We start from the raw sequence: 56494 nt of genomic DNA, 5'->3' as shown, positions 1-56494 counted from the left end.
CAGCGCAAGCACCAAAAAGATCGACGAGTGTCCCGGCACGGCCAGCATCAGCATCCCGCCCAGCGTGGAGCTGAGGATAGCCCCGGTACGGCCGATACCATGCATCCAGCTGACTCCGGTAGCGCGGATCTCGGTTTGATAATAGGCGGGCGAATAGGCCTGCAGACCGTTCTGCGCGCCGTTAATGCACATCCCGCTGATAAAAATCAGCACCGACAGCGCCGCCGAACCGAAATCCATCACCCCCTGGGACAACAGGCACAGGCAGCCGAGGAAATAGGTTGCCGCAATCACGGCTTTCGCCGAAGCGCGATCCATCAGCATACCGACAAGGATCCCGCCCAGCGGGCCGCCGAGCTGGAACAAGCCGGTCATCATCGCCGCCTGCTGCAGCGACAGCCCGCCGGAGCGGAGAATGGTTGGCAGCCAGCCGTTCAGCAGGTAAATCACAAACAGCCCCATAAAATAGGTTAACCACAGCGCTATCGTGCCGCGGGCATAGCCATGCCGGAACAGCTGCGCCACTTTGCTGCTCCGCGTGATGGGCGGCGCATTCAGCTGGAAAACGGTTTCAGCCGTAAACTGGCCCCCAAGCCGGTTAAGCGCCCTGGCAATCTGCTCGCCCGGTAGTCGGCGCGCCACCATGTTCATCGCCGACTCCGGCAACATCACGATCATAAAGGGGAGCACCACGAGCGGCAGCACGCCGCCAAAAACCAGCGCCGAGTGCCAGCTGTAATGCGATAACAAACCGGCGGCGATAAAGCCGCCGAGGCCGGAACCCACGTTGAATCCGCTGTACATCAGGGTGATCATCACCCCTTTACGCCGCTCCGGCATATATTCCGCCACCAGCGTGACGCAGTTGGGCATCACGGCGCCAAGTCCAAGGCCGGTGAGAAAACGCATCAGCGCCAGCTGTGATGGGCTTTGCGCCACGGCGCCGGCCAGGCTGAACAGCGCAAACAGCGCCACCGACCAGAGTAAAATGCGTTTTCGGCCGTAGCGGTCAGAAAGCGGGCCCGCTACCAGGGCGCCGATGGCGACGCCGAACATGGCCGCCCCGAGTATCGGCCCCATTTCAGCCCGGCTGATGCCCCAGTCCTCAATGAGCGCCGGGGCGACAAAGCCCATCACCGCAGCGTCATAACCATCCAGCATAATGATGATGAAACAGAGTAGCAGCACGTTCCATTGAAAGCGCGAGACCGGGCGGGCATCTATCCACGCTTTCACATCGACAACGTTCGTGTGATTCATAGGGTGACTTCCTCAAGCAGGCGGTACGAATGTTCTGGTTAGTGTTTTTTGAGTGGAACTTTCGTACTCAACTTAAGGCAGGTCACGCAGGCTGTCCGGTTCGAAAATCCGGCGTCAGATATGAGTTTTATTTATAATGTGAGGGATACGACAAAAACCAGCCAGCAAAAAACCCGCAGCCAACGGCGGCGGGTCAGGGCAAGAGCAGCGTTTAGTGCTTCGGAATAATTAAATCGCCGCGCAGCGGGCTGCCGCCCGGGTTGTCCGTTTTCTCGGTCAGCCAGTTGACGATCCGCGATGCCATCGCGTCCATGGAATATTCAATCGCCGGGATAGTCGGGATACCGGGCAGCTGTAACGATCCGGCGAGGCTAAACACCATGACATTTTGCGGAACGGCGCGGTTAAACGCCTGCAGCTGCGGCACCACGCGCTGCGCCTGCTGTTCATCGCTCACCAGCAGCGCGTTAAAGTTCAGCGTCGTGGCGTTATTGACCAGCTCCTGCACCGCCACCGACGGCGAGGTATTATCCAGAAACACCAGGTTGCGATTAAACGGCAAAAAGTTTTTTTCCAGCGCGTGCTTGTAGCCCAGCAGCACCTGGTCGGCAAAGCCGCTGCTCTGCGGATGAATCAGCGCAATCTGCCGTCTCCCCTGGCTAATCAGATAGTGACAGGCGGTTTCGGCGGCGAAAGCATGATCGAACTGAATACTGTTGTCGCCTTCGCTATCGAGGCAGTCCACCAGCACCACGTCCGGGCGGTTAATATTCAGAGGAAAACGCGCACCGATGATTAGCACGTTATCGCACAGCCCGCAGGTCAACTCCTCCAGAGAGTTCATCACGCCGTGGCTGGTGTTGGCGAAGCGCAGCAGCAGGTGTTTCTGGTGCTGGCTGAGCTGTTTTTCCAGGGCGTAGAGATAACTGGTGGTTTGGTTGATGTTGTCCTGGGCGCAGATGACGCCGATGCAGCCGGTGGACTGGCTGAGCAACGACTGGGCTATCATGTTTGGCCGGTAATTGAGCGCTTCCGCCGCCTGCAGCACCGCCTGACGACTGGCTTCCTTCACGCCACGTGAGCCGCTCAACACTCGCGACACCGTGGCTTTGGAAACCCCGGCAAGTCGTGAAACATCATTGATTGTCGACATCATTTTCCCCTGCGCGGGCGCCGCGTCCCGCCAAAATCCTGTAAACCTGAATCGCTTCAATTATGACCAGCGCAGTATATCCATTTCGCCATTTGTTTGGAAACCGATTTTCCATTTCAGCGCAAAACATCGCCAAATCGACAGAATAATGTGAGCGAAATCCAATAAATCCGCCCTATAAGCAGGAGATCTTGACCACTATCACAGTTCTGCTTTTTATAAATGGAAACCGGTTTCCGTCTGATATCAAATCACCCACGCAATAACTTTTTACATTTTGAGGATGGTCGTCGATGTACAAGATTATGCTGTGCTGCTCTGCCGGGATGTCCACCAGTCTGCTGGTCAGAAAGATGGTTGAGGCGGCGAATGAACGTGACCTGCCGGTGCAGATTGACGCCTATGGCGTTTCCGAATTTGACATGCAGTTTCCGCAGTATCAGGTGGTGTTGCTTGGCCCCCAGGTGAAATACATGTTGAAAACCCTGTCTGACAAAGCGGCTTCCCTGAACATTCCCGTTCAGCCCATCGATACGATGGACTACGGTATGCAGCGGGGAGACAACGTCCTGAATTATGCTCTGTCGCTGATCCCAGCGGCGCACTGAGAGGTGTTGAAATGAGTTCTCTGTATCAGTCCATGATTGCCGTGATCGAGCAATCTATTACTCCGCTGGCAGGACGCCTTGGGCAGCAGAAATACGTTATCGCTATCCGCGATGGCTTCACTGCCGCCTTGCCGTTTATGATCATCGGCTCTTTCATGCTGGTATTTATCTTTCCGCCGTTTTCACCCGATACCACCAACGGCTTTGCCCGCGGCTGGCTTGATTTCTCCCAGCACTACCGCGAACAGCTGATGCTGCCGTTTAACCTCAGCATGGGCGTGATGACCTTCTTTATCTCGGTCGGCATTGGCGCCAGCCTCGGTCGTCAGTTTCAGCTCGATCCGGTGATGTCCGGTCTGCTGGCGTTTATGGCTTTCCTGCTGGTCGCCGCGCCCTATGCCGATGGCAAAATTTCCACTCAGTATCTGTCCGGTCAGGGCATTTTCACCGCGCTGATCACCGCCATCTACTCCACCCGCGTTTACGCGTGGCTGAAGCAAAACAACATTACGATTCGTCTGCCGAAAGAGGTCCCCACCGGCGTCGCCCGTTCGTTTGAAATCCTGATCCCGGTGCTGGTGGTTATTGCGACTCTGCATCCGCTGAATCTGTTTATCGAAGCGCAGACCGGGATGATCCTGCCGCAGGCGATCATGCATCTGCTGGAGCCGCTGGTTTCCGCCTCCGACTCGCTGCCGGCGATTTTGCTCTCTGTTCTGATGTGCCAGATTTTCTGGTTCGCCGGTATCCACGGCTCGCTGATTGTTACCGGCATTATGAACCCGTTCTGGATGGCCAACCTGTCGGCAAACCAGGCGGCGCTGGCGGCTGGCACGGTACTGCCGCACGTCTACCTGCAGGGCTTCTGGGATCACTATCTGCTGATTGGCGGCGTCGGTTCTACCCTGCCGCTGGCCTTCCTGCTGCTGCGTAGCCGGGCCACCCATCTGCGCACCATCGGCAAGATGGGCATCGTGCCGAGCTTCTTTAATATCAACGAGCCGATTCTGTTCGGAGCGCCGATCATCATGAACCCGATGATGTTTATCCCCTTCGTCTGCGTACCGATGGTCAACGCGGTGCTGGCTTACGGCGCGACGCGTCTTGGCTGGCTGAGCCAGGTGGTGTCGCTGACGCCGTGGACTACGCCGGCCCCAATTGGCGCGTCGTGGGCGGCTAACTGGACCCTGAGCCCGGTGGTGATGTGTCTCATCTGCATGGTGATGTCGGCGGTCATTTACCTGCCGTTCCTGCGCGCTTATGAACGTTCCTTAATGAAAACCGAAGTTGAGAAAGCCAAAAATAGCGTTCCGGTAGCAGAAACCGTTAGCTAATCCCTCTCCTTCCGGAGAGATAATAAGATGACAGCGTAATAATGCAGAAAATGGACTTTCACTGCATTATTAAATAATAAATACCTCAGGAATACACATGATGGAATTAGAAGATGCGGTAATGGAAATTATCGTTAATGCGGGACAGTCACGCTCATTATGTTTTGAAGCGCTGCATGCGGCCCGAACCGGAAATATCGACGAAGCGCGCTTACTCTTAAACGAGGCCGACGGTTACGCCCGCCGGGCGCATCAGATGCAGACCCAGCTCATCGGGCAGGATGCCGGTGAAGCGCGTCAGCCCATGACGCTGATTATGGTACATGCCCAGGATCATTTGATGAATTCGCTGCTGGCCCGCGAGTTCTCAGAAGAATTAATCCATCTGTACCAGCGTTAATTAATATGGAATAACGTTAGCGAGAATATTATTCTCCGGCGTCGCTGTACCCTAAAAAACAAATCAGCTTATTTTGGCTATTTATTCTAGCCAGAATGGGATGGTTATTATCTGAAATATATTAATTATTAAAGCGAGATAACCATGAATACTGTAAAAAAACTGCCTTTAGCCATGGCGGTGGTCGCCGCGCTGTGCCCAATTTCTGTCATGGCGCAAGAATTTACGCAGGAACAGATCGACGCCATCGTCGCCAAAGCCGTTGATAAAGCGCTGGCCGACCGCCAGGCAAAAATCGACGCCGCGGCCAACAAAAAGGTCGACGTGATTACTAACCCGGAAACCACCGCCGCCTCGCCGGATATGGCCATTCCTTTCGGCCTCAAGTTCAGCGGCTATGCCCGCTATGGCGCCCACTTCCAGACCGGCGACCAGAAATATGTCGGCGTCGACGGCTCCTATAACGGCGCCTCGGCGATCGGCCGTCTGGGCAACGAAAGCAACGGCGGCGAATTCCAGATCAGCAAGGCCTTCAAAAGCGCGCAGGGGGCTATCTGGGATCTTAACGTGATGTTCGACCACTGGAGCGACGAAGTTAACCTGAAGAAGGCCTACGTCGGGGTCACCAACGTGCTGGAATCCAACCCCAACGCCTATATCTGGGCCGGCCGCGACTTCCACCAGCGTCCGCAACAGGGGATCAACGACTACTTCTGGATGAACCACGACGGCCAGGGCGCCGGGGTGAAGAACTTTGATATCGGCGGCGTGCAGTTCGACGTGGCGGCGGTCTCGCAGGTGAAATCCTGCAGCCCGGAAGTGATGGCCGACGAGACCAACCCGTCGCGCATCACCTGTACCGGCAGCTCCGACACCGGCGACAACGGCCACTACGCGCTGACCACCAAAACCCACAACATCAAGGCCGGGCCGATCGACGTCGAGGTGTACGCCAACTACGGCTTTGACTCAAAGGCGGTGGACAGCGACGCGCGTCTCGAAGCCTGGCAGGGCGGGCTGGTGCTGAGCCACACCAACGACAGCGGGGTAAACAAGGTGATCCTGCGCTACTCCGACAACTCGGATAACAGCGTCTACAACAAAACCGACGACCTGACCACGGTCTACGCCAGCTTCGAGGGCAGCCATAAGTTCACCCAGCAGGCGCAGATCGAATACCTGCTGGCTTTCCACGACTACGACAACGGCAAAGATAATACCGACAACCGCAAAAACTACGGCGCCATCGTCCGGCCGATGTACTTCTGGAACGACGTGCACTCCACCTGGCTGGAAGCGGGCTACCAGCGCGTGGATTACGACCAGGGCGGGGATAACCACGGCTGGAAGCTGACGCTGTCGCAGAACATCGCCATCGGCATGGGGCCGGAGTTCCGTCCGATGCTGCGCTTCTACGTGACCGGCGGCCAGGTGGACAACGAGCATACCGCGAAGGTCAACAACACCAAAGACCAGCAGCTGGATTCGCTGAACGTCGGCGGGATGTTTGAGGCGTGGTTCTGATGCGATAGCGTTGTCGAAGGAGCGTTCCCGGCTGGCGCTACGCTTAGCCGGGCTACGACTGAGGAGGCCTGCGGGATTCCACCCCCAGGCCCGCGCAAGCGCAGCGCCGCCGGGCGGTCAGGCACCGTACCCGCGGTTGTGCCGGATGGCGGCATACATGCCTTATCCGGCCTACGTTCCTGAGGAAGCCTGCGGGACCCCACCCCGTAGGCCCAGCAAGCGCAGCGCCGCCGGGCGGTCAGGCGCTGTACCCGCGGCTGTGCCGGATGGCGGCATACATGCCTTATCCGGCCTACAGAAAATCGCCTTCCCCCCAAACAGCTCCGCCGGGCAGTCAGCCCCGTGCCCTGGTGGCGTCATCAATTCTTTATCTCTGGCTTAATCGGCGGGCGATACGCTCAAGCTTCATCATCAACAGCAGCGTGACGCCCACCAGCACAATGGTCAGCGCCGAGCCATCGGCGATATTGCCGCGATCGGTGAGGCTGAAAATGGTCACCGGCAGCGTCGTCCAGCCCGGCGGATAGATCATCACCGTCGCCCCTAGCTCTCCCATCGACAACGACAGGCTCAGCGCCAGCGCCGAGATCATCCACGGCGTCATCAGCGGCAGTGTCACATGGCGCAGGCGATACCACGGCGAAGCGCCCAGGCTGGAGGCGACGTTTTCAATATCAGCGGAAATACGCGCCAGCCCGGTCGTTACGTTGCTGAAGGTAAAGGCGGAGATCAGCACGAAGTGCGCCGCCAGAACGATAAAGAAGGTGCCGTTCATCTGCAGCGGCCCCTGGCTGAACGCCACCAGAATGCCCAGCCCGACGGAAACCGAGGGGATGGCGCTGGGCAGATAAAACGCCAGGCCAAGATATTTCTGTAGCGTCGCGCCATACTGGCGCAGCGCCAGCGCCGCCCACATCCCGCACAGCAGCGCCAACAGGCTGGCGCAGAAGCCCACCATCAGGCTCGAAAACAGCGAATCCCACGCCGCGCCGCGAAAGGCGTTAACAAAGTGGGCAAAGGTAAAGCCGGTGGGCAGCAGGCCGTTCCATTGTTTACTCAGGCTGGAGAGTAAAATCACCGCCAGCGGCAGCAGGAAAACGCCGGCAAAAAGCGTCACCGCCAGCGCGCCCGCCGCCGCGCGGCCTTTACGCGACCAAATCAACATCGTTAACTCCTTACGCCAGTGCGCGCCGCCGCCAGCCGATAGAGCATAAACAGCCCCAGCGACAGCAGAATATTGATCAGCGCAATCATGCAGGCCACGCTGTAATCCGACTCCAGAATCGCCTTGCTGTAGACCATCATCGGTAGGGTATTGACCCCTTTGGCGCCAATAAACAGCACGATCCCGAACTCGTTAGTGGTCAATAGCAGGCACAGGCTGCCGCCCGCCATCAGCGCCGGGAGCGCTGCCGGGAAGATAACCTGGGTAATCACCCATAACGGATGAGCGCCGAGAATACTCGCCGCTTCCAGCTGGCTCTTATCTATCTGCCGCAGTCCCGCCATCAACGGACGCATCACTAGCGGCGTAAAGACGGTAATCTCCGCCAGAATCACGCCGTTAATCGAATAGAGGAAGTCTACCGGCGGCAGTTCAAAAGCAAACAGCGCCATCAGGGTGCCGTTGAGCAGCCCCGCCGAGCCGTAAATAAAGGTGAATGCGAGAGTGATAAGAAAGGTCGGCAGCGCAATAAAAGTATCAATGACCCGGCCCACCAGTTGGCTGCCGGGGAACGGAATAAACACCAGAATCAGCGCCAGCACGCTGCCGAGCACCAGACAGCCAAGGGTGGCGAACACCGCAATCTGTAAGGTATTGAGCAGCGCGCCAATAAAGCGTTTTGAGTCAATCACCTGCCAGAAGGTCTCGAGGCTCAGGTTGCCGCTGGCGTCGCGCAGCGCCTGTTCGGCGATCAGCAGTAGCGGATAGAAAAACAGCGTCGCCAGCACCAGCAGCGGCAATGCCAGCCACAGGTAAGGCCGTAAGTTTCGCGCCGGACGCGCAAGCGTGAGGGTTTGCGCCATCATTGCACCTCGATCAGAACCGCATCGCCAGGTTCGAAGTAGAGCGCCAGCTTGTCCCCCGCGCGCGGCAGCGGGTTCACGTGGGTCATGACGATCCGCACCGCTTCGCCGGCAACATCGCACAGCAGATGCGTCAGATCGCCCTGCCAGTGTACCGAGGTCAGGGTAGCATTGAGACGATTACTGGTTGCCGATCGCGGCGCCAGGCTCATGTGCTGCGGGCGAATGCATAACAGCTTGTTGTTGCCATGCAGGCCGCCCCGGCTGAAGGCGTTAATCAGGCCGCCGCCGCAGCTCACGCTAACCAGCCCCGGCTCGGGGCTGTCTTTCAGCGCCGTCGCCTGCAGGATATTGGCGCGGCCGAGGAATTCGGCGCTAAAGCGGTTCGGCGGATAGTGGTACAGCTCGTGCGTTTCACCGTGGGCGATCAGCGACCCGTCTTTCATGATGCCGATTTTGTCCGCCAGGGTCAGCGCTTCGGTCTGATCGTGGGTGACGTAGAGAATGGTCAGTTCCGGCAGTTCGCGATGCAGACGGGCAATCTCTTCCACCATGTTATGACGAATTTGCGCATCCAGCGCCGACAGCGGTTCATCAAGCAACAGCACCCGAGGACGCACGGCAATCGCGCGGGCTATCGCCACGCGCTGCTGCTGGCCGCCGGAAAGCTGATGCGGGTAGCGGGTGGCGTAATCCGCCATGCCGACGATTTTTAAGGCTTCAGTCACCCGCTCGGCGATAAGCCCCCTGGGCTGCTTTTGCGCCCGCAGGCCGAAAGCAACGTTATCTTCCACCTTCATATGCGGGAACAGCGCGTAGTTCTGCACCACCATCGCCAGCCCGCGTTTGTACGGCGGCAACTGGGTGACGTCAGTATCGCCGATCAGGATCCGCCCGCCAGCCGGTTGCACAAAACCGGCAATCGCCCGCAGCACCGTGGTTTTCCCGGAACCGGAAGGGCCAATCAGCGCCAGCACCTCACCGGGCTCAATGGTCAATGACAGCGGTTTTAAGACCACGTTGCCGTGGTATGAAACGCGCAGCGAGTCCAGGGTGATCCCGGACGTCCCCGCCAGCGACGGGGAAGAAGTGACGGTGGTTTTCATCAACATCAGGCTTACTCGCTATCGGTCACTTTATGCCAGCGGGCAATGTCAGCCGACAGCGATACCGCGACATCGTCCCAGTTCGGCTCCCAGCTCTTCACGCCGTCGAGCGCCGCTTTCGCCGCCTTAAAGTTAGCATCATCCGGCGCCACATCGCTGCGTACCGGCAGGCCCCAGGAGCGCGCGCTGACGCTGGATTGCGCCGGTTTATCCAGCAGGAAATTGATCAGCTTCTTGCCGTTTTCGCTGTTCGGTCCGTTCTGTACCAACCCGATGGTGTAGGGCAGCGCCAGCGCGCTGCGCTCGCCTTTGTCATCCGCCGGCCAGAAAATTTTAACGTTCGGGTTACGCGCCATCTGCGACAGGTTCATCTGCAGATCGCCGTTGGCGACGTACAGCTCGCCTTTGTTGACCAGCGCCGTCAGCTTACCGGTCGAGGCCGATGGGCCAACGTTATTGGCCTGCAGCTTACCCAGATACGCAAAACCGGCGTCTTTACCGCCGAGGCTATGGAACGCCTGCAGCATCACCGCGGTACCGTCGCCCGCCTGACCCGGCGTGGAGTACTGCAACTTGTTCTTGTAGCGGCTATCCAGCAGATCCTGCCAGCTGGCCGGCGCGGTTTTCAGCAACTGGCTGTTATAGATGAAGGTCAGATAGTTGTTCACCAGCGGCGCGTAACGGTCGTTAGCGCCGGGGATCTGCGCGCTTCCCTGCGGGGTAAAGGTTGCCAGCAATTGCTCTTTCGCGGCGCGCTGGATAAACGGCGGCACCGTGACCAGCACATCAGCCTGCGGATTGGTGCGCTCCTTGGCCAGACGCTCGACGATCGCGCCGGAGCCGCCTTCCACATACTGCACTTTAATGCCCGTCGCTTTGGTGAAGGCAGCAAACTGGCTCTGATACCAGCTGTTATCGCCGTCATGCAGGCCGTCGGCGGAGTAAACCGTGACGACGCCGTCCGCCCAAACCGGAGAGCTGGTCAGCGCGAACAGGGACAGCAGAGCAAGTCGGGAGAGTTTCATCGTGTAAGCCTCATCGCAGTTAGTTATTCTGGTGTAGACCAGATTTGCCTTCACGCTACCGATGGTTTATGACAAAACGATGAAAGAAGTGTGTCGAAGGAGTTAAAACGAGCGGGATGCGTAGCCCCGGTAAGCGCTAGCGCCACCGGGGAGATCAAAAAATTTAACTAATAAAATCAATGGGTATCGACTTCGATCCGCAGGCTGTCATGCCGCCAGTATTCAATATCATAATCGAGAATACGCCCATGCTGATCGTAATTCAGCCGGCGTAACAGCAGCGCCGGGCGCCCCTCCATCACCCCCAGCGCCTCGGCGGCCTGCGGCGGCATTGAGGTGGGATAAAACGACAGATGCATACTGGTATAGATCAGGTCGTAGTGAGTTTGATAAATCTCGGTCAGACTGCCGTTGAGATCGTGGCGCAGCAGCTCAGGCACCCGCGCGGGCAGACAGTGGTTTTCGCAGTAGCACACCGGCCGGCCGTCGGCATAGCGCAGCCGGGTCAGCAGGTAGACCTGATCGAAGGGCTGCAGCGCCAGCGGCGCCATTACGTCCAGCGGCACGGCAGCCAGGCGGCCATCAAGCAGCACCGTTTTCGGTTCGCGCCCCTGCTCGAGACACAGCTTGTGGAAGTTGGTATTTTGCGTCGGATCCAGCCATAGACGCTCCGGCGTCACGAACCAGCCGCGACGGTCGGCGCGGTAAATCACGCCGCTGGCCTCCAGCTGCGCCAGGCTCTCACGCACCGTAATCCGGGTCGTGTTGAACAGCGCGCACAGCTCGCGCTCGGAAGGCAGCTTGTCGCCGCTTTTGAGGGCGCCGTTTTGAATACGCGCCTGCAGCTGCGCCTTAATCATCAGATATTGCGGCATCTCGCCAGAGGGTGATTTCATGTTTACTCACTGCCACTTTTCGTGCGCTCATTATACATAGCCAGATGAATTTTTTGTTGCAGCGCCACATTTCCTTTGACCCTTTCCCGGCTTTGTCTCCATGATAACTATAAATCTGGTATAGACCAAATGGTGAGACAAATGACTTCACGAAATTACCTGCTGCTGACCCCCGGCCCGTTAACCACCTCCCGTACGGTGAAAGAGGCGATGTTGTTCGATAGCTGCACCTGGGATGATGATTACAATCTCGGCGTGGTACAGACCATTCGCCAGCAGCTGGTGCAGTTGGCTACCCCGGCCGACGGTTATACCGCAGTGCTGCTGCAGGGTAGCGGCAGCTACGCGGTCGAAGCGGTGCTCGGCAGCGTCATCGGCGAACAAGGCAAAGTGCTAATCGTCAGCAATGGCGCCTATGGCGCGCGTATGATTGAGATGGCGCAACTGATGGGCATCGCCTGCCACCCTTACGACTGCGGCGAAGTCTCCCGTCCGGACGCGGCGGCGATCGAACAGATCCTGCAGAACGACCCGGCGATCACCCATATCGCGATGGTACACAGCGAAACCACCACCGGTATGCTGAATCCGATCGAAGAGGTGGCCGAACTGGCGAAACGGTACGATAAACGCTATATCGTCGATGCGATGAGCAGCTTCGGCGGCATTCCACTGGATATCGCCGCGCTGAATATTGATTACCTGATAAGCTCCGCCAATAAATGCATTCAGGGCGTGCCGGGCTTTGCCTTCGTGATTGCCCGTGAAGCGGAGCTGGCCGCCTGCAAAGGCCGTTCACGCTCGCTGTCGCTGGATCTGTACGCCCAGTGGCGCTGCATGGAGGACAACCACGGCAAGTGGCGCTTCACCTCGCCGACCCATACCGTGCTGGCCTTCGCCCAGGCGCTGAAAGAGCTGGCGCAGGAGGGCGGCGTCAGCGCTCGCCATCAGCGCTACCGCAACAATCAGCGCCGGCTGGTCGCCGGGATGCGCGCGCTCGGCTTCCGGCCACTGCTCGACGATAGCCTGCACTCGCCGATCATTACCGCCTTTTATTCACCGGATGCGCCGCAGTATCGCTTTCACACCTTCTACCAGAAGCTGAAAGATCAGGGCTTCGTTATCTATCCGGGCAAAGTATCGCAAAGCGACTGCTTCCGCATCGGCAACATTGGCGAAGTCTACGACGCCGATATCACCGCCCTGCTGGCGGCTATCGACAACGCCATGTACTGGAAACAATAAGGAACCGCCATGAACCGTATTAGCGCACTGATCCTTGACTGGGCAGGCACCACCGTAGACTTCGGCTCTTTCGCCCCGACGCAAATCTTCGTCGAGGCCTTCCGCCAGGCCTTCGATATTGAGATCACCCTTGAAGAGGCCCGCGTGCCGATGGGGCTTGGCAAGTGGCAGCACATTGAGGCGCTGGGCAAACTCCCCGCTGTCGATAGCCGCTGGCAGGCCAAATTCGGCCGCGCGATGACGGCCGCGGATATCGATGCGATCTACGCCGCGTTTATGCCGCTGCAAATCGCTAAGGTTGTCGATTTTTCCGCACCGATTGCCGGCGTGGTCGACACCATCGCCACGTTTCGCGCCGAGGGCCTGAAGATCGGCTCCTGCTCGGGCTATCCGCGCCCGGTGATGGAAAAGCTGGTACCGGCCGCCGCCGCCCAGGGCTACGCCCCGGACCACTGGGTCGCCACCGATGACCTTGCCGCCGGCGGTCGTCCGGGCCCGTGGATGGCGCTGCAGAACGTGATTACCCTGGGCATAGACGATGTGGCCCACTGCGTGAAGGTCGACGACGCCGCGCCGGGCATCAGCGAAGGGTTACATGCCGGGATGTGGAGCGTCGGGCTGGCGGTGTCCGGTAACGAATTCGGCGCTACCTGGGAGGAGTACCAGGCGATGTCGAAAGCGGAAATCGCCACCCGCCGCGAGCGGGCGGCAGGCAAACTGTATGCCGCCGGGGCGCATTATGTGGTTGATACCCTGGCGGACCTGCCGGAAGTGATTGCCGACATCAATGCCCGGCTGGCAAAAGGCGAGCGGCCTTAAGCGGGTGAATTCACCTTCACTTTGGCCGCCACCAGCAGGCCGGTAAACAGCATCAATATCCCTGACAACACCAGCGGCGACAGCAGCCCTAAGTGGTCAAGCGCAATGCCGCCGACCGCGGCGCCGCAGGTGTTGGCCAGCTGGATCACCGCCACCTGAATCGACCCGGCTTTTTCCGCCTGATCGGAGAGGGAACGGGTGATCCACGTTGACCACCCCACCGGGATCAGCGCAAACGCGAAGCCCCAGATAATCGCCACCGTCGAGGCGATGATTTTGCTCTCTCCCCACAGCACCAGCGCCACCGCGCAGGCGGTCAGCACCAGCGGCGCGATCGCCAGCGCCGCTTTTACCGAACGCTTGAGCAGCACCGAGGAGAGCGAGGTGCCGATAAAGCTGGCGATACCAAAGCTCAGCAGCACCAGCGTCAGGCCGTCGACGTCAAAACCGGCGAGGGTCATGTAAACCGGGCGAATATAGGTAAAGAAGGCGAACTGTCCGGCAAAGGCCATGAAAATGGCGCACATTCCGGCCATCACCCCCGGACGCTTCAGCAGACCAAACATATTTTGCTGCTGAGAAGCCGATTCACCGGGCAGCGACGGCAGCGCTTTCAGCACCCAGAGCGTACACAGCACGCCCATCACCGCCGCGCCGTTAAAGACGTTGCGCCAGCCGATAAGCCCGCCAAGGAAACTGCCCAATGGGGCAGCAATTACCAGCGCGATCGATACCGCGCCGAAAATAATCGATAGCGCTTTCGGCACCACGCGCATCGGCACCAGCCGCATGGTCAGCGATGCGGACATCGCCCAGAAACCGCCGAGCGCCAGGCCCAGACAGGCGCGCCCCAGTAGTAGCAGGGTGAAGCTATCAGCGAAAGATACCAGCAGGCAGGAAAGGGTCAGCAGCAGCGAAAACAGGATAACCACGTAGCGGCGATCGGTTTTACCTATCACCGTGGTGATAAACAGGCTGGAAAACATCGCGACGAATGCCGTCGTCGTCACCGACTGCCCGGCCATCCCTTCGGAGATGCCTAAATCCAGCGCCATCGGCGTCAGCAGACTGACCGGTAGAAATTCGACGGTAATCAGGCAGGCAACGCAGAAAGCAACCGCGAAGACCGCCGACCAGTTTGGTCGCGCCAGCTCGCGTGCATGGGGTTTGGTTTCATTTGAATGACTCATGAGTGACCTGCGAAGAAAGTGGCGGAAAGCTGCGCAGTGTAACATTTTGTTTGTGACGCATTTAACGTTTTCGCAACTCTCATCGCTTTTCATAAGAGGATGCGTAGCTGCTCGTATGTTTAAAAAAACGTTGCTTGCTATCGCTTTAACAAATCTCAGGAGAATTTAATATAGCACTATGTGCTATACTTTTAACGACAGGATGTCAGCAATGCGTATCTTCAAAACCAAATGGTTCGCCAGAGAGGCTAGCTCTCATGGCATTTCCGACGACGAGCTCTATCAGGCAATTCAATCTGCGCTTCAGGGCAAGGTGGTTGATTTAGGAGGAGGGGTTTATAAAAAGCGACTCAACAAGAATCGCGATCGCGCAATCATCCTTACCAAAAAAGCGCAGAGTATTGGTTTTATACCTTTCTATATGCCAAACAGGATATGGCCAATATCAACCATCGCGAATTAATGGGGATTCGTGAGTTAGCAAAACACTATGCCAATCTCTCTGAAGAGAAAACGACGGCCTTAGTTAAAAGTAAAGAATTAGTGGAGATTTGCGATGACAGCAAAAAATAAATACAAAAGCCCGGCTTTCGAAGCGATCCATAGCGCTGCGTCGGGGCTATTCAGCGTTGGCGCAATCCCACAGGAAACAATGCGCCATTTTGATGAATCATGTCTCGGTAGCGTAGCCGCACTTCAACCCATTGAAATTAAAGCGCTACGTGAACAACTCAATGTTAGCCAACCCGTGTTCGCTCGTTATCTGAATACCAGCGTGTCTACCGTGCAAAAATGGGAGACTGGCGCTAAGCGACCAAGCGGAATGTCATTAAAATTGCTTAGCGTCGTACAAAAACACGGCCTGAAAATCCTACTGTAGTTATCCTGCCGGATGGCGCTTACGCTTATCCGGCCTGCAAGTGACGAGTGCGGAAACCGTAGGCCGGATAAGGCGCAGCCGCCATCCGGCACAAAAAGCGATGAACCCCAGGCCGAATAACTATGAGATCAGTGCAGCCAGTGCACGCCGTCTTCCGGGAGAAACAGGTCGTTATAGCGCTGCTGAAGGTTATGCAAATCGCTCATATCCGGATCCAGCTCGCGCAGAAACCCTTGCGCCAGGCGGATCTGCGCCTCGGTGATCGGCGCCGCTAAACGCGCTTTTTGCATCAGGCGATACCAGTAATGCAGGTTTTTTTCGCTGGCGTCGACAATCGCGACCTGCCAGATGAGCAGCACCTGGGCGGCGTTCTGCAGATGTGCTTCATTCGGCCGCTCCAGGTAACGCAAATACTCATTACCGGCGGTTTTTCCCAGCTGATCGATCATCGATTCCAGCGGGACAGGCGTGATGCCGAGGCGTTCGCTCAGGCGGCGGATCGCGCGGCGTGAATCAGAGGTAAGCACCCGAAATCCCACAACAAACACCACTACCAGGGTGGCCAGTCCTATCCAGATCATGCATCCTCTCATCCAATCGCAGCCTGACTATCATAATGGGAATTTGCCTGCTGTCGACTGTCGGACCTGGCATAATGCGCAAGAAATAAAAAAGCCCGGCGCGAAGGCCGGGCAAGGTTACCAAATACCTGGTGAATCAGGCGGTCTGCAAAATACGGTTCTTTTTCTCGCGGCGAATTTTACGCTCTTCAAAGATAGCCACGATGGCCATCAGGCAGATACAGCCGACGGCGGCGGCGTCCAGCGCCGCAAAGGTGCCGGCCCAGCCGGTCAGGCCGAAGACCGGGGTGCCGTCGGCGATCATCCCAAGACCCAGTTTGGCGAAGCTATCGCCGATCAGATAGGCGAAGGTGCCCTTGATCCCATCGGCGGCGCCGATCGCTTTTTTCGGTACGAAACCGACGGCGGCGACGCCGATCAACAGCTGCGGACCAAACACCAGGAAGCCCAGCGCAAACAACGAGGCCAGATAGACGTACTGGTTGCTGGCATGTTGGTAAACCCCGAGGGTGGCGATAATCAGCGCCAGCGCGATGCAGGCCACCAGCGCGCGGCGACCGTTGGCCAGATCCGACAGCCAGCCCCACAGCAGCGTGCCGACCAGCGCGCCGACCTCAAACAGGGTAAAGCCCTGAATCGCCACCTCTTTCGACAGCTTCAGCTCCTGGAAGGCGTACACGGTGGACCACTGATCGATACCGATACGCACCACGTAGAGGAAGATGTTGGAGAAGCACAGCAGCCAGATCACTTTGTTTTTCAGCACGTACTCAACAAAGATCTGCCACTTGGTCATCGCATTTTCTTCGGTCTCTTTGTCCTCTTCGCTGATCGCTTCGCCAAACAGCTCTTCCGCCGTGCCGAGGCCGTAGGATTCCGGAGAGTCGCTACCGTAGCGCAGGCCGATAAAGCCAACGATCAGCGCAATAATCGACGGGAAGATAAACATGCCGATCACATGGCCGTCGAACAGATAGTTGGCGCCAAACAGCGCCACGCCCGCCGCGCCCGCGCCGCCGAGGTTGTGGGAGATATTCCAGAAGCCGAGGAAAGTGCCGCGTTTGCGTCTGGGCGTCCACTTGGTGATGGTGGAATAGCTGCACGAGCCGCCGGTGCTCTGGAAGAAACCGCTCAGCGCATAGAAGGCGATCATCAGGAACAGGCTGGTAGAACCCGCCCCCATGCTGGCGCTAAAGCCCAGCATACAGATGGCGGAGAGGATCAGCATAAACGGCAGGAACTGCTTGGTGTTTTTACCGTCGGCATAATAAGAGACCAGCGTCTTGCCCACGCCGTAGGTGATGGAGAAGCCCAGGCCAATCATCCCCAGCTGCGTCATGCTCAACCCGTAGGTGGAGATCATGTCGTTCTGCGCGATGTTAAAGTTCTTGCGGATCAGGTACATGGTCAGGTAGCCGATGAAAACCACCAGATAGGACTGCATGAAAGGTTTGAACCACATTTTGCGCCGCACATCGAGCGGCAGATCCAGGGTCGGCTTGCGCACCTGATTCAGAAAGGCCAGCATGGGTATCTCCTGAGCTGATTTTTTATGCCTGCGTAATAACCAGGCATTGTAAAAACCAGCGCGCCGTCTGGCCTGAGACGGCGTCCAGGTAAAACCGGGAAAATTTCTTAGTTTTGCCCCGTTCGCGGCGAAAGGGTGAGCTACATCACGCTTCGCTGGCGGTACGCGGCGCCTGCGCGTTTAAAAACGGCAGCAGCAGCAGCGCGGAAATGCCGGCGGCAATCGCAATCACCACGAAGAATCCGGTCCAGTGCCAGATATCCATCACCTGCGCCAGCGGCCAGCCGGAAAGCGAGGCGCCAAGATAAGCGAACAGGCCGACAAACCCGGTTGCCGCCCCGGCGGCTTCTTTATGCGAACATTCCGCCGCCGCCATGCCGATCAGCATCTGCGGGCCGAAAACGAAGAAACCGGTAGTGAAGAAGCAGGCCGCCTGCATGACATAGCTGGCGAACGGCATCAGCCACAGGCCGCCAACCGACAGCAAAATTCCGGCGGCGAAAATCAGGTTCATCGGCCCACGGTTGCCGTTAAACAGCTTATCCGAGCCCCACCCCGCCACCAGCGCGCCGATAAAACCGCCCAGCTCAAACATGGTCACCGCCGAGTTAGCGGTCACCAGATCGACGCCTAGCGTCTCCGACATATACAGATTGCCCCAGTCGTTAATCGCCGCCCGCACCACGTACACCAGCACATAGCACAACGACAGCAGCCAGATGTAGGGATTGGCCAGCACGTAGCGGGTCAGGATCGCTTTACGAGACATCCCAGCGCCTTCCTGCTGCTGGGCGATTTCCAGCGCATCGTGACGCCAGTCGCCCACGGCGGGTAACCCCACCGCCTGCGGGCGATCGCGCAGCCGCCAGCACAGATACAGTCCGGCGAGGATCGCCAGACAGCCGGCGATGGTCATCCCGGCACGCCAGCCGTAGTGCAGCGCCGCCGCGCCCACCACCATCGGGATCAGCGCGCCGCCGACGTTATGCGCCGTATTCCATAGCGCCCACCAGCCGCCGCGCTCGGTCCGCGAATACCAGGCCGTCAGCAGTCGGGCGCACACCGGCGAGCCCCAGCCCTGGAAGAAGGCATTCAGCGCCCACAGCAGCGCGAAAGCCCATAGTGAGGAAGAAAAACCGAACAGAATATTCACCACCCCGGTGGCGATAAGCCCCAGCCCCATAAAATAGCGGGCGTCGGAGCGGTCGCTGACGATACCGGAGAAAAATTTCGACAGTCCGTAGGTGATATAGAACAGCGTGGCCAGCAGGCCAATATCGCTGCGGGTCAGGACGTTGCTGGCGAGAATTTCCGGGACCGCGGCGTTAAAGCTTTTGCGGGTGAAATAGAACAGCGCGTAGCCCAGCCAGATGGTCAACAGGATATGGCGACGCCAGTAGCGATAACGCGCATCAAGCTCGCGTTTATCGCTAATCGGCGCAGCGTCCGGCGGGGCTTTTAAAAAGGCGAACATCGGCGATCCTCTCAGGCGTAACGCAGCGGTAGATTGACGCACACCCGGGTACCATGGGTGCAGGAGATCGTCAGTGTGCCGCCCAGGGCGGTCACGCGCTCGCGCATGCCGGTCAGGCCGAACCCCTGCAGATTCGACCCCGGCGGCAGGCCGCAACCGTCATCTTCCAGCACCAGCATTAGTCGCTCATCCTGCTGCCAGCCCTGCAGAGTGACAGCGCTGGCGCTGGCGTGCTTGACGATATTATTCAGCCCCTCCTGGCAAACGCGAAACAGCGTCACGCGCTGGTTCTCGCTCAGTCCCGCCTCGTTAATCCGCCAGTCGAGATGGCTGACAATGCCGCGGTCCTCCAGCTCCATCTCGCGCATCAACGAACGTACCGCCTGCTCCAGCGGCAGGTCGTCGAGCTGACGCGGACGCAGACGGCCTAGCAGTCTACGCACCGAGTCGTAAACTCCCAGCGACAGCTGTTCTATCAGCTGACCGCTCTGGCGCACGCTGGCGTTGTCCGGCGCCAGCCGCTGTACGATCCCGGCCTGGGTGCGGATCGCGGTGATGGTCTGGCCGATATCATCATGGAGCTCGCGGGCGACGTCTCGCCGCACGCTCTCTTCGGTCTCCAGCAGGCGTTCCGCCAGCCGACGATTACGCGCCAGCTCGCTTTGTAATGACTGATTCAGCTCGCGTAGCCGCTGGATCCCCGCCCCCAACAGCAGCCCGGTGAGGCTCTGTGCCAGCAGGGAAAGCAATAAATCGACCGGGTGATCGTGCCAGGTCTGGCTGGCAATCAAGGCGATAGCGTTCATCAGGGTGGCGATCAGCGCTCCCTGCCAGCCGTAGTGCCAGGCGAGGGCGATAATCGGCAGCGCCAGACAAAACGGGGTAAAGCGGGAGAGCTCGGCGGGCAGGCCAAGCTGCAGCCACAGGCTAATGGTGAATAACAGCAGATACCAGATCAGATGCCGCCCGCGCCAGTTAACCGGCTGCGCCACCAGCGCCGGCCCCAGCGGCCGCCAGACGGTGCTGGTAAGATAGTGCCAGAAAACCAGGCAGGTCGGCGCCAGCGTCAGGCCGCCGGTCAGCGTCAACAGCAGGGCGTTAAGCCCCTCGTCCCCCTCCGCCAGCCACGGCAGCGATTGCAGCAGCGCGGCGGCCATTAACGCCCCGCCCTGACGCAACAGCGTCAGCCAGTCGCGCTGCTGCCGGTAGCGCGAGATCAACGCCACCGGCAGCAGAGTCAGCAGGCTTCCGGTCATCAAAATTATCGGGTGCGCCAGCGCCACCTCCTGCGCCAGCCAGAAGATAAGCAGCCACTCGGTTCCCAGCAGCACTGGCCAGTAGCCGCGGGGGCATTGCAGCATTAACCCCAGCCGCAGGCCAAAGGGAAACAGCAGCACCGCTAAATCCGCGCGTTCCACCAGATGCAGACTGATGCTCCACAGGCAGAACCAGGCGGCCGCGAAGATAAAGGCGCAGCCGATGACCGACAGCAATCGTGAGACGACGGCCTTCATTGCCAGCTATCGAACATGCGGCGCGCCAGCTCAACGTCGTTGCTGACGCCCAGCTTTTCCAGCAGGTTGGCGCGGTGTACGTGGACGGTTTTCGGCGACAGACCGAGCTCGGCGGCAATCTCTTTCACCGCCATGCCCTGCGCCAGCTTTTCCGCCACCTGACGCTCGCGTTTGGTGAGCGGATCCTGGCGCCCGGCGGCCAGCTTCATGGCGATATCCGGCGTGAGATAGCAACCGCCCGCCGCCACCGTGCGTACCGCGGCGATAAGTTCATCGGGGCTGCAGCGTTTCGACAGGAAGCCGCGCGCGCCGGCGTTCAACGCCTGCTCGATCAGCGCCGGGCTATCGTGTACCGACAGCATGATGGTCGCCATCCCCTTCGGTAGCTGGCTGAGCAGCTCCAGCCCGGAAATATCCGGCATTGAGATATCGCAGATACAGACCTGCACGCCGCGCCCCGGTAGCCCCGTCAGCGCCTCGCGGCCGCTACCAAATTCGGCGACAACCTGAAAATCAGCTTCCAGCCCCAGCAGCTGAGCAAAGCCGGAGCGGACAATCAAATGATCGTCAATAAGGGCGATGGTGGTCATGGTGTGTCCTGGTGCCTGAAAACGCCGGATGGCGGCGTAAACGCCTTATCCGGCCTACGGATTCACTGCCTGTAGGCCGGATAAGCGCAGCGTCATCCGGCAAAGGCGCTTACCTTAGCGATAAGCGCGTGGCTGTTCAAGCCTTGAGCGCTATTCGAAGAACACCGCAATTTTGTTAAACATGGTGGGATCGGACTGGTTACGCGCCACTTTGGTGACATCTTCCAGCTTTTCAATCTGGCTAATCATCTGCCCCAGTCGCTGGTCATCATTTACCAGGAGCCAGATGCGGCTGTGTTCGCTGCCCTGAATTGGCAGACAGAGAATGCCTTCGACGTTAAACGCGCGACGGGCAAAAAGCCCGCACACGTGGGTCATGACGCCGGGATGGTTGCGGACGGTGAGTTCCAGAATGACGTTATCACATTGTTTTTGCATGGCTTATTCCCCCACCATTTCAGTATTGGCCGCACCCGGCGGTACCATCGGATACACTTTCTGCTGTGCGTCGATGCGCACGTGGATCAGCGCCGGCCCCGGACGGTCGATGATCGCCTGCAGCGCCGCCTGCGGATCGACTTCATTATTTAAATCACAGGTTTGCAGGCCAAAACCGGCGGCAATCTGCATAAAGTTAATCATCCCCGGATAGGTGGCGGCAAAAACGCCCTGCTGATAGAACAGGCTCTGCTGCTGGTGCACCAGCCCCAGCGCTTCGTTGTTCAGCAGGATAATTTTTACATCCAGCTGATTTTCGGCGGCGGTGGCCATCTCCTGAATATTCATCATCAGGCTGCCGTCGCCGGAGAAGCAGATAACCTTGCGCTGCGGATTCGCCAGCGCCGCGCCGATCGCCGCCGGCAGGCCGAAGCCCATGGTGCCGAGGCCGCCGGAGGTCAGCCACTGGCGCGGACGATTGAGCGGGTAGGCCTGCGCCGTCCACATCTGGTGCTGGCCAACGTCGGTAGTAATGATCGCTTCATCATCCACGCAGGCGGCCACGGCGTTAATCAGGCCGTAATGGGAGAGCGGGTCGCTTTCCTGCGGGATGGCGCAGGGGAATTCGCGCTGCAAGTCGGCCACCAGCTGGCGCCATTCCTCGCGCGGCTGCGCCTCAATCTGCGGGTTCAGCTGGGCTAAGACTTCCGCCACATCGCCCTGAATCGCCACGTGCGGTTGCTTAATTTTGCCCAGTTCGGCGCGGTCGATATCGACGTGGATAATCTTCGCGTTCGGGCAGAACTGCTCGGTCTTGCCAATCGCCCGGTCATCAAAACGGGCGCCTAAAACAATCAGTAAATCCGCCTCCTGCAGAATGAAGTTGGTGCTGCGCGCGCCGTGCATCCCCAGCATCCCCAGCGACAGCGGGTGCGCCTTCGGCAGCATGCCCAGCGCCATTAAGGTCATGGTGGTCGGCAGGTTGGCTTTTTCCGCCAGCTCACGGATCGCCTGCGGCGCGTTAATCACCCCGCCGCCCAGATACAGTACCGGGCGTTTCGCCGCGTTGATCATTGCCGCCGCTTCACGCACGCTTTCAGGCGCGAATGCCGGTGCCGGGGCGCGCTCGCCAGGCTCAGGCAGCGCTTCCAGCTCAATGGTCGCCGACTGCACGTCCTTAGGAATGTCTATCCACACCGGCCCGGGACGCCCGGACTGGGCAATACGGAAGGCGTCGCTGATCACCTGCGGCAGCTCGGCAATGTCGCGCACCAGATAGTTATGTTTGGTGATGGGGATAGAGATGCCGTAGGTGTCCACTTCCTGGAAGGCGTCGGTACCGATCATCGAGGCCGGTACCTGGCCGGTGATGCAGACCAGCGGAATCGAATCCAGGCGGGCATCGGCGATCGCCGTCACCAGGTTCGTCGCCCCCGGGCCGCTGCAGGCCATACAGACCGCCGGCTTGCCTTCGGTACGCGCCATCCCCTGGGCGATAAAGCCCGCGCCCTGCTCGTGGCGCGCCAGGATGTGGCGGATTTGCGTGCTCTGGCTTAAGGCATCGTAGATAGGCAGGATGGAGCCGCCCGGAATGCCGCTGACCATAGTGATACCCTGGCGCTCCAGTAAATGAACAACCAGCTGCGCGCCGGTAAAGCGCATTGTGTTTGATGTGGTGCCCGAACTTGCCATGCTCCAGTCCTTTTCTTCTGGGCCGACTTTACCGGGGGGCTCGCCAACAAAAAACCCCGCTCGGTTTGCGCCGGCGGGGTTTGGAATTCGTGTTGTTCCGGACCCTACGGCGCATTGCCGACGACGACCACCACAGACACGACGACCACCGCGGCTGGCGCGGTTTTTAGTAGGGTCGAAGCGATCAGGGTTGCGTTCATTAGGGACCTGTTGTGTCGAAAAATAAGCTGAATTTATACAAACACAGGTTTTACGTTTTCACAATGGATTTATTTTCATCCACGAAAATTTGCGCGAAAGATCACAGTTCGGCGCAAAAGGACAGAAAACAAAAAACCCCGCCGGAGCGAGGTTTTTATCAGCATGGTTACAGGTGGTAGCCGCAAGCACACTGTATTACGTCAACGCCAAAAGTATACGCGATCGCTGCAGTTCGCGCAATTTAAGGTCGGTTTTTCTCTGTCATAGAGTATGGATGAGAGGGGCGGATTTGTCCAAAAAATACTGTTCATCCATACAGTATTTATCTATACTGGGTGTGTTCACTTTGTGCCATTCGGGGGCCGCAAGTTTGACCGGCGCAACGAAGTCCTGGCTGAAACGGGTGGTGCCGTCAGTGCCTTAACCCCGAGAGAGCACACTGTGTTACGTCAACAACGTGCAGTCACTGGCCCGCGCGGCAACGCGTGGTTCAGCGCTGCGCACCCCTGTCGTTGCAGGCGGCGGGCCGGGAAGCCGTTCATGGAAAGGACGAACTATCGGCCAGGGCAGACGCCGCCGGCGACAGGCAGGGATAAGCTGGCAACGGGCAGCGGAAAGGTACGTCAGCTTATTGTGCTCCTTAACCACAGGAGACGCGCGTATGGGCGGAATGGATATTATTATTTTGATCCTGAAACTCATGGTTGCTGTGTTGCAACTACTTGATGCAGTCCTGAAACAGTTCCGCTGATTCAGGTTCAAGTCGCACCTGAGGGGGGCGGGAAACCGCCCCCCTGCAGGCGCCCGCCGGGCGTCCCGGGATGACTTGATGGAGGAAGCTATGCCACCCCTGTTAATTGCCGCCACGACGCCGGATGCCCCGGGGTTCGCGGCGCTACGAATTGAAAGCCTTGAACAGCATTTCAATATGCTGCGCCGCCTGGCGGAAAACTGGCAGAGCGGCAAAAACCGCTTTAACGCGCCGGGCGAAACGCTGCTGGGCGCCTTCGTCAACCACCAGCTGGTAGGGGTATGCGGCATCAATAGCGATCCCTTCAGTCCGCAGCCGCGGGCCGGGCGCATTCGCCACCTCTACATCAGCGAACGCTATCGTCGCCGGGGCATCGGCCAGCAGCTGCTGGTCTCGGTTATCACCCACTCCAGCGCCTGGTTCGACTTTCTCAACACCCATGCCCCGGCGCAGGCCTGGCCCTTTTATGAAAGGCTTGGTTTTCGCCCGGTGTACGATGAACCGCGGGTGACGCATCGCCTGTTTTGTTCGCTTTAACCCCCGCTGGCAGGCAGCGCGGGCGCGTGTTACATTCCGGTGACCTTCACTGTTGAACCTGTCTGCGATGACCCTCACCGTATTCTGCATTTTGCTGTTCGCCGCCCTGCTGCACGCCAGCTGGAACGCTATCGTCAAAGCCAGCGGCGATAAAATGTACGCGGCGATCGGCGTCAGCGGCTCGGCCGCGCTGATCGCCCTGGTGATGCTCCCCTTTGCCCCGCAGCCCGCGCTGGTCAGCGCCCCCTATCTGCTGGCGTCGTGCGCGTTACAGGTGGTGTATACGGTGCTGGTGGCGAAGACCTACCAGGTATCGGATATGAGCCAGACCTATCCGCTGATGCGCGGCACTGCGCCGCTGCTGGTGGCGGCGATAAGCGTGCTGTTCCTCGGCGATCGTCTGTCGCCGCTGGCCTGGCTGGGCATAGGCGTCATCTGCCTGGCGATTCTGGCGATGGCCTTTAACGGCCGCGCCAGCTCGCGCAAAGGCATCGTGCTGGCGCTGATCAACGCCTGCTTTATCGCCGGTTATACGCTGGTGGACGGCACCGGCGTCCGGCTGGCGGGCTCGGCGCTGGGCTACACCCTGTGGACCTTTTTTATGAACGGCTTCTGCCTGCTGTGCTGGGCGATGGTGGCGCGACGGCGTGAGGCCAGTCGTTATTTACGTCAGCACTGGAAAAAAGGCATCCTCGGCGGGATCGGCACCATGGGCTCCTACGGCCTGGCGCTATGGGCGATGACCCAGGCCCCGCTGGCGGTGGTCGCCGCGCTGCGTGAAACCTCCATTCTCTTCGGCGCGCTGATCGCCTTTATCGTCCTGAAAGAGCAACTGATGCCGCTGCGCATCGTGGCCGCCTGCGGGATTGCCGCCGGGGCGATCCTCCTGCGCCTGGCGTAGCCTGAGATGGCAACATTAGTTGCCGTTCCTGTTTACATAATCTGCCTGGAATTCCCTCAACAATCGGCACTTTGCAGTTGTTCTGTCATTTTAATATGGTAGATTCCTCCATCGTTTACGGGATGTGCCAGTCACATATTCTTCATTTCTCTTTACTCACAAAGTATTCATCGACATGAAACGGCATAAGAACTTCAATTTGTTGTTGATGCTGGTACTGCTGGTGGCCGTCGGCCAGATGGCGCAGACCATTTATATTCCGGCCATCGCCGACATGGCGGTCGCGCTGAACGTCCGCGAAGGGGCGGTACAAAGCGTGATGGCGGCCTATCTGCTGACCTACGGTATTTCACAGCTGTTCTACGGCCCGCTCTCTGACCGCGTCGGTCGCCGACCGGTGATCCTCGTCGGGATGTCGATTTTTATGCTGGCGACGCTGGTAGCTATTACCACCCATAGCCTGCCAGTGCTGATCGCCGCCAGCGCCATGCAGGGGATGGGCACCGGGGTCGGCGGCGTGATGGCGCGTACCCTGCCCCGCGACCTGTACGAAGGCGCTCAGCTGCGTCATGCCAATAGCCTGTTAAATATGGGTATTCTGGTCAGCCCGCTGATTGCCCCGCTGCTCGGCGGCATCCTCGACACCCTGTGGAGCTGGCGCGCCTGCTACGCTTTCCTGCTGGTCCTGTGCGCCGGGGTGACCTTCAGCATGGCGAAGTGGATGCCGGAAACGCGCCCGGAAGGGGCGCCGCGCACCAAACTTCTGGCCAGCTACAAAACGCTGTTCGGCACCGGCGCCTTTAACTGCTATCTGCTGATGCTGATCGGCGGCCTGGCGGGGATTGCGGTATTCGAAGCCTGCTCCGGGGTGCTGATGGGCGCGGTGCTCGGCCTGAGCAGCATGGCGGTGAGTATTCTGTTTATTCTGCCGATCCCGGCGGCGTTCTTCGGGGCGTGGTTTGCCGGCCGCCCCAACAAGCGTTTCCCGACCCTGATGTGGCAGTCGGTGATCTGCTGCCTGCTGGCGGGTCTGATGATGTGGATCCCTGGACTGCTGGGCATCATGACCGTCTGGACCCTGCTGGTGCCTGCGGCGCTGTTCTTCTTCGGCGCCGGGATGTTGTTCCCGCTGGCCACCAGCGGCGCGATGGAGCCGTTCCCGTTCCTCGCCGGAACCGCCGGGGCGCTGGTGGGCGGCTTGCAGAATATCGGCTCCGGCGTGCTGGCCTGGCTGTCGGCGATGATGCCGCAAACCGGTCAGGGCAGCCTCGGCCTGCTGATGATGCTGATGGGCCTGTTGATTCTGCTGTGCTGGCTGCCGCTGGCCTCGCGCTTTACCCACCATCAGCAGCCGGTATAAGCGCGGCGGCCGTTCCCCGGATGGCGGCTGACGCCTTATCCGGGCTACCGGACTGGTCGTCTGCCGGCCCGCGCATGCGCAGTGCCGTCATTTTGCCGGGTGGCGGCTCACGCCTTACCCGGCCTGCCCAACAACTCCGAGGGATAGCCCGGCTCTTTTTCAGGTCAGGCTATGCAGCCACTCGATAAAGGCGTCGATTTTCGGCCACTGACGGCCCGGCAGGGTGGTCACATAGTAGTGCTGATGGCATTTCAGCGTCATATCGCCGAACGGGGCGATCAACTCCCCACTCTCCAGCCGCTTCTGCACCAGCCGTTTACGCCCCATCGCTACCCCGACATGATTCATCGCCGCAATCACCGCTAAATCAGAACGATCGAAGCCAATGCCCGACGATTGCGGCAGTTCAATCCCAAATTGTTGTGCCCAACTGAACCATTCATCGGTGCCGGAATCATTGCTCCATGCCTGGCGATCGTGAAGCAGCGTACAGTGGCGCAGACTGGCAGGATTTGACGTTAACTGCAGCTGGCGGGCGTAATACGGCGTACATACCGGCACGATCGCCTCATCCATCAGAAAATGGTGGCTTAGCTGCGACGACGGCGCGTCATCAAAATAGATTGCCAGATCGATACCCGCCCGCTGCAGGTTGACGTTATCGTTGCCGGTCAGCACGGTCAGCGAGATGGCCGGGTAGCGGCGACTGAAATCCCCCAGCGCCGGCACCAGCCAGCACTGGGCGATAGAGGGCCGCGAGTAGACCGTCAGACTGCCGGAGAGCTCCTGGTTTTTGATGTCCAGAATCTCCTGATTGAGACCATCCAGCGACGCCTTCAGCGCCCAGTAAACGCGCTTCCCTTCACGCGTCAGCTCCACTTTGCGGTGCGAGCGGACAAAGAGCTGGATCCCCAGCTCCTCTTCCAGCTGATTAATCCGGTGACTGACGGCGCTTGGGGTGAGCGCCAGCTCGTCGGCGGCAAGGGCGAACGACTCGTGCCGCGCCGCCACCTCAAATGTCGACAGCCTGGAGAGTTGCCAGCCGTTCAGCAACCGGGTACCTAAGGTTTTTAGCACATCCACTATGCGCTCCTGGCGATAAAAGGGAGTCTGGATGATAAAAAAATAACGCCGGAACTTCCGCTAAAGGATGAGTTAATTTGACCCATAGCATATTTAGAGGTCACTTTTAGAGCTAAATCACCTTTTTGATTCAATCTGGCTCATCTGAAAGGTCATTTATATCGTTTGTCAGCCCATGCCGAGTTTCTGTTCAATAACCACACGTTACTTACGGCGAGGTGGGGTATGGAATCGCAAATTTGGGTTGTGAGCACATTGCTGATTAGCATCGTGTTAATTGTATTAACCATCGTCAAACTGAAGTTTCATCCGTTTCTGGCGCTGCTGCTGGCAAGCTTTTTCGTTGGGGCGATGATGGGAATGGGCCCGCTGGAGATGGTCAACGCCATTGAGAGCGGGATCGGCGGTACGCTGGGCTTCCTGGCGGCGGTGATCGGTCTCGGCACCATTCTCGGCAAGATGATGGAGGTCTCCGGCGCGGCGGAGCGCATCGGCCTGACGCTCCAGCGCTGCCGCTGGCTGTCGGCGGATGTGATTATGGTGCTGGTCGGCCTGATCTGCGGCATTACCCTGTTTGTCGAAGTCGGGGTGGTGCTGCTGATCCCGCTGGCATTCTCCATCGCCAAAAAAACCAATACTTCGCTGCTGAAACTGGCTATTCCGCTGTGTACCGCGCTGATGGCGGTGCACTGCGTGGTACCGCCGCATCCGGCCGCGCTGTTCGTGGCGAATAAACTGGGGGCTGACATCGGGACGGTTATCGTCTATGGCCTGCTGGTCGGTCTGATCGCCTCGCTGGTCGGCGGCCCGCTGTTCCTCAGGCTGCTCGGCAACCGCCTGCCGTTTAAACCAGTGCCAGCCGAGTTTTCCAACCTCGACGTTCGCGAAGAATCGACGCTGCCGTCGCTCGGCGCTACGCTGTTTACCGTGCTGTTACCGATTGGCCTGATGCTGGTGAAAACCGTCGCTGAACTGAATATGGCGAAAGGCGGCACGCTGTATACAGTGCTGGAATTTATCGGCAACCCCATCACCGCGATGTTTATCGCCGTCTTTGTCGCCTATTACATGCTCGGCATCCGTCGGCAAATGGGGATGGGCGTTCTGCTGACTCATACCGAAAACGGCTTTGGTTCCATCGCCAACATCCTGCTGATTATCGGCGCCGGCGGCGCATTCAACGCGATTTTGAAATCCAGCGGCCTGGCCGATAGCCTCGCGGTGATCCTGTCGAACCTTGATATGCACCCGATTTTGCTGGCCTGGCTGGTGGCGCTTATCCTGCACGCCGCCGTTGGCTCCGCCACCGTGGCGATGATGGGCGCTACCGCCATCGTTACCCCGATGCTGCCGCTTTATCCCGGCGTAAGCCCGGAGATCATCGCCATTGCCATCGGTTCCGGCGCCATTGGCTGCACGATCGTCACCGATTCCCTGTTCTGGCTGGTAAAACAGTACTGCGGCGCCAGCCTCAGTGAAACGTTCAAGTACTACACGACAGCGACATTTATCGCGTCGCTACTTGCACTGGCCGCCACCTTCCTGCTTTCTTTCATTATCTGAGCGCAAAGAGACGTATGATGAAACACGCTGACCTGACCACCTTAACCGCGACCTTCCCGCTTGTGCAGGATCTGATCGCCCTGAAAGAAACCACCTGGTTTAACCCGGCAACCACCACCCTGGCGGAGGGGTTGCCTTACGTCGGTCTGACCGCCGACGATGTGCAAGACGCCCATGCCCGCCTTCAGCGCTTCGCGCCCTATCTGGCGGCAGCCTTCCCGGAAACCGCCGCGAGCGGCGGGATTATCGAATCAGAAGTGGTTGCCATTCCGGCAATGAAACGCAGCCTTGAGCAAAAATTCGGCCAGCCAATTAGCGGCGAACTGCTGCTGAAAAAAGACAGCCATCTGCCGATCTCCGGATCAATCAAAGCGCGCGGTGGGATTTATGAAGTGCTGACCCATGCGGAAAAGCTGGCGCTGGAAGCCGGGCTGCTGACGACCGCAGACGATTATCGCAAATTGCTGACGCCGGAGTTTAAACAGTTCTTTAGCCAGTTCAGCATCGCCGTCGGCTCCACCGGCAACCTTGGGATGTCGATCGGCATCATGAGCGCGCGCATTGGTTTTCAAGTCACGGTGCATATGTCCGCCGATGCCAGGGCGTGGAAAAAAGCCAAACTGCGCAGCCACGGCGTAACGGTGGTTGAGTATGAAGAGGACTATGGCGTGGCGGTCGAACAGGGGCGCAAGGCAGCGGAATCCGACCCGAACTGCTTTTTTATCGATGATGAAAACTCGCGCACGCTGTTCCTCGGCTATGCTGTAGCCGGCGAGCGCCTGAAAGCGCAGTTCGCGCAAGCAGGACGCGTGGTCGATGCCGATCATCCGCTGTTCGTCTATCTGCCGTGCGGCGTCGGCGGCGGCCCCGGCGGCGTGGCATTTGGCCTGAAGCTGGCCTTCGGCGAACACGTTCACTGCCTGTTCGCCGAACCGACCCATTCGCCATGTATGCTGCTCGGCGTCTATACCGGGCTCCACGACCAGATAGCGGTGCAGGATTTAGGCATTGATAACCTGACCGCGGCCGACGGTCTGGCGGTCGGCAGGGCGTCCGGGTTCGTTGGCCGGGCAATGGAGCGCCTGCTCGACGGGTTCTATACCCTTGACGACCAGACGATGTATGACATGCTGGGCTGGCTGGCGGCAGCGGAAAATATCCGCCTTGAACCCTCCGCGCTGGCCGGGATGGCCGGACCGCAGCGCGTCTGCGCCAGCAAAGCGTACCATCAGCTGCAGGGGCTGGGTGAGCAACAGCTGCAGCAGGCCACCCACCTGGTGTGGGCCACCGGCGGCGGCATGGTGCCGGAAGAGGAGATGGCGCAGTACCTGGCGAAGGGGCGCTAATCTTTAGCGCAGCAGCGGCATCAGCGCCTCTGGCGGCCGCTGCTGTCGCCGCAGGTCCCGCATCACTCGCATATAAGGCCCGCTAAAATCGTAGAACTGCCGGTAACCCGCGCACAGCGGGTCTTCCTGTTCGCCACAGCGGCACAGGCGCAGCCACGGGCAGCCGTAGCAGGCGCTGTTGGCCGCCGGCGCGTCTGGCTGGGTCAGCGTCTCCCCGCACCAGGCGCTCAGCGTCTCGCTAAAAAGTAAAATATTGATGCGCCCAATATCTTCCCGCACCCAGCGGTGAAAGACTGCGCAGAGAAACTCTCCCCAAAGCGCGGCGTCGCCGGCCGCCAGCTGCGGAATAAAATGGATAGCGGTGAGCCCCTGTTGACGAAGCTGTGCATAGAACGCCTGCGGTTGATGGCAATGATGCGCCTCCACCACGACAGCCTGAAAGGGAGTGTCATGTTGCTGGCCGGGGGCATGAGTGAGAGGCAAATTCGCCGGACATCCTGTCATGACATATCCCTAATGAATAAAACGATCGGTTGAAGGTGAGTAACAGCAAACAGGAATGCCAGAGAAAGTACTGCGAGTGCGATCAAAAATTTGTCACGAACCGCCCGCGGCTGTAAAAAATCGCTATCGTCGACGTCCATCAGATGACGACGGCGGGTATAGCCCCAGAGGATCACCGCCACAATCGCCAGCACGCCGATCGACAGCCAGAACGGCAGGCCGGCGCGGTGCCAGCTGTGCTTAATCGCCAGCGCCATCAGCGCGCCGTAGCCCAACAGGGTGCGAAACCAGGCCAGCGAGGTGCGCTCTGGCTGAAGACCGGGATCGCTTTCCCGCCGCGCCCGGCGTTTATCCGCCATACACCACCAGCAGCATCACCGCGCCCACCACCGCCAGCAGCAGAATGCTAATCACCAGCAGCGTGCGGGTATAGGGAAGGTCCTGCTTGAGGCGCATCGCCTTCTCGTTATTCAGCCAGCGCAGATAGCCATAGATGGCCATGCCGCCGGCAAAGAGACACAGCAGCAGGGCGAGAATTTCACGGATCAGCGGCGTGGCAAAGTCCGGCGCTAACTGGTCAAGGCCGACGCCGGCGGCGAGAAAACCGAGCGCCGTGCGGATCCATGCCAGAAAGGTGCGTTCGTTAGCCAGCGAAAAGCGGTAATCCGGCGCTTCGCCGAGGCGGGAGATTTTCATTACAGTTCCTTGTTCATCGCGCTGCAGGCTTCAGCATAGCGTAAATCAGGAACCGGGGAGAAGAACCGGCGCCCCGCAGGGCGCCGGTATTACAACGGGGATTAATGCAGCTCAGGCCAGTAATCTTTGTTGGCGGCAATGAGGTCGTCGAGGATCGCTTTCGCCACCGAGGCGCTCGGCACGGTTTTCGACAGGGTAATCGCCTGCCACAGCTTGTGGTACGAGCGCTGTTCCCAGGCATCGACCACCAGTTTTTCCACTGCCACCTGCTGGCTCATCAGCCCTTTCTGGAAATGCGGGATGTCGCCTACCGTCAGCGGCTCCGGTCCGTTGTGGCCTACCAGACAAGGGATCTCCACCATCGCGTCGGCGTCAAAGTTATGGATCGCGCCATTGTTCGGCACAATCAGCAGCATCCTTTCCTGCGTGTTAAAGGCGATAGCCGTCGCCAGATCGACGATATAGGAGGCATGCTCGTCAATCTCCAGATCGCCGGCGGTGGATTTCCCGGCGGCGATGATCGCCCGGCAGGCGCTGAAGACGTTTTTCTCCCGATGATCCATCACCTCATTGGCGCGGGTGCGTTCCGGGTTGGAGTGGGCTACCACATAGTCCGGGAACAGATAATATTTCAGGTAGGTGTTCGGCATGGTCTGCGGATCCAGCGCCTGCACATCTTTCGCTTTGGCAAAGGTGTCGTTCCAGCTGGCCTCGGTGTGCGGATCGTTCGAGGGCGGCACATAGCCGTATTTCGCCACATATTCGCGCAGTTTCGGCATCAAATCATTGCCGTCGAGGTCCTCAATCGACGTCCACCAGCCGAAGTGGTTGAGGCCGTAGTAGCGCACGCGCATCTGTTTACGGTCTTTGAGGCCGACAATCTGCGCCATCCGCCCTTCAATGCCGATCGGCATATCGCAGATGTTGAGGATTTTGGCGTTCGGCCGCAGACGACGAGTGGCTTCCGCCACAATCGCCGCCGGGTTGGAGTAGTTAAGCATCCAGGCGTTCGGCGAATATTTTTCCATATAATCCACCAGCTCCAGCACGCCGCCGATAGAGCGCATACCGTAGGCGATCCCGCCCGGTCCGCAGGTCTCCTGGCCCAGCACGCCGTGGCGTAGCGGGATTTTCTCATCCTGTTCACGCATCGGATATTTCCCGACGCGGATATGCGCCATGACAAAATCAACATCGGTAAACGCCGCCTGCGGATCGGTGGTATAGCTGAACTCAATCTCCGGTGCCTGCTCTTTGAGGATCACTTTGCACGCCTCGGCGATGGTCTCCTGCCGCGCGCCGTCGTTGTCATAAAATTTCAGCGACCGCAGCGGAAAACGATCCTGGTTTGCCAGCAGCATCAGGACAATGCCCGGGGTGAAGGTGCTGCCGCCGCCTGCGATAACAACTGAGAATTTTTTCATGATACTGCCTCCGTCATGGTGGTATGTTCGGTCGAAAGAGAATCTTTCATCAGGTTTTCCAGCTGGTCGCGCACCTGGGGAACGTGCAGGCCGACGATGACCTGAATCCCGTTGCCGCGGCGTACTACCCCGTGGGCGCCCAGCGCTTTAAAGACGTCGTCACTTTGCGTTTTCGCCATATCGACCAGCGCGATGCGCAGTCGGGTGGCGCAGTTGTTGATGCTTTCAATGTTGTCGGCGCCGCCGAGGGCCTGCAGGAAGCCAGCGGCCTGACCCAGCCGGGTCTCTGGCGCGGCGGCGGCCGTGGTTTTACCTCGTGCCGCCTGGTAATCGGCCTTGCTGTAGAGCTTGATTTCGCTCTCTTCCCGGCCAGGCGTCTTCAGGTTCAGACGCAGGATCAGGGTACGGAAGACTACGAAGTAGAGGGCGGTGAAACAGAGGCCGATGCCTATCTGAATGAACATCATCGAAGCGTGGTGATGGAACATTGGGATCCAGTTTTGCGGCAAGAATTGATCGAGCAGGCCGCCGCCGAAGTTGCCCACCACGCCGCAGATGTACATCACCGTCGCCATGGTCGCCGCCAGCACCGCGTGAACGGCGAACAGCAGCGGCGAGATGAAGAGGAAGGTGAACTCCAGCGGCTCAGTGATCCCGACCAGCATCGCGGTCAGGGTGGCGGGGATGAGCAGGCCGGCGACCTTGACGCGGTTTTCCGGCGCGGCAGTGAAGTAGAGCGCCAGCGCAATCCCCACCGAACCAAACACTTTCGAGTTACCGTGCAGGGCAAAGCCGCCCTCCGGGAACAGCGTCTTCAGCGGTTCCGTACTCTGACTGAACGCCTGCAGATGCTCTGCCCAGTAGACCTGCAGTCCGCCCTCCACCACCGCCGGGCCAAAGATGAACGGGCCATAGACGAAGTGGTGCAGGCCGGTGGGGATCAGGATGCGCTCAAGGAAGATGTAAACCCACACCCCAAGCGCCCCGGCTGAGCGCAGAAAGGCCTGCAGCGATTCAATACCCAGCTGGACCTTTGGCCAGCCGAGCAGGGTCAGCCAGGCGCAAGGGATCATCGCGAGGAAGGCGACAATGACCACAAACGATGAACCCTGAAAGATGCCGAGGAATACCGGCAGGGGTTTATCGAAATAGCGATTGTGCAGGGCCGTCACCAGACCGGAGATGACGATGGCGCCGATAATGCTGGTGTCGAGGGTTTTAATCCCGGCAATCATCGTCAGGCCGCTGCCGGCCGTGGGTTCAGCGGAAAAATCGACGCCGAAGAAGTGGCCCCAGGTCATCCCCATGGCGTTGATAAAGTAGTTCCAGGTGAGAAAGCTCACCAGCACCGCCAGACAGGCCCGGCCCTGGGCCTGTTTCGCCAGGCCGATCGGCAGACCGACGGCGAAAATCAGCGGCATATTACGAAAGACGGTCCAGCCGCCCTCCTCAATGATGTGAACGATCTGGGCAAACAGGCTGTCGGGTGCGGTCAGCGCTTCGCCGACGAACATCGGGTTGCGCAGCATGATGGCGATACCAACCACAATTCCGGCAAAAGGGAACAATAAAACCGGGGTAAACATGGCGCCGCCAAAGCGTTGTATTTGACTGAGCATTGGGAAATCCTCATGTAACAACTCGTAGGGTGAGTGGCCTTCTTTTTCTTGATTACCGGCCTGACTGGAGAATAAAAATTTGCCCGTCCGACAACATGCCGCGCCGTTGCGATTCGTGATCCCATTCATGGTTTTAATTTGGCCAAAGTTGTCTACTTCGATAACAAAAGTTAGACATCGATAAGTCAGGCAGCGAAATTAACTAAATGAATGTGTCTTAATTGATTGTAATTAACCTACTTTTTTAGAAAAAAGAGGACAAAGCGACATCCCCTTTTCCTGCACAAGAGGACTACTGGTGATCTACAAATCCATTGCTGACCGCCTGCGGCTGCGGCTGAATTCCGCCGACTTCGCCATCGGCAGCCCGCTACCAGGAGAGAAAAAACTGGCCGAGGAGTTCGGAGTGGCGCGCATGACTATTCGCAAAGCCATCGATCTGCTGGTGGACTGGGGATTGGTTGTGCGTCGCCACGGCTCGGGAACTTACGTGGCGCGTAAAGACGTCCATCATGAAACCAGCAATCTGACCGGCCTGGCGGAAGTGCTGCGCAAGCAGGGTAAAGAGGTGGTGAGTCAGGTGCTGGCCTTCGAGGTGATGCCCGCCCCGCCGGCCATCGCCAGTCTGCTGCGGATTAAAATTGATGAACGGATCTACTTCTCACGGCGGGTGCGCTACGTCGACGGCAAGCCGCTGATGCTGGAGGATAGCTATATGCCGGTGAAGCTGTTCCGCAACCTGTCGCTGAGTCATCTGGAAGGGTCGAAATTTGATTATATTGAGAAAGAGTGCGGGATCATCATCAGCGGGAACTATGAAACGCTGACGCCGGTGCTGGCGGACAAGCAGCTGGCGCGCTCAATGAACATCCCGGAGCAGACGCCGCTGCTGCGTATTACCTCCCTTTCCTACAGCGACAGCGGCGAGTTTCTTAACTATTCGGTCATGTTCCGCAACGCCAGCGAGTATCAGGTGGACTATCACCTGCGCCGCGTCCAGGCGCAAAGCCCGCTAGCTTAGCCCCCAGAACAGCACGGCGAGTAGCTGCGGGGTGATAATGCGCAGGAACATCACCAGCGGATAGACGGTGGCATACGAGAGCGCCGCTGCGCCGCTGGTGGCGTGCAGGTTGTTGGCGAAGGCCAGCGCCGGCGGGTCGGTCATGGAGCCGGCCAGCATGCCGCACAGCGTCAGATAGTTCATTTTCGCCAGCATGCGCGCGAGGACGCCCACCGTCAGCAGCGGGATGGCGGTGATGAAAATACCGTAAGCGATCCAGCTCAGACCATCGCCCTGGGTCAGGGTGGCGACAAAGTCACCCCCCGATTTTAGCCCGACCACCGCCAGAAACAGCACGATCCCCAGCTCGCGCAGCGCCAGGTTGGCGCTCGGCGGCATAAACCAGTACAGCTTGCCGATACTGCCGATACGCCCAAGGATCAGCGCCATAATCAGCGGCCCACCGGCCAGTCCCAGCTTCAATGCTGCAGGGAAGCCGGGAATAAACAACGGGATAGATCCCAGCAGTACCCCGAGTCCGATGCCGATAAACACCGGCAGCATCTGGACCTGCTGCAGCTTCTGCTGAGCGTTACCCAGTTCGGCGGCCACGGCGTCAATTGCCTCCGGACGGCCGACCAGGTTGAGGATGTCACCAAACTGCAGGCTGGCGCTGCTGCTGGCTACCAGCTCGACGCCTGCCCGGTTAAGCCGGGAGATCACTACGTCATAGCGCTGTTTGACGTGCAGATCGCGTATTTTCTTCCCCAGCACTTTTTCGTTAGTGACCACCACCCGCTCCACTTTCAGATCGGTGCCGCGCGTCGACAGCGAGGTCGCCACCTCCTGGCCTATCACCAGCTGCGCATTGTGCAAATCCTCAGGTCGCCCCACCAGGTGCAGCAGGTCGCCAGCCTGGATAAGGGTGCCCGGCGCAGGCACCATCAACAGCTCACCGCGTTTCAGCCGCGAACAGACGATGTTGTCGTTGTTGAGCATCGGCACATCCTGAATCGCCATCTGGTTGAGGTTGGGGTTTTCCACCCGCACGTTGATGGTGTGTAAATGGGCGTGGCCGTTACCGCTGCTCTCCTCAAACCGCTGGGCCTCTTTCTCGACATTGATGCGAAAGAACAGACGCACCAGCCACATGGTCAGCAGAATGCCGCAGATGCCGAACGGATACGCCATCGCGTAGCTCATCCCCATCTGATCAACCACCTCGAACGGCACCCCCAGATCGCGCAGAATTTGCTGCCCGGCCCCCAGCGCTGGCGTGTTGGTCACCGCACCGGAGAAGATACCGAGCACCACCGGGAGAGGAATATTGAACAGCTTATGCAGCACCGCGGTCACCAGGCCGCCGAGGATAACGATAAGGATAGCGAACAGATTGAGCCGCAGGCCAGAGACCCGCAGCGAGGCGAAAAAGCCCGGTCCCACCTGGATGCCGATGGTGTAGACAAACAGGATCAAGCCGAATTCCTGAATAAAATGCAGCATCGGGCTGCTGAGGGCGACACCCGCCTGATCGACAAAGTGGCCGACGATAATGCCGCCAAATAACACGCCGCCAATACCAAAGCCGACGCCGCGGATTTTGACATTGCCGATCCACAACCCAACCACCGCCACCAGCGCCAGCACGCTGACCGTCAATGCTATCTCACTCATGGTACCGTCCCTGTGAATAACACCATTAACTACAGGGATTATGACCGCTGCCAGGTGGGTTGTATGCCGCCTGGCGCACAATAATCATGGAGTAAGATACGCTACTCAGGCGCGTTCTTATTTTTCGCTGCGATAGTGAGTTGCTGAATACTTTTCTCCGGGGAAGGAAGTGCTTCAGGCATAGTGCCACCCAGGTCTTTAATAGTCTGGCGTACTTTTTGCCCTACGTCATAATGCGTTTTGTTGGCGAGTTGCTTCGAATCAACCACGTCCCGACGTAGTTTTTCTTCCGTTTGGGTAGCACGAAACAGGTTGGCCGCGAGCTCAGTCGATCCCATATAGTCGAGTATTTTTTGGCTTTTCTTTAGGCCCTTACGCTCATGGATTGCTTTTTGGTCAAGACCACCATAGAGACCTTTATAACCATGGTTTTGAAAGACAGCAAAATCAAGAGTCGTCTCAACACCAGCACGTTGGGCCGTTTCAACCAGATGTTTATTATGCTCTTTGAGCTCATTGTGCAGGAACAGTCACTTTTCATCCTCTCGTAGAGACTTAAATATTTGATCATCTTGCAATTCCTGGCGCCGGGTTTGCAAGGCAAAGTACGTTTGCCCCGCAGCAATCACCGGTTTCGACGGATCGCCATTTTGCACTACCAGATAGCAGGCGTAGCGTGAGAGGTGGAAATCTTCAAGATTCCTGCTGGCGCCAGAACCTAATTCGACCATTTTGTTGGTTTCAACAAAATGGTCTGCCGAGGGATGACCACTCGCCTCACATGAAATTATCGCTTTTGCAATGACCTTATAAAAATTCCGCCACTCTTTATAGTCAAGCAGGGGACCAAGGTTGCGGGCAGACCAATACTCCCGCCCCGCCTCATCGCTCTTTCTAATCGCTTCAAATGGCTGCTGTTCGTTCATAACGTATCCTTGTTTGAGTGAGTCCCAAAGTATGATTGTTTTTTAAACTGAAACACCCGTTGCAGCAAGGAAGTTTATTGTGCTCTCGCACACAAAAAAGCCCCGAAAATCGGGGCCTTATAAGTTATTCGCTTAATTAACTATTTAATGCCGGTCGTTCGCTGATGGCGATACGCTGCGGGGCGATCTGCTCAGGCTCATTGCGGGTCAGATCGATATGCAGCAGGCCATTGGTGAAGGTCGCGCCAGAGACCTCCATGTTGTCGGCGAGGGTGAAGCTCAGGCTGAAGGCCTGGCTCACCAACCCCTGGTGCAGCCATGTGGTCTCTTTTTCCGGCTGCTGCGGCGTGCCTTTCACCACCAGACGGGTGCCTTCCAGTTGAATATCCAGATCTTCCTGACGGAAACCGGCCAGCGCAAGGGTAATGCGGTAGTGGTTATCGTCGCTTTTTTCGATGTTATAGGGCGGGAAGCTTTGGCTTTCACCGGCGGTTTGCAGGGCGCTGGCCAGTTTGTCAAAACCGATCCATTGACGCAGCAGGGGGGATAAATCGTAGTTACGCATACTGTTTTCTCCTTCTAAGAAGCGAGTGAATACCTGCGAATTCTGTAAATTCGCATCTGCTCCCTGACGGCGAGCAGGTTGTTACATCAGGCCGCCACGCGGCCTGAAACGGACAATTAGTTGATTTCGATGCGGCGCGGCTTGTTCGCTTCCGGGATCACCCGTTCCAGATCGATATACAGCAGGCCGTTCACCAGATTGGCGCCGCGGACGTGAATGTTTTCCGCCAGCTGGAATTTGCGCTCGAAGTTGCGCTCGGCGATCCCCTGATACAGGTAGGTCCGCTCTTTCTGCTCGGCGGCGTGGGCGCCTTTGACGATCAGCAGATTGTCCTGGGCAGTGATCTCCAGCTCGCTTTCAGCAAAGCCAGCCACCGCGATAGCGATGCGATAGTGGTTTTCGTCTACCAGCTCGACGTTATACGGAGGGTAGCCGCCGTTGCTCTGGCTTTGATTGTTTTCCAGCAGGTTGAACAGGCGGTCGAAACCAATGGCTGAACGATATAGCGGGGAAAGATCGAAGTTACGCATAGTAAATAGCTCCTGAAAATCAGCGAGAATCAAATGACCTTCCATCGTGGACAGGCCGCGGTAATCCGGAATACCCCTCAGGCGTATTCTCAGTGGGTTACACCTATAAAATGGGTTTCTCCCCGTGCTTTTCAAGGGATTGAGGGCAATTTTTTTTGCAGTTTATCGATGATTGCTTAGACTGGGTGGAGGAGCACAAAAAGCAAAGTGCGATGCCCGCCACAGTGCGGCGCAATAACACTATGCATTCACGGGATGGCCCGATATAACCGCTGAAAGGTTATCTCAACGCCCGAAACGACAATGGAAGAACAATGAAAAGCAGACGACTGTTAAAGCTGGTCCTGTTCAGCGGGATAATAAGCCTGAGCGGTTGCTCCAGCGTAATGTCACATACCGGTGGCAAAGAGGGAACCTATCCGGGCACGCGATCCAGTGCGCAAACGCTGGGGGACAGCGATACCAACTGGGGTGTGAAATCGCTGGTGGCGCTGGACATGCCGTTCACCGCCGTCATGGATACCCTGCTGCTGCCGTGGGATATGTTCCGCACCGACAGCTCAATCAAATCTCGGGTCGAAAAGAGCGAGAAGGCTACGCTGGCGACCAACTCGGTGATCCCGCCAGCGCCGATGCCTGCCCAGTAAGTTATCGTCCGGTCTGCGTAACCCACAGCTGACGATAACCGTCCACCTCCTCCATCCAGGCAATCTGTTTACCGTCTGGCGAAAAGACGATCGCGTCCGCCGAGGGCGCATGCGCATGCGTATCGGTTAAAAAGGTGATATCTCCCGTACCGGCATGGCAGCAGGCAATCCGATCCTCCAGCGCAAAACCCAGCCACTCTCCCGACGGATGCCAGTTAAACGCCGACTGGATACCCGACGCGTGATGCGTCAACTGCCGCGGCTCGCCCCCCTGCGGGGAAATAAGCCACAGCTGCACTACGCCGGCGTCGTCGCGCATCAGAAAGGCTATCGCCGTCGCCTGGGGATTGGCGCGCACCCAGTGGCGCGGGACGTTCACCAGTCCCGGGTAGCGGCGATGGTGGGTGAAGGTCAAACGACGCTGGCTGACGCCCGCCGGCGGCGCCGGCATTGTGGTTGCGGTACCGGCCAGCGGCGCCCCGCCAGGCTGCTTCCAGCCGGCTTCATCCTGCGGCAGATCGACAATAAACAGCTCAGGCACTTTATCGCCATTTTCCGCCAGCGTATCGCCAATAAACGCCAGAGTATGGTTCCCGACCCAGCCCTCCTCATAGGCGCGATTAATCTCATCGCTGCCCGGCGCGGGTGCCGGCGTCGTGCGGCTTACCAGCACGCACCAGTGGCTGCCGCCATATTCGCGCGGATGCTGTCCCTGCGGCGTCACCGGTCCATAGGGCGCCGCCACGCCGACGTTGCGCAGATCCAGCGCCGGATCGCGCTCGTGCAGCACGTGATCGTTGTAGGTAAAACTGACAAACTGACCGTTGGGGCTATAGACATGGACGTGGCTGCCGCCGCGCAGCGCGCCGGGCGTGTAGGGGGGGGTAATGTCCATGGCGTCCAGATTCTCGACAGCCCCCTGAAAGGCCACCACCCCGCGGCGATGATGAAAATCATACTGCCACTGCGCATCCGGCCGCTCGGGGCCATGAATAAACACATAGCGCTCCTGGGTTGGATGCACGGTTACCACGCCCACGTGCGCGCCCTGCGTGGCACGATAAATGGTCTCCACAGTACCGCTGTTTACGTTCACTCGCTCAATGGTTTCGCCGGTAAACGATGCGCCGGACGGACGAACGTCGAATACCAGCCACTGGCTGTCGGGAGTCCAGGTATTAATATTGGTAAGCTGGTGATGACGGGGAGCAAAAGTGACTTGTTTCATGACGATACCCTGATGCGAGACTTACGCATCAGGGTAGCGTATCGCAAAAAATTAGCCTACACGTTTCACATCGCCGACCAGCAGGATATAAGACAGCGCGCCTATCAACGCCACCACGGAGATATAAACCAGCGCCGGGCCAAAGCCGTAATCCTGCGCCAGATAGCCAATCACCAGCGGGACGGTGATGCCGCCCAGGCCGCCAACAAAGTTAAACACCCCGCCGGTCAGGCCGATCAGGCGCATCGGCGCCAGGGAGGAGACCAGCGACCAGGTGATAGACGCAAAACCGTTACCGAAGAACGCCAGCGCCATCAGCGCCATGATCCAGATGGGGTCGTTGGTGTAGTTTGCCCCCATGATGCAGGTGGAGATCAACAGCCCACAGATGATCGGCGTTTTGCGCGCCACGCCCAGCGAGTAGCCTTTTTTCACCAGCTTATCCGCCAGCCAACCAGACAGCAGGACGCCAAAAAACGCGGCGAGGAAGGGCACCGTGGTCATAAAGCCGGCCTTCAGCGCGGTGATGCCTTTTTCCTGGGTTAAGTAGTTCGGAAACCAGGTCAGGAAGAACCACAGCGTCGAGGTTACCGCGAACTGTCCAAGGTAAACGCCAACCAGCTTGCGGTGAAAAACCAGCTTCCAGTCCGCTTTCGATAACGGTTGACGCGCCTCTTTCTTCACCGGCGCATCGCCATCCACCAGGCCGCCGCCGTCGCGGATATAGTCGAGTTCGGCTTTACTGATGCTTTTAGTCAGGCGCGGCGGTTGATAAACCTTGAACCAGATCAGCGACCAGATAATGCCGATACCGCCGGTAACGATAAACACCCAGTGCCAGCTCAATAACTCCTGGATCCAGATCAGCAGCGGCGTGAGGAAAGCCAGGCCCACAAATTGCCCCGAGGTATAAAACCCGACGGCGGAAGCGCGCTCCTGCTCCGGGAACCAGCTGGTCACCATGCGGTTGTTGGTCGGGAAGGCTGGCGCTTCGAAGATGCCGGTAATAGCGCGTAAACCGATAAGCGACATTAAACCGGTGGCGAAGCCTTGTAGCAACGTCGCCACGGACCAGCCAAATATAGCGATAAAGTAGGTAAGCCTGGATCCCACGCGGTCAAGGAACCAACCGCCAGGGATCTGGCAGAGGGTATACAGCCAGGCAAAGGCGGAAAATACGTAGCCCATTTCCGCTTTGCTAATACCAAACTCCTCCTGAATATGCGCCGAGGCGACGGCGAGGTTGGCGCGGTCAACATAACAAATAACCACGGTAATAAAGATCATGATGAGCGTCAGATAACGGCGACGCCCGGTTTTTACAGCGGTAACTGAAATATCCATCGCAATCTGTCTCCAGATTTTGGGCATAGCGAAGCCGCTCACCATGCCCGGTAATTTACAGAGGGTGTTTTTGTTTTTTATTAATAACTATGTTGCGATGCGCTAAATAATTCGCGCTGGGGAAAGGCGGCAAATTTTCGCATCCCTGGGAGCATACAATAGTATGTGACCAGGGTAAGAAAATGCAGCCAACGCATCACCAGTGCGAAGTATGACGCGCATTTACCATTCGGCGACAGATCCATCCTCATACCGCCACAACGGATTTCGCCAGTCCGGCGCGTTTTTACTTAACTCAATCACGCGGGCCTCATCAATTTCCACGCCCAGCCCCGGCTTCATCAATGGTTTAAAGAAGCCGCCTTCCATATTGAAATCTTCTTTGTTTTTCACAAAATCAAGCAGTTCGGCGCCTTTGTTGTAATGGATCCCCATGCTCTGCTCCTGGAAGACCGCGTTATGCGAAACGAAATCAACGTGCAGACAGGCTGCCAGCGCGATCGGCCCCAGCGGACAGTGCGGCGCCAGCCCAACGTCATAGGCTTCCGCCATGCCGGCAATTTTATAGCATTCGGTAATACCGCCTGCGTGCGACAGATCGGGTTGTAAAATAGCCACCCCGCCCGCTTCCAAAACCCGTTTAAATTCAAAGCGCGAAAACATACGTTCGCCGGCGGCAATGGGAATATGGGTTTGCGCCGCAAGCCGCGGATAATATTCCGCCTGCTCGGCTAATACCGGCTCCTCAATAAATAATGGGCGATATGGCTCCAGCTCTTTAATTAATACCTTAGCCATCGGCGCGCTAACGCGGCCGTGAAAATCGAGACCAAACTCAATTTCATTGCCAAACGCTTCGCGGATTTGCGCCACGGTATTCACCGCGGCATCAACCGCGCGGGAATTATCAATGATACCCATCTCTTCGCAGCCGTTTAATTTAAAGGTGTCAAAACCAATGCCGCGCAGCTTCTTAATCCCGTCAATCACTTCGGCGGGGCGGTCGCCGCCCACCCAGCTGTAGGCTTTAATTTTGTCGCGCACCAGCCCGCCCATCAGTTGCCACACTGGGGCATTCAGGACCTTACCTTTAATATCCCATAGCGCCTGATCAATACCGGCGATGGCGCTCATCATAATCGGGCCGCCGCGATAAAAGCCGCCGCGGTACATTACCTGCCACAGGTCATTAATCCGCGCCGGATCCTGACCAATCAGGTAATCGCCAAATTCATGAACGGCTGCCTCCACCGTACGGGCGCGCCCTTCAATCACCGGTTCGCCCCAGCCGACGATGCCTTCATCGGTTTCAATCTTCAGGAACATCCAACGCGGAGGTAAACGGTACGTGGTGATATTGGTTATTTTCATTTCACTGCCTCTCGATACGCTTTTACGAATGCGGCTGCCTGCTGCGCGGTACGTTCAACCGGCTGGCCGGCACGATAGAGATCGCTACCCAATCCTGCCCCAACACAGCCGGCATTAATCCACTGCGCCAGGTTTTCCGGCGTCACGCCGCCAACGGCAAAGACCGGAACCTCGGGCGGAAGCACGGCTTTCAACGCTTTGATGTAATCCGGGCCAAAAGCCGATGACGGGAAGATTTTCAGAGCCTGCGCGCCGGCATCGAGCGCGCTAAAGGCTTCGCTGGCGGTGGCGCAGCCTGGACACACGGTCATGCCGTAACCCACCGCTCGCCGGATCACTTCCGGTTGAATGTTTGGCGTCACAATCAGCCGACAGCCCATGGCCGCCAGCCTGTCGACCTGCTCCGGTTGCAGCACCGTGCCCGCGCCGATAAGCGCCTGCTCGCCGTAAGCGTCGACGACCTGCGGAATACTTTTCTCCCACTGCGGCGAGTTCAGCGGGATTTCGACCGCGTCGAAACCGGCGTCGATAACGGCGCCAACGTGAGCCAGCGCCTCGTCTGGCGTAATACCGCGCAGGATAGCGATAAGTGGAAGGTTAGTTTGCCACTGCATAAGCGATGCTCCTTATTCCTGTCTGAAATGCCGTATCGCCCGCAACCGCGCTGACTTCGCGGCCAATGGCGGCGAATGCCTGCTGATAGCGGGATGTTAACGATGACCCAGCGACGAGACTGATCGCCTGCTGTCCGGCGAATGTGTCGCTGAGGGTGGCAACTTCAGCGCCAATCAGCAGGCCGGAAAGAAATTCGCTAACCTGCTCGCGAGGCAGCGCGCCCAGCACGTGCGAAGCGCGAACTTCAAACAGCTGCGGCAGGACGGCGGGGTTGTTGATACCGCGCTGCAGACCTGCCGCGAATGCGGCAGCGGACGTTTCCTGCGGCGGTAAGCCGGCGCCCACCAGCGAGTGCTGAAGCAACAGATGATGCAATTCACCGGTCAAAACGGTACGAAAATCGTGAATTTGCCGGCGATCGGCCAGTACCCACTTGCAGTGGGTTCCCGGCATCACGTAGACAGACGAAGGGGCTAAGGCGCGAGCGCCCAGCAGCTGCGTTTCTTCCCCACGCATGACGTTATGGTTATCGTCACGGGAAACGCAAAGGCCGGGAATTATCCAGATATTGTCGCCAACGGCAGTTAACTGCTGGCCAATATCCGAGAAAGCGGCAGGAAGCGGCAAATAAGGGGCGGTTTTCCAGCCCACGTTGCTGCCGACCATCCCTGCCATCACCACCGGTGTGGCGCCATCGCGCCAGTGCTGTGTGATTTCCGCTAACACCGCAGCGGGAGAGCGACCATTCAGGCGCGTTACGCCTGCTTCAGATTGCCTGCTTTCCAGGCATTCTTCGCCCTGATAAAGCCAGGCGCGTAAATTCGTCGATCCCCAATCTATTGCGATGTAGCGAGCCGTCATGTGATTTCCTTAAGCCTTCGTGTCGAGCTGGCGATCATCGTCAACGCCGCCTGCTCCGCCGCGTCGCTATCCTGATGCCGAATGGCGTCAAATAGCGCTTTATGTTCCTGGAGGGTTTTCGGCATGTTGCCTTCATCGCCCATCCAGGTCCGTTCAAATACCGCCCGCTGCAGCGAACTGATCGCCACGCTAAGCTGCTGCAAAACCGGGTTATGTACTGACTGCAGCACCGCCTCGTGGTAGCGAATATCCGCTTCGTTAAAGGCATCCCGGTTTTGGTTGTTGGCGATCATGTCATTGAGCGCCGACTCGATTTCCGCCAGATCGCTTGAGGTGGCGCGTTCCGCCGCCCAACGCGCGATGGCGGGTTCAACCAGGTTGCGCACTTCACTCATCGCGCTGATAAGACGCGGGTCATAGTCATTTTCCAGTACCCACTGCAGCACCTCGGTGTCGAGGTAGTTCCACTGGTTTCTGGGAGCGACAAACGCGCCGCGATAGCGCTTCATTTCAATCAGCCGCTTCGCCATCAGGGAACGAAACACTTCACGAATGATGTTGCGCGAGGTTTCAAACTCCTCACAGAGTTCCGCTTCGGCCGGAAGCGCCGAACCCGGGACGTATTTACCGCTGACGATCTGTTTGCCCAGCGAGATCACAATGCGATCGGTCTTATTGAGAGTCATGGAGAGTCCTTGTGCTCTATGTGTACTGCTCTACTTTACCGTCGCTGCTGAATTTCGCCTCATGTTTGTACTACTAACGTGATGCTGTACGTTATCAACATGAGCGTAATGTAGTACAACATTATTGTGTTGTACTACAATTTGGATCACAAAAAGAACAATTCATGAAAATTAAAGCGCAGCGGCCCTGACAAAAGGCGATAAGAGAGAAAATTAAGGGAAGGAGGCGTTAAAACGCTTCGCCGACCTGGAAGTAAAAGCCGCTGCTGCCATTGCCGATACCGTAGTCGAGGCGAACATTAACGCGAGGTTTGAATTCAAAGCGGTAGCCAACGCCCGCCGAAGGCAGCCAGCGGCCATTATTCAGCGACGACAGTGAGGGCCCCATGGTTCCCGCCCCGGCCCAGGCGACAATCCCGTGCCGCCAGGTGAGCTGCCGGCGATATTCCAGCTGACCGCTGACGACGTTTTTATCCCGGTAGCGCCCCTGGTAGTCGCCGCGCATCCGTTCATCGCTGCCGAGCAGCGGCATCATGCTCCACGGTACCTCGCCCTGGGTGAAGGCGCCATCGGCCTCCCAGGCGAGCACACTTTTCTCGCTCAGGGCATGATAATGGCTATAGTGCAGCTGAAATTCCTCAAAGCGGGTATCGCTACCTAATCCGGGCGCATAGTGGGTATAGCGGAGGTTGGCATACTGACCCCGGCGCGGGTTAGGGACAAAGTCGCGATCGTCCCAGTTGATATCGATGCTGGCGCCGGAGCTGAATACCGACGGTCCCTGCGGAGTGTTCTCTATCTTCGGCCGATCGTCATGGTCCATCTCATCGGCATTCTGCGCCGCCAGCGACCATCCCGCCCCGAGATAAACATGATCGATAAGCTGCCGATAAAGGGTGGGTCGCAGGGTCAGTACCTGGGCGGTATACTTCTCTTTTTCATTGTCTTTATCCCCGGCATGAAAACCCTGCCCCCAATAATAAGTGGGCGTATTGGCTATCGACCCGTCGACAAAAACGCGCCACAGATCACGATCGAAAAAGGTGTAGTTTTTCACGCTGAGGCCAAAGGCGCCGGTAGAGCTGGCGTAGCCGCTGAGCGTCAGGGTCGAGTTCTGGCTGGTGGTATCCTGCGGGTCGGGACGATACAGGCCGACGACAGCGGTGCCAATGCCCAACCCTAGTTCCGGCGTATAGAACGGACCGGGCATCACGCCCCAGTCGATGCCTTTGCTGGCGTCGAACTTATCGCTGGCGCCGAGATGCTGCAGCCAGCCGTCGATTTTCTCGCGGCTGAGCGCCTCGGCCTGGCTGCCTGTCGGGCAGGCCATCAGCAGCAGAAAAGTGATAAACAGTCGGCTCAAAAGCGATACTCGCCGGCAATAAAGAAACTGTTACGTTCGGCAAAGCCAAACTCGGTAGTAATATTAAAATTCTGCGTCAGCTCGTATTGCGCGCCCACCAGAACGTTCCATGGCGACTGCAGATGCTGCTTCACATCGAAGCGACCGTTATTGTCCTGGTTGGCCAGATTAACCATATTCTGCAGCATCGGCGACGGCATCGAGAGATCGCTGAGGCTGCCTTTAAACTCCTGCTGCACATCCTGATACATGCTGCCAACCCACAGATTTAGCTTTCCGGCGGGGAGATGCAGCGCATCGACCGATGGCGTACTGAAACGATAGCCAACGCGCGGCGAAAAGGTAAGCGCATCGATGCTGCCGTCGAGGATATCAAAGCGCGTTTGCGTGTAGTTGGCGTCCAGCACGGTAAACCAATTGCCGACGCCGCCCACCAGGGTGGTGCCCATCCCGTAGGTAGTACCTTTAAAATCGAGACGAAAGTCGAGATCCTGCATCCCCGGCAGGGGCACCACTTTACCGTTCGGTCCCTTCAGGCCGACAGCTATCTGCGAAATTGAATGCCCTTCGGTGTGCCCCACCAGGCCATAAACGTTCATAAACGGCAGCAGCCAGGCATCCAGCTTGAGCGTCTCGGTTTTGCTGCTTTCCCGCGTATGACCAACGCCAATCTGGAAAGCGTTATCCAGCGAGACCGGCCCATTAGCGAAAATATTCTTCACGGCGTGCTTGCAGACAGGATCCTTACCGCAATCGATATTGCGGCCATCCAGCGACAGCCCGGTGAAGTTAATGCTGTCGACATTAATATTCTGCCGCATATCCATATAGTTAATGCTGACGCCAAACGGCAGCGGCAGGACGTAGCCGCGCTTTCTGGCCTCATCGCCTAGCAAAGGGAGTAGCGAGGACGATGCTGCGGCCGCAGGCTGGCGACTTTCTGGCGCCGGCAGATCCGCGGGCTCTGCGCCGTGATAGGCATACGCCGGTTCGAGCGGCGCCGTTGGTTCCGCGGCCGCGCAAATCTGAACAGAGGCGAATGGCAGCGTAACCAACATCAAACGGTGGTATATATTCATGAAAAGTATGATGTTAGTTCTGAGTTGCTAAAAAGAGGGCGGGTAGCTTATAGAATCCCCTGCAAGGATTGAGGGATTTAAATGCGGATTAACATCTGTTCATGAAAAAAGAGAAGACAGACCCGGCGAACGCCGGGCCGGAAAGAAGTTTACGCTAAAACGTATTTTTCAATGGCGAAGGCAACGCCATCTTCAAGGTTCGATTTGGTGATGAAGTTCGCCGCTTCTTTGATCGCAGGAATGGCGTTATCCATTGCCACGCCGACGCCGGCAAATTCAATCATCGCGATATCATTTTCCTGATCGCCAATCGCCATAATCTCTTCCGGCTTGATGCCCAGCGCATCGGCCAGCGACTTCACGCCAGTGCCTTTATTGACGCGTTTATCCAGTATTTCGAGGAAGTAAGGCGCACTTTTCAGCACGGTGTACTTCTCTTTCACTTCCGCCGGAATACGGGCGATGGCCTGGTCGAGGATTGCCGGCTCATCAATCATCATCACTTTCAGCAGCTGGATCTCAGGATCCATTTTCTCCGCTTCGCAGAACACCAGCGGAATGGTTGCCACATAGGATTCGTGGACGGTGTAGTAGCTGATATCGCGGTTCGCGGTATACAGCGTATTGCGATCCAGCGCATGGAAGTGGGAGCCGACCTCGCGGGAGAGCTGCTCAAGGAAGCGATAGTCGTCATAGCTCAGCGCGGTTTGCGCGACGGTGCTTCCGTCACCAGCCTTCTGCACCAGCGCGCCATTGTAGGTAATGCAGTAATCACCCGGCTGCTCCATATGCAGCTCTTTCAGATAGCTGTGGACGCCAGCGTAAGGGCGACCGGTGGTCAGCACTACGTTAACACCGCGCTCGCGCGCCGCGGCGATGGCGGCTTTCACCGCTGGAGAGATGGTATGGTCGGGCAGCAGCAGCGTGCCGTCCATATCGATTGCAATCAGTTTAATAGCCATAGGGTCCCCGGGTAAGATGAGTCTCCCCTCATGCTAACGCGATTCCGCTCAAAAAACAGTAAAAGTGTCGGCCAGAAAGGGGGATGGAACCGCAGCAGCGGATTCCTCTTTTAGCGGCAAAAGAAAAGCCCGATCGCGCGATGGGACCGGGCTTATACATCCTGGTGCCCCGGTAAAACTTGTTACCGGGAAACATGCGGCTTAAATATCGATATTCGCCGCTTTCAGGGCATTCTCTTCGATAAACGCGCGACGCGGCTCAACGGCATCACCCATCAGGGTGGTGAACAGCTGATCGGCAGCGATGGCATCCTTGACGGTCACGCGCAGCATGCGACGGCTGTCCGGATCCATGGTGGTTTCCCACAGCTGATCCGGGTTCATCTCGCCCAGACCTTTATAGCGCTGGATGGAGAGACCGCGACGGGACTCTTTCACCAGCCAGTCCAGAGCCTGCTCGAAGCTGGCTACCGGCTGACGACGTTCGCCGCGCTCGATGTAAGCATCTTCTTCCATCAGGCCGCGCAGTTTCTCGCCCAGGGCACAAATACGACGATATTCCGGCCCCATAATGAACTCGTTATCCAGCGGATAGTCGGTATCCACGCCGTGGGTACGTACGCGAATAACCGGCTCAAAATGCTGCAGTTCTTTGTTCTCGTGGAGATCGAATTTCCACTGGCTGCCGTGCTGTTCTTTCTCGTTCAGCTCGGAGACCAGGGTGTTCACCCAGCGGGTCACCTTCTGCTCGTCCGCCAGGTCGGCCTCGGTCAGGGTCGGCTGATAGATAAGCTCTTTCAGCAGCGCTTTCGGGAAGCGGCGCTCCATGCGGCCAATCATTTTCTGGGTGGCATTGAACTCGGCAACCAGTTTTTCCAGCGGTTCGCCCGCCAGCGCCGGCGCATTGGCGTTGGTGTGCAGGGTCGCACCGTCGAGCGCGATGGAGATCTGATACTGATCCATCGCTTCGTCGTCTTTAATGTACTGTTCCTGCTTGCCTTTCTTCACTTTGTACAGCGGCGGCTGGGCAATGTAGACGTGGCCGCGCTCGACGATCTCCGGCATCTGACGATAGAAGAAGGTCAACAGCAGGGTACGAATGTGCGAGCCGTCGACGTCCGCATCGGTCATGATGATGATGCTGTGGTAGCGCAGTTTATCCGGATTGTACTCATCGCGACCGATACCGCAGCCCAGCGCGGTGATCAGCGTCGCCACTTCCTGGGAAGAGAGCATTTTATCGAAGCGGGCTTTCTCAACGTTAAGGATTTTACCCTTCAGCGGCAGGATCGCCTGGTTCTTGCGGTTACGACCCTGTTTAGCAGAGCCGCCCGCGGAGTCCCCTTCCACCAGGTACAGTTCGGACAGCGCCGGGTCGCGCTCCTGGCAATCCGCCAGTTTGCCCGGCAGGCCTGCCAGATCCAGCGCGCCTTTACGACGAGTCATCTCACGAGCGCGACGTGCGGCCTCACGGGCGCGCGCGGCGTCAATAATTTTGCCGACCACGATTTTCGCATCGGATGGGTTTTCCAGCAGGTATTCGCTCAGCAGTTCGTTCATCTGCTGCTCCACCGCCGATTTCACCTCGGAGGAGACCAGCTTGTCTTTGGTCTGCGAGGAGAATTTCGGATCCGGCACCTTCACGGATACCACGGCAATCAGGCCTTCACGCGCATCGTCGCCGGTGGCGCTGACTTTCGCTTTTTTGCTGTAGCCCTCTTTGTCCATATAGGCGTTAAGGGTACGGGTCATCGCCGCGCGGAAGCCGGCGAGGTGAGTACCGCCGTCACGCTGCGGAATGTTGTTGGTAAAGCAGTAGATATTTTCCTGGAAGCCGTCGTTCCACTGCAGGGCCACTTCCACGCCGATACCGTCTTTTTCGGTGGAGAAATAGAAAATATTCGGGTGGATCGGCGTTTTGTTCTTGTTGAGATACTCAACGAACGCCTTGATGCCGCCTTCGTAGTGGAAATGGTCTTCTTTGCCGTCGCGCTTATCGCGCAGGCGGATAGAGACGCCGGAGTTCAGGAACGACAGCTCGCGCAGGCGTTTCGCCAGGATGTCATATTCAAATTCGGTGACATTGGTGAAGGTTTCCAGGCTTGGCCAGAAACGCACCATGGTGCCGGTTTTGTCGGTTTCGCCAGTCACGGCCAGCGGTGCCTGCGGCACACCGTGTTCGTACATCTGCTTGTGAACTTTGTTATCGCGCTGGATAACCAGCTCCAGCTTCTGCGACAGGGCGTTAACCACCGAGACGCCTACGCCGTGCAGACCGCCGGAAACTTTATAGGAGTTATCATCGAATTTACCGCCAGCGTGCAGGACGGTCATGATAACTTCCGCTGCGGAGACGCCCTCTTCCGGGTGAATGCCGGTCGGGATGCCGCGGCCGTCATCCTGGACGGAGACGGAGTTATCGCTGTGGATGGTGACAACGATATCTTTGCAGTAACCCGCGAGCGCTTCGTCGATAGCGTTATCCACAACCTCGAATACCATGTGGTGCAGACCGGTGCCGTCATCCGTGTCGCCGATATACATACCCGGGCGCTTACGCACCGCATCCAGCCCTTTCAGGACTTTGATACTGGAGGAGTCATAAGAATTCGACATCAACGTTTCTCGCTCATTTAATCTTGGGTTAATCCGTTATTTTACCTTTTTCCACGCGGAACATCTTCGAATTTTTGTCCGACATGTCCATAACGTGTTCAGCGCTGATCGCGCTGACGAAAACCTGCGACTGCGTCGCTTTCAGGCGGCTGGATAACAGACCGCGGCGGGCATCATCAAGTTCCGAGGCAAAATCATCTATCAGGTACAGGCAGCGCCGCCCGCTGACGCGGGTGAGGAACTCTCCTTGCGCCAGACGCAGGGCGCACATCAGCAGCTTAAGCTGCCCGCGCGACAAGGTATCTTCCACCGGCGCTCCGTCGGCGCGAATGCGAAAATCCGCTTTATGCGGGCCGTGGGCGGTGTAGGTTAACATTCTGTCGCGCTCGAAATTCCGCTCCAACACCTCCGCGTAGTCGGTCTCTTTTTCCCAGCCGCGCTGGAAAGAGAAGGTGAGCGTGAATTCCGGTAAAAATTGCTGACAGGTATCCGCCATGTCTTCGACGATAGCGGCGCTGTATTCGGCACGCCAGCGGCTGATCTGCTCCGCCAGCGGGATTAATTCCAGATCCCAAGGCCGCAGCTGGGCATAGCGGCTGACCTGACGCAGCGCGGCGTTGCGCTGCTTGACCAGGCGCTTCAGATTGCTCCAGGCGGTGAAGAATCCGGCTTCGTTATGAAAGCATCCCCAGTCAAGGAATGCTCTTCTGTATTTGGGGCCGCCGTTGAGTAAAGTAAACCCCTCCGGCGTAATCAGCTGCATCGGCATCAGGTGCGCCAGCTCCGCCACTTTGTGGCCGTCGGTGCCGTCGATACGCACCTTGCTGTCGCCCTGTTTGTCTTTGGTCAGGCCGATGGCGGTTTCCCGCTCTTCGCCCTGCAGACGGCCATGCAGAACAAACGCATCCTGCTCGTGGCGGATCACTCGGCCAATTTGCAAACTGCGAAATGCCCGGCCGTGGCCAAGCGTATAGATAGCTTCCAGCACGCTGGTTTTGCCGCTGCCGTTCGCGCCAACCAGGAAGTTAAAGCCGGGAGATAAAGCGAGATCCGCATGTTCAATATTGCGGAAGTCTTTGATGAGCAAGCGCGTCAGTGACATATCAGCGTTCTTTGGGCCAGGGCGTTATCGGCGCAGCCAGTTTCAACGCGGACTGCGCGCAGACCCTGGAGCGTACACAAAGTACGTGACAGGGGCGAGCACAGCCCAGGTTGAAAATGGCAAGTAAGATAGCCCGATATTTTCCACTACAATCTCATAGGCATGACGACATAGGCTGCGGATTGAGAGGCCGCATCCTCAATCTGCACGCTCGACACCGAATCCGTCAGCAGAATGCGTACATTCTCGCACTTCAGCGCATTCAGCACATCCAGCACATAGCTAACGTTGAAGCCAATCTCCATCTCCGTTCCGGCGTAGGTCACATCCAGAATCTCTTCCGCTTCTTCCTGTTCCGGGTTATTGGCGGTGATTTTCAGCTGGTTTTCGCTAACGTACAGCCGCACGCCGCGGAATTTTTCGTTGGAGAGAATCGCCGCGCGCGCAAAAGCCTGCTTCAGAATATCGCAGCCCGCTTCGAGGTGTTTATCCGGATTTTTCGGCAATACGCGGCGATAATCCGGGAAACGGCCATCAACCAGCTTAGAGGTGAAGATAAAATCGCCAACGTGGGCGCGGATATTGTTGCTGCCAATCTGCACGCGCAGCGGGGTATCGCCGCCGTCGAGCATCCGCATCAGCTCAATCACCCCTTTACGCGGCACGATCACCGAATGGTTCGGCAGCGACGCTTCCAGCGGCATCGAACAGACCGCCAGGCGGTGACCATCGGTGGCCACCGTGCGCAGTTCGCTGCCTTCGGTTTCAAACAGCATGCCGTTTAAGTAGTAACGAACATCCTGGTGCGCCATCGAGAACTGGGTGGCTTCGATCAGACGCTTCATGGTCGCCTGCGGCAGGGTAAACTCCACTTCACTCTGCCAGTCATCCAGATTCGGGAAATCGGCGGCGGGCAGGGTCGACAGCGAGAAGCGGCTGCGGCCGGAACGCACCAGCATGCGATCGCCTTCCAACTGAACCGCGATCTCCGCGCCTTCCGGCAGGCCGCGGCAGATATCAAAGAATTTCCGTGCCGGAACGGTCGTTGCGCCCGCTTCGTGCGGCTGAACCAGCGCCACGCGCGCCACCATCTCCATTTCAAGATCGGTACCGGTCAGCGACAGCGCGCCGTCCGCGACCTGAAGCAGCAGGTTACCGAGAATGGGCAGCGTCGGACGACCACCTAACGGACCGCTCACCTGTTGCAGCGGTTTTAATAAATGTTCACGTTCTACGGTAAATTTCATAGCGTCACGAGGATAATGTTCTGATTAAATTGGAAAAATCTTCTTTAATGTCGTGGCTTTCTTCACGCAGCTGCTCAATCTTGCGGCAGGCGTGCAGCACGGTGGTATGGTCTCGGCCGCCAAACGCATCGCCGATTTCCGGCAGGCTGTGGTTGGTCAGCTCTTTGGCCAGCGCCATCGCCATCTGGCGAGGACGCGCCACCGAACGGGAGCGGCGTTTGGACAGCAGGTCCGCTACCTTAATCTTGTAGTACTCCGCCACCGTCTTTTGAATATTGTCGATGGTGACCAGTTTTTCCTGCAGCGCCAGCAGATCGCGCAGCGCTTCGCGCACGAAATCGATGGTGATCGCCCGGCCGGTGAAGTTGGCGTTGGCGATAACGCGGTTCAGCGCCCCCTCCAGCTCACGCACGTTCGAGCGCAGACGTTTGGCAATAAAGAACGCCACTTCGCCCGGCAGGCGGATGTCGTTCTCGTCGGCTTTTTTCATCAGGATCGCGACGCGGGTTTCCAGCTCCGGCGGCTCGATCGCCACCGTCAGCCCCCAGCCGAAGCGGGATTTTAGACGATCCTCAACGCCGTTGATCTCTTTTGGATAACGATCCGACGTCAGGATGATCTGCTGATTACCTTCCAGAAGCGCATTGAAGGTGTGGAAAAACTCTTCCTGGGATCGTTCTTTATTGGCAAAGAACTGAATGTCATCGATCAGCAGGGCGTCAACGGAGCGGTAGTAACGCTTAAACTCTTCGATGGCGTTGTTCTGCAGCGCTTTAACCATGTCCTGAACGAAACGCTCGGAGTGCATATAGACCACTTTCGCGTTCGGCTTACGCGCCACAATGCCGTTCCCCACCGCGTGCAGCAGGTGAGTTTTACCCAGACCCGTCCCGCCATAGAGGAACAGGGGGTTGTAGGCGCCGCCCGGGTTATCCGCCACCTGACGCGCCGCCGCGCGGGCCAGCTGGTTAGATTTACCTTCGACGAAGTTATCAAACGTGTGTTTCACGTTAACGTTAGAGCGGTAGGTCGGCTCCGCCGGCGCCGGGACATTATCCCAGCCAGGGCGCACGATCGTCGGCGCCGCGCGCGCGGTCTGCACCTGCGCCGCCGGAATGGCCGCCGCAGCCGGGCTTACCGCCCCTTTCTGCAGCGAGCTGGCGGGCTTAGCGCCCACCTCAAAACGCAGCTGCGGGGCGTCCGCACCGCAAAAATCATTGAGGAGTCCATTGATATTATTGAGGTATTTGTCCCTTACCCAGTCGAGCACAAAACGGTTTGGCGCATACAGTGCCAGCGTGTTATCGCTCAGTTCCGCCTGCAATGGGCGGATCCACATGCTGAATTCTGTGGCTGGTAACTCATCCTGCAATCGGGCAAGACACTGCTGCCAAAGCGAAAGTGACAC

The 56494-nt window shown here is 58.1% G+C and carries 55 protein-coding genes, 2 pseudogenes and 1 other annotated feature (1 of these 58 cut by a window edge); of the genes and pseudogenes, 17 read left to right on the top strand and 40 right to left on the bottom strand.

The features are described 5' to 3' along the window. Positions 1 to 1260, bottom strand: partial view of an aromatic acid/H+ symport family MFS transporter gene (locus AB1E37_RS00285; protein ID WP_023284409.1) — the 5' portion only. It extends 111 nt beyond the left edge of the window; only the first 1260 of its 1371 coding nucleotides appear in the window; it begins with the start codon at positions 1258 to 1260; the stop codon falls past the left edge of the window. A gap of 211 nt (positions 1261 to 1471) precedes the next feature. Further along, the gene (locus tag AB1E37_RS00280; protein ID WP_002923154.1) at positions 1472 to 2413 is read right to left on the bottom strand and encodes a LacI family DNA-binding transcriptional regulator; all 942 of its coding nucleotides are present in this window, start codon (positions 2411 to 2413) and stop codon (positions 1472 to 1474) included. A 293-nt stretch (positions 2414 to 2706) separates the two neighbouring features. On the opposite strand from AB1E37_RS00280, the gene AB1E37_RS00275 reads away from it, so the two are divergent. The 4 genes from AB1E37_RS00275 to AB1E37_RS00260 all read left to right on the top strand — a co-directional run bounded on the left by AB1E37_RS00275 (position 2707) and on the right by AB1E37_RS00260 (position 6279). Beyond that, entirely contained in the window at positions 2707 to 3021 is a 315-nt protein-coding gene (locus AB1E37_RS00275) for a PTS sugar transporter subunit IIB (protein ID WP_004145041.1), read from the top strand. A gap of 11 nt (positions 3022 to 3032) precedes the next feature. Next, a complete protein-coding gene (locus tag AB1E37_RS00270) occupies positions 3033 to 4355 on the top strand; it encodes a PTS cellobiose transporter subunit IIC (RefSeq protein ID WP_002923156.1) in 1323 nt (440 codons plus the stop codon). Positions 4356 to 4452: 97 nt separating this feature from the next. Continuing rightward, positions 4453 to 4755, top strand: coding sequence for a PTS lactose/cellobiose transporter subunit IIA (locus AB1E37_RS00265; protein WP_016530292.1), 303 nt, complete (start codon positions 4453 to 4455; stop codon positions 4753 to 4755). A gap of 144 nt (positions 4756 to 4899) precedes the next feature. After that, a complete protein-coding gene (locus AB1E37_RS00260; RefSeq protein WP_023279340.1) occupies positions 4900 to 6279 on the top strand; it encodes a carbohydrate porin in 1380 nt (459 codons plus the stop codon). A gap of 367 nt (positions 6280 to 6646) precedes the next feature. Here the strand turns inward: AB1E37_RS00260 and phnV are convergent, their stop codons facing one another. The 5 genes from phnV to phnR form a co-directional block, all read right to left on the bottom strand. After that, entirely contained in the window at positions 6647 to 7444 is a 798-nt protein-coding gene (gene phnV, locus AB1E37_RS00255; RefSeq protein WP_004145044.1) for a 2-aminoethylphosphonate ABC transport system, membrane component PhnV, read from the bottom strand. Between the two features lie 2 nt (positions 7445 to 7446). Further along, positions 7447 to 8307: a 2-aminoethylphosphonate ABC transporter permease subunit gene (phnU, locus tag AB1E37_RS00250; protein ID WP_032415829.1), complete on the bottom strand. Its 861-nt coding sequence runs from the start codon at positions 8305 to 8307 to the stop codon at positions 7447 to 7449. Then, positions 8307 to 9419 carry a 2-aminoethylphosphonate ABC transport system ATP-binding subunit PhnT gene (phnT, locus tag AB1E37_RS00245; RefSeq protein WP_004150258.1) on the bottom strand — a complete coding sequence of 371 codons (1113 nt, stop codon included), beginning with the start codon at positions 9417 to 9419 and terminating at the stop codon, positions 8307 to 8309. The genes phnU and phnT overlap by 1 nt, the downstream gene beginning before the upstream one ends. 5 nt (positions 9420 to 9424) lie before the next feature. Further along, positions 9425 to 10438 carry a 2-aminoethylphosphonate ABC transporter substrate-binding protein gene (gene phnS, locus AB1E37_RS00240; RefSeq protein WP_023317386.1) on the bottom strand — a complete coding sequence of 338 codons (1014 nt, stop codon included), beginning with the start codon at positions 10436 to 10438 and terminating at the stop codon, positions 9425 to 9427. Positions 10439 to 10614: 176 nt separating this feature from the next. Continuing rightward, positions 10615 to 11334, bottom strand: coding sequence for a phosphonate utilization transcriptional regulator PhnR (phnR, locus tag AB1E37_RS00235; RefSeq protein ID WP_004145049.1), 720 nt, complete (start codon positions 11332 to 11334; stop codon positions 10615 to 10617). Positions 11335 to 11475: 141 nt separating this feature from the next. On the opposite strand from phnR, the gene phnW reads away from it, so the two are divergent. Then, positions 11476 to 12579 (top strand): 2-aminoethylphosphonate--pyruvate transaminase, encoded by a 1104-nt coding sequence (gene phnW / locus AB1E37_RS00230; protein WP_004181579.1) that lies wholly within the window; start codon positions 11476 to 11478, stop codon positions 12577 to 12579. A 9-nt stretch (positions 12580 to 12588) separates the two neighbouring features. Further along, positions 12589 to 13398, top strand: a complete 810-nt coding sequence (gene phnX / locus AB1E37_RS00225; RefSeq protein WP_016532492.1) for a phosphonoacetaldehyde hydrolase — start codon at positions 12589 to 12591, stop codon at positions 13396 to 13398. Here phnX and nepI read toward each other — a convergent pair. Then, positions 13395 to 14588 (bottom strand): purine ribonucleoside efflux pump NepI, encoded by a 1194-nt coding sequence (nepI, locus tag AB1E37_RS00220; protein WP_004186250.1) that lies wholly within the window; start codon positions 14586 to 14588, stop codon positions 13395 to 13397. The genes phnX and nepI overlap by 4 nt on opposite strands. Before the next feature lie 211 nt (positions 14589 to 14799). On the opposite strand from nepI, the pseudogene AB1E37_RS00215 reads away from it, so the two are divergent. Then, a pseudogene (locus tag AB1E37_RS00215) lies at positions 14800 to 15161 on the top strand (type II toxin-antitoxin system RelE/ParE family toxin). Further along, complete coding sequence (locus AB1E37_RS00210) at positions 15145 to 15468, top strand: DNA-binding transcriptional regulator (RefSeq protein ID WP_004173862.1); 324 nt, start codon at positions 15145 to 15147, stop codon at positions 15466 to 15468. The pseudogene AB1E37_RS00215 and the gene AB1E37_RS00210 overlap by 17 nt, the downstream one beginning before the upstream one ends. Positions 15469 to 15596: 128 nt before the next feature. Here AB1E37_RS00210 and AB1E37_RS00205 read toward each other — a convergent pair whose 3' ends face one another. From AB1E37_RS00205 to ivbL, 8 genes are all read right to left on the bottom strand, one after another. Next, the gene (locus AB1E37_RS00205; protein WP_004181583.1) at positions 15597 to 16049 is read right to left on the bottom strand and encodes a DUF1198 domain-containing protein; all 453 of its coding nucleotides are present in this window, start codon (positions 16047 to 16049) and stop codon (positions 15597 to 15599) included. Positions 16050 to 16185: 136 nt separating this feature from the next. Continuing rightward, entirely contained in the window at positions 16186 to 17577 is a 1392-nt protein-coding gene (uhpT, locus tag AB1E37_RS00200) for a hexose-6-phosphate:phosphate antiporter (RefSeq protein ID WP_002923280.1), read from the bottom strand. Positions 17578 to 17722: 145 nt separating this feature from the next. After that, a complete protein-coding gene (locus AB1E37_RS00195) occupies positions 17723 to 19051 on the bottom strand; it encodes an MFS transporter (RefSeq protein ID WP_004145056.1) in 1329 nt (442 codons plus the stop codon). Between the two features lie 11 nt (positions 19052 to 19062). Further along, positions 19063 to 20544 carry a signal transduction histidine-protein kinase/phosphatase UhpB gene (gene uhpB, locus AB1E37_RS00190; protein ID WP_020324525.1) on the bottom strand — a complete coding sequence of 494 codons (1482 nt, stop codon included), beginning with the start codon at positions 20542 to 20544 and terminating at the stop codon, positions 19063 to 19065. 17 nt (positions 20545 to 20561) lie between these two features. Continuing rightward, on the bottom strand, positions 20562 to 21155 hold the full coding sequence (gene uhpA, locus AB1E37_RS00185; protein ID WP_002923282.1) for a transcriptional regulator UhpA: 594 nt from the start codon (positions 21153 to 21155) through the stop codon (positions 20562 to 20564). 150 nt (positions 21156 to 21305) lie between these two features. Further along, positions 21306 to 21593, bottom strand: a complete 288-nt coding sequence (ilvN, locus tag AB1E37_RS00180) for an acetolactate synthase small subunit (protein ID WP_002923283.1) — start codon at positions 21591 to 21593, stop codon at positions 21306 to 21308. 3 nt (positions 21594 to 21596) lie between these two features. Beyond that, the gene (gene ilvB / locus AB1E37_RS00175; RefSeq protein ID WP_004173858.1) at positions 21597 to 23285 is read right to left on the bottom strand and encodes an acetolactate synthase large subunit; all 1689 of its coding nucleotides are present in this window, start codon (positions 23283 to 23285) and stop codon (positions 21597 to 21599) included. A 104-nt stretch (positions 23286 to 23389) separates the two neighbouring features. Continuing rightward, on the bottom strand, positions 23390 to 23485 hold the full coding sequence (gene ivbL, locus AB1E37_RS00170) for an ilvB operon leader peptide IvbL (protein WP_002923286.1): 96 nt from the start codon (positions 23483 to 23485) through the stop codon (positions 23390 to 23392). 12 nt (positions 23486 to 23497) lie between these two features. Between ivbL and AB1E37_RS00165 the strand changes: the two genes are divergently transcribed. The 5 genes from AB1E37_RS00165 (at position 23498) to emrD (ending at position 27035) form a co-directional block, all read left to right on the top strand. Next, positions 23498 to 23665, top strand: coding sequence for a hypothetical protein (locus tag AB1E37_RS00165; protein ID WP_004150272.1), 168 nt, complete (start codon positions 23498 to 23500; stop codon positions 23663 to 23665). Positions 23666 to 24117: 452 nt separating this feature from the next. Continuing rightward, the gene (gene tisB, locus AB1E37_RS00160) at positions 24118 to 24237 is read left to right on the top strand and encodes a type I toxin-antitoxin system toxin TisB (protein ID WP_004145059.1); all 120 of its coding nucleotides are present in this window, start codon (positions 24118 to 24120) and stop codon (positions 24235 to 24237) included. Positions 24238 to 24327: 90 nt separating this feature from the next. Further along, positions 24328 to 24774, top strand: a complete 447-nt coding sequence (locus tag AB1E37_RS00155) for a GNAT family N-acetyltransferase (RefSeq protein WP_002923294.1) — start codon at positions 24328 to 24330, stop codon at positions 24772 to 24774. 67 nt (positions 24775 to 24841) lie between these two features. Then, positions 24842 to 25675 (top strand): DMT family transporter, encoded by an 834-nt coding sequence (locus AB1E37_RS00150; RefSeq protein WP_002923296.1) that lies wholly within the window; start codon positions 24842 to 24844, stop codon positions 25673 to 25675. Positions 25676 to 25850: 175 nt separating this feature from the next. Then, positions 25851 to 27035, top strand: coding sequence for a multidrug efflux MFS transporter EmrD (gene emrD, locus AB1E37_RS00145; RefSeq protein ID WP_004181587.1), 1185 nt, complete (start codon positions 25851 to 25853; stop codon positions 27033 to 27035). 159 nt (positions 27036 to 27194) lie between these two features. On the opposite strand, the gene dsdC is transcribed toward emrD, so the two are convergent. Both dsdC and AB1E37_RS00135 read right to left on the bottom strand, forming a co-directional pair. Next, complete coding sequence (gene dsdC / locus AB1E37_RS00140) at positions 27195 to 28118, bottom strand: DNA-binding transcriptional regulator DsdC (RefSeq protein WP_004150274.1); 924 nt, start codon at positions 28116 to 28118, stop codon at positions 27195 to 27197. Further along, complete coding sequence (locus tag AB1E37_RS00135; protein WP_004145063.1) at positions 28118 to 28252, bottom strand: hypothetical protein; 135 nt, start codon at positions 28250 to 28252, stop codon at positions 28118 to 28120. Before AB1E37_RS00135 ends, dsdC begins: the two co-directional genes overlap by 1 nt. 91 nt (positions 28253 to 28343) lie before the next feature. Here AB1E37_RS00135 and dsdX point away from each other — a divergent pair, with 91 nt between their 5' ends. Both dsdX and dsdA read left to right on the top strand, forming a co-directional pair. Further along, positions 28344 to 29681, top strand: a complete 1338-nt coding sequence (gene dsdX / locus AB1E37_RS00130; RefSeq protein ID WP_032447957.1) for a D-serine transporter DsdX — start codon at positions 28344 to 28346, stop codon at positions 29679 to 29681. A gap of 17 nt (positions 29682 to 29698) precedes the next feature. Then, positions 29699 to 31027, top strand: coding sequence for a D-serine ammonia-lyase (gene dsdA / locus AB1E37_RS00125; RefSeq protein WP_032447958.1), 1329 nt, complete (start codon positions 29699 to 29701; stop codon positions 31025 to 31027). Positions 31028 to 31030: 3 nt separating this feature from the next. Here dsdA and AB1E37_RS00120 read toward each other — a convergent pair whose 3' ends face one another. From AB1E37_RS00120 to AB1E37_RS00100, 5 genes are all read right to left on the bottom strand, one after another. After that, entirely contained in the window at positions 31031 to 31453 is a 423-nt protein-coding gene (locus tag AB1E37_RS00120; RefSeq protein WP_032447959.1) for a hypothetical protein, read from the bottom strand. 74 nt (positions 31454 to 31527) lie between these two features. Then, on the bottom strand, positions 31528 to 31890 hold the full coding sequence (locus tag AB1E37_RS00115) for a DUF202 domain-containing protein (protein WP_002923304.1): 363 nt from the start codon (positions 31888 to 31890) through the stop codon (positions 31528 to 31530). Then, the gene (locus tag AB1E37_RS00110) at positions 31880 to 32227 is read right to left on the bottom strand and encodes a YidH family protein (RefSeq protein ID WP_032447960.1); all 348 of its coding nucleotides are present in this window, start codon (positions 32225 to 32227) and stop codon (positions 31880 to 31882) included. The genes AB1E37_RS00115 and AB1E37_RS00110 overlap by 11 nt, the downstream gene beginning before the upstream one ends. Positions 32228 to 32328: 101 nt before the next feature. Further along, entirely contained in the window at positions 32329 to 33651 is a 1323-nt protein-coding gene (locus AB1E37_RS00105) for a 6-phospho-alpha-glucosidase (protein ID WP_002923306.1), read from the bottom strand. Beyond that, the gene (locus tag AB1E37_RS00100) at positions 33648 to 35270 is read right to left on the bottom strand and encodes an alpha-glucoside-specific PTS transporter subunit IIBC (RefSeq protein WP_002923307.1); all 1623 of its coding nucleotides are present in this window, start codon (positions 35268 to 35270) and stop codon (positions 33648 to 33650) included. Before AB1E37_RS00100 ends, AB1E37_RS00105 begins: the two co-directional genes overlap by 4 nt. A 298-nt stretch (positions 35271 to 35568) precedes the next feature. Here AB1E37_RS00100 and AB1E37_RS00095 point away from each other — a divergent pair, with 298 nt between their 5' ends. Beyond that, positions 35569 to 36291 carry a GntR family transcriptional regulator gene (locus tag AB1E37_RS00095; RefSeq protein ID WP_016946142.1) on the top strand — a complete coding sequence of 241 codons (723 nt, stop codon included), beginning with the start codon at positions 35569 to 35571 and terminating at the stop codon, positions 36289 to 36291. Here AB1E37_RS00095 and AB1E37_RS00090 read toward each other — a convergent pair. The 4 genes and pseudogenes from AB1E37_RS00090 to ibpA all read right to left on the bottom strand — a co-directional run bounded on the left by AB1E37_RS00090 (position 36283) and on the right by ibpA (position 39965). Continuing rightward, positions 36283 to 37944, bottom strand: a complete 1662-nt coding sequence (locus tag AB1E37_RS00090) for a putative transporter (protein WP_015959172.1) — start codon at positions 37942 to 37944, stop codon at positions 36283 to 36285. The two genes, AB1E37_RS00095 and AB1E37_RS00090, sit on opposite strands and share 9 nt — an antisense overlap. A gap of 101 nt (positions 37945 to 38045) precedes the next feature. Continuing rightward, positions 38046 to 38870 (bottom strand): annotated as a pseudogene (gene dinD, locus AB1E37_RS00085) (DNA damage-inducible protein D). A gap of 136 nt (positions 38871 to 39006) precedes the next feature. Then, positions 39007 to 39435, bottom strand: a complete 429-nt coding sequence (ibpB, locus tag AB1E37_RS00080) for a small heat shock chaperone IbpB (protein WP_004145074.1) — start codon at positions 39433 to 39435, stop codon at positions 39007 to 39009. A gap of 116 nt (positions 39436 to 39551) precedes the next feature. Then, positions 39552 to 39965, bottom strand: a complete 414-nt coding sequence (gene ibpA, locus AB1E37_RS00075) for a small heat shock chaperone IbpA (protein ID WP_004151523.1) — start codon at positions 39963 to 39965, stop codon at positions 39552 to 39554. Beyond that, positions 39959 to 40034: a sequence feature (ROSE (Repression Of Heat Shock gene Expression) occurs in the 5'-region of heat shock genes and acts as an RNA thermometer to modulate expression.), on the bottom strand. (Overlaps the previous gene by 7 nt.) Before the next feature lie 245 nt (positions 40035 to 40279). Between ibpA and AB1E37_RS00070 the strand changes: the two genes are divergently transcribed. After that, positions 40280 to 40612: a YceK/YidQ family lipoprotein gene (locus tag AB1E37_RS00070; RefSeq protein WP_004151524.1), complete on the top strand. Its 333-nt coding sequence runs from the start codon at positions 40280 to 40282 to the stop codon at positions 40610 to 40612. Position 40613: 1 nt separating this feature from the next. Here AB1E37_RS00070 and AB1E37_RS00065 read toward each other — a convergent pair whose 3' ends face one another. From AB1E37_RS00065 to dnaA, 13 genes are all read right to left on the bottom strand, one after another. Next, positions 40614 to 41840, bottom strand: coding sequence for a DUF3748 domain-containing protein (locus AB1E37_RS00065; protein WP_004150284.1), 1227 nt, complete (start codon positions 41838 to 41840; stop codon positions 40614 to 40616). Between the two features lie 51 nt (positions 41841 to 41891). Continuing rightward, positions 41892 to 43229: an MFS transporter gene (locus AB1E37_RS00060; protein ID WP_015875263.1), complete on the bottom strand. Its 1338-nt coding sequence runs from the start codon at positions 43227 to 43229 to the stop codon at positions 41892 to 41894. Between the two features lie 177 nt (positions 43230 to 43406). Continuing rightward, complete coding sequence (dgoD, locus tag AB1E37_RS00055; protein ID WP_004150286.1) at positions 43407 to 44555, bottom strand: galactonate dehydratase; 1149 nt, start codon at positions 44553 to 44555, stop codon at positions 43407 to 43409. Further along, complete coding sequence (locus AB1E37_RS00050; RefSeq protein WP_004181595.1) at positions 44552 to 45169, bottom strand: 2-dehydro-3-deoxy-6-phosphogalactonate aldolase; 618 nt, start codon at positions 45167 to 45169, stop codon at positions 44552 to 44554. The genes dgoD and AB1E37_RS00050 overlap by 4 nt, the downstream gene beginning before the upstream one ends. Beyond that, a complete protein-coding gene (locus AB1E37_RS00045; protein WP_032447961.1) occupies positions 45153 to 46031 on the bottom strand; it encodes a 2-dehydro-3-deoxygalactonokinase in 879 nt (292 codons plus the stop codon). The genes AB1E37_RS00050 and AB1E37_RS00045 overlap by 17 nt, the downstream gene beginning before the upstream one ends. Continuing rightward, positions 46028 to 46717: a D-galactonate utilization transcriptional regulator DgoR gene (gene dgoR / locus AB1E37_RS00040; RefSeq protein WP_004145084.1), complete on the bottom strand. Its 690-nt coding sequence runs from the start codon at positions 46715 to 46717 to the stop codon at positions 46028 to 46030. Before dgoR ends, AB1E37_RS00045 begins: the two co-directional genes overlap by 4 nt. 229 nt (positions 46718 to 46946) lie before the next feature. Beyond that, positions 46947 to 48080: a BamA/TamA family outer membrane protein gene (locus tag AB1E37_RS00035; RefSeq protein ID WP_367776950.1), complete on the bottom strand. Its 1134-nt coding sequence runs from the start codon at positions 48078 to 48080 to the stop codon at positions 46947 to 46949. Beyond that, positions 48077 to 49159: a hypothetical protein gene (locus AB1E37_RS00030; RefSeq protein WP_024622908.1), complete on the bottom strand. Its 1083-nt coding sequence runs from the start codon at positions 49157 to 49159 to the stop codon at positions 48077 to 48079. Before AB1E37_RS00030 ends, AB1E37_RS00035 begins: the two co-directional genes overlap by 4 nt. 149 nt (positions 49160 to 49308) lie before the next feature. Beyond that, on the bottom strand, positions 49309 to 50121 hold the full coding sequence (gene yidA / locus AB1E37_RS00025; protein ID WP_032447962.1) for a sugar-phosphatase: 813 nt from the start codon (positions 50119 to 50121) through the stop codon (positions 49309 to 49311). A 201-nt stretch (positions 50122 to 50322) separates the two neighbouring features. Continuing rightward, positions 50323 to 52737: a DNA topoisomerase (ATP-hydrolyzing) subunit B gene (gene gyrB / locus AB1E37_RS00020; RefSeq protein ID WP_004173845.1), complete on the bottom strand. Its 2415-nt coding sequence runs from the start codon at positions 52735 to 52737 to the stop codon at positions 50323 to 50325. A 28-nt stretch (positions 52738 to 52765) separates the two neighbouring features. Further along, positions 52766 to 53839 carry a DNA replication/repair protein RecF gene (gene recF, locus AB1E37_RS00015; RefSeq protein ID WP_004901590.1) on the bottom strand — a complete coding sequence of 358 codons (1074 nt, stop codon included), beginning with the start codon at positions 53837 to 53839 and terminating at the stop codon, positions 52766 to 52768. A 146-nt stretch (positions 53840 to 53985) separates the two neighbouring features. Next, positions 53986 to 55086, bottom strand: coding sequence for a DNA polymerase III subunit beta (gene dnaN, locus AB1E37_RS00010; protein WP_004145090.1), 1101 nt, complete (start codon positions 55084 to 55086; stop codon positions 53986 to 53988). A 4-nt stretch (positions 55087 to 55090) separates the two neighbouring features. After that, a complete protein-coding gene (dnaA, locus tag AB1E37_RS00005) occupies positions 55091 to 56494 on the bottom strand; it encodes a chromosomal replication initiator protein DnaA (protein ID WP_004151534.1) in 1404 nt (467 codons plus the stop codon).

This window comes from Klebsiella sp. Shm-1 (assembly GCF_040804525.1).
GTDB classification, from domain to species: domain Bacteria; phylum Pseudomonadota; class Gammaproteobacteria; order Enterobacterales; family Enterobacteriaceae; genus Klebsiella; species Klebsiella pneumoniae.
Note: the sequence above shows the minus strand (reverse complement) of the source record. Positions and strands in the feature narration are given on the sequence as shown.

Excerpts from the sequence above, each read along its gene's own strand:
- AB1E37_RS00280 (WP_002923154.1), bottom strand. The coding sequence starts at position 2,413 with ATGTCGACAATCAATGATGTTTCACGACTTGCCGGGGTTTCCAAAGCC.
- AB1E37_RS00275 (WP_004145041.1), top strand. The coding sequence starts at position 2,707 with ATGTACAAGATTATGCTGTGCTGCTCTGCCGGGATGTCCACCAGTCTG.
- AB1E37_RS00270 (WP_002923156.1), top strand. The coding sequence starts at position 3,033 with ATGAGTTCTCTGTATCAGTCCATGATTGCCGTGATCGAGCAATCTATT.
- AB1E37_RS00265 (WP_016530292.1), top strand. The coding sequence starts at position 4,453 with ATGATGGAATTAGAAGATGCGGTAATGGAAATTATCGTTAATGCGGGA.
- AB1E37_RS00260 (WP_023279340.1), top strand. The coding sequence starts at position 4,900 with ATGAATACTGTAAAAAAACTGCCTTTAGCCATGGCGGTGGTCGCCGCG.
- phnV (WP_004145044.1), bottom strand. The coding sequence starts at position 7,444 with ATGTTGATTTGGTCGCGTAAAGGCCGCGCGGCGGCGGGCGCGCTGGCG.
- phnU (WP_032415829.1), bottom strand. The coding sequence starts at position 8,307 with ATGGCGCAAACCCTCACGCTTGCGCGTCCGGCGCGAAACTTACGGCCT.
- phnT (WP_004150258.1), bottom strand. The coding sequence starts at position 9,419 with ATGTTGATGAAAACCACCGTCACTTCTTCCCCGTCGCTGGCGGGGACG.
- phnS (WP_023317386.1), bottom strand. The coding sequence starts at position 10,438 with ATGAAACTCTCCCGACTTGCTCTGCTGTCCCTGTTCGCGCTGACCAGC.
- phnR (WP_004145049.1), bottom strand. The coding sequence starts at position 11,334 with ATGAAATCACCCTCTGGCGAGATGCCGCAATATCTGATGATTAAGGCG.
- phnW (WP_004181579.1), top strand. The coding sequence starts at position 11,476 with ATGACTTCACGAAATTACCTGCTGCTGACCCCCGGCCCGTTAACCACC.
- phnX (WP_016532492.1), top strand. The coding sequence starts at position 12,589 with ATGAACCGTATTAGCGCACTGATCCTTGACTGGGCAGGCACCACCGTA.
- nepI (WP_004186250.1), bottom strand. The coding sequence starts at position 14,588 with ATGAGTCATTCAAATGAAACCAAACCCCATGCACGCGAGCTGGCGCGA.
- AB1E37_RS00210 (WP_004173862.1), top strand. The coding sequence starts at position 15,145 with ATGACAGCAAAAAATAAATACAAAAGCCCGGCTTTCGAAGCGATCCAT.
- AB1E37_RS00205 (WP_004181583.1), bottom strand. The coding sequence starts at position 16,049 with ATGATCTGGATAGGACTGGCCACCCTGGTAGTGGTGTTTGTTGTGGGA.
- uhpT (WP_002923280.1), bottom strand. The coding sequence starts at position 17,577 with ATGCTGGCCTTTCTGAATCAGGTGCGCAAGCCGACCCTGGATCTGCCG.
- AB1E37_RS00195 (WP_004145056.1), bottom strand. The coding sequence starts at position 19,051 with ATGTTCGCCTTTTTAAAAGCCCCGCCGGACGCTGCGCCGATTAGCGAT.
- uhpA (WP_002923282.1), bottom strand. The coding sequence starts at position 21,155 with ATGACCACCATCGCCCTTATTGACGATCATTTGATTGTCCGCTCCGGC.
- ilvN (WP_002923283.1), bottom strand. The coding sequence starts at position 21,593 with ATGCAAAAACAATGTGATAACGTCATTCTGGAACTCACCGTCCGCAAC.
- ilvB (WP_004173858.1), bottom strand. The coding sequence starts at position 23,285 with ATGGCAAGTTCGGGCACCACATCAAACACAATGCGCTTTACCGGCGCG.
- ivbL (WP_002923286.1), bottom strand. The coding sequence starts at position 23,485 with ATGAACGCAACCCTGATCGCTTCGACCCTACTAAAAACCGCGCCAGCC.
- AB1E37_RS00155 (WP_002923294.1), top strand. The coding sequence starts at position 24,328 with ATGCCACCCCTGTTAATTGCCGCCACGACGCCGGATGCCCCGGGGTTC.
- AB1E37_RS00150 (WP_002923296.1), top strand. The coding sequence starts at position 24,842 with ATGACCCTCACCGTATTCTGCATTTTGCTGTTCGCCGCCCTGCTGCAC.
- emrD (WP_004181587.1), top strand. The coding sequence starts at position 25,851 with ATGAAACGGCATAAGAACTTCAATTTGTTGTTGATGCTGGTACTGCTG.
- dsdX (WP_032447957.1), top strand. The coding sequence starts at position 28,344 with ATGGAATCGCAAATTTGGGTTGTGAGCACATTGCTGATTAGCATCGTG.
- dsdA (WP_032447958.1), top strand. The coding sequence starts at position 29,699 with ATGAAACACGCTGACCTGACCACCTTAACCGCGACCTTCCCGCTTGTG.
- AB1E37_RS00115 (WP_002923304.1), bottom strand. The coding sequence starts at position 31,890 with ATGGCGGATAAACGCCGGGCGCGGCGGGAAAGCGATCCCGGTCTTCAG.
- AB1E37_RS00110 (WP_032447960.1), bottom strand. The coding sequence starts at position 32,227 with ATGAAAATCTCCCGCCTCGGCGAAGCGCCGGATTACCGCTTTTCGCTG.
- AB1E37_RS00105 (WP_002923306.1), bottom strand. The coding sequence starts at position 33,651 with ATGAAAAAATTCTCAGTTGTTATCGCAGGCGGCGGCAGCACCTTCACC.
- AB1E37_RS00100 (WP_002923307.1), bottom strand. The coding sequence starts at position 35,270 with ATGCTCAGTCAAATACAACGCTTTGGCGGCGCCATGTTTACCCCGGTT.
- AB1E37_RS00090 (WP_015959172.1), bottom strand. The coding sequence starts at position 37,944 with ATGAGTGAGATAGCATTGACGGTCAGCGTGCTGGCGCTGGTGGCGGTG.
- ibpB (WP_004145074.1), bottom strand. The coding sequence starts at position 39,435 with ATGCGTAACTACGATTTATCCCCCCTGCTGCGTCAATGGATCGGTTTT.
- ibpA (WP_004151523.1), bottom strand. The coding sequence starts at position 39,965 with ATGCGTAACTTCGATCTTTCCCCGCTATATCGTTCAGCCATTGGTTTC.
- AB1E37_RS00070 (WP_004151524.1), top strand. The coding sequence starts at position 40,280 with ATGAAAAGCAGACGACTGTTAAAGCTGGTCCTGTTCAGCGGGATAATA.
- AB1E37_RS00065 (WP_004150284.1), bottom strand. The coding sequence starts at position 41,840 with ATGAAACAAGTCACTTTTGCTCCCCGTCATCACCAGCTTACCAATATT.
- AB1E37_RS00060 (WP_015875263.1), bottom strand. The coding sequence starts at position 43,229 with ATGGTGAGCGGCTTCGCTATGCCCAAAATCTGGAGACAGATTGCGATG.
- dgoD (WP_004150286.1), bottom strand. The coding sequence starts at position 44,555 with ATGAAAATAACCAATATCACCACGTACCGTTTACCTCCGCGTTGGATG.
- AB1E37_RS00050 (WP_004181595.1), bottom strand. The coding sequence starts at position 45,169 with ATGCAGTGGCAAACTAACCTTCCACTTATCGCTATCCTGCGCGGTATT.
- AB1E37_RS00045 (WP_032447961.1), bottom strand. The coding sequence starts at position 46,031 with ATGACGGCTCGCTACATCGCAATAGATTGGGGATCGACGAATTTACGC.
- dgoR (WP_004145084.1), bottom strand. The coding sequence starts at position 46,717 with ATGACTCTCAATAAGACCGATCGCATTGTGATCTCGCTGGGCAAACAG.
- AB1E37_RS00030 (WP_024622908.1), bottom strand. The coding sequence starts at position 49,159 with ATGAATATATACCACCGTTTGATGTTGGTTACGCTGCCATTCGCCTCT.
- yidA (WP_032447962.1), bottom strand. The coding sequence starts at position 50,121 with ATGGCTATTAAACTGATTGCAATCGATATGGACGGCACGCTGCTGCTG.
- gyrB (WP_004173845.1), bottom strand. The coding sequence starts at position 52,737 with ATGTCGAATTCTTATGACTCCTCCAGTATCAAAGTCCTGAAAGGGCTG.
- recF (WP_004901590.1), bottom strand. The coding sequence starts at position 53,839 with ATGTCACTGACGCGCTTGCTCATCAAAGACTTCCGCAATATTGAACAT.
- dnaN (WP_004145090.1), bottom strand. The coding sequence starts at position 55,086 with ATGAAATTTACCGTAGAACGTGAACATTTATTAAAACCGCTGCAACAG.